At 49.0% G+C, this 57,671-nt stretch carries 41 protein-coding genes and 1 tRNA gene (1 of these 42 running past the window's edge); 24 read left to right on the top strand and 18 right to left on the bottom strand.

What is annotated here, in order from left to right:
• Positions 1-249, bottom strand: the start of a protein-coding gene (locus PKI34_02350; protein HNS16646.1) for an ATP-binding protein. 999 nt of this gene lie to the left of the window's left edge; 249 of the gene's 1,248 nt are visible here — the first part of the coding sequence; it begins with the start codon at positions 247-249; its stop codon lies off the left edge, out of view.
• A gap of 23 nt (positions 250-272) precedes the next feature.
• Positions 273-2,018 carry an alpha-amylase family glycosyl hydrolase gene (locus PKI34_02345; protein HNS16645.1) on the bottom strand — a complete coding sequence of 582 codons (1,746 nt, stop codon included), beginning with the start codon at positions 2,016-2,018 and terminating at the stop codon, positions 273-275.
• Between the two features lie 144 nt (positions 2,019-2,162).
• Here PKI34_02345 and PKI34_02340 point away from each other — a divergent pair, with 144 nt between their 5' ends.
• From PKI34_02340 to PKI34_02330, 3 genes are all read left to right on the top strand, one after another.
• Positions 2,163-3,416, top strand: coding sequence for an aspartyl protease family protein (locus PKI34_02340; protein HNS16644.1), 1,254 nt, complete (start codon positions 2,163-2,165; stop codon positions 3,414-3,416).
• Between the two features lie 140 nt (positions 3,417-3,556).
• A complete protein-coding gene (locus tag PKI34_02335; GenBank protein ID HNS16643.1) occupies positions 3,557-5,929 on the top strand; it encodes an alpha-amylase family glycosyl hydrolase in 2,373 nt (790 codons plus the stop codon).
• Between the two features lie 233 nt (positions 5,930-6,162).
• The gene (locus PKI34_02330; GenBank protein HNS16642.1) at positions 6,163-7,557 is read left to right on the top strand and encodes an alpha-amylase family glycosyl hydrolase; all 1,395 of its coding nucleotides are present in this window, start codon (positions 6,163-6,165) and stop codon (positions 7,555-7,557) included.
• 60 nt (positions 7,558-7,617) lie between these two features.
• On the opposite strand, the gene PKI34_02325 is transcribed toward PKI34_02330, so the two are convergent.
• Positions 7,618-9,171, bottom strand: a complete 1,554-nt coding sequence (locus tag PKI34_02325; GenBank protein ID HNS16641.1) for a RagB/SusD family nutrient uptake outer membrane protein — start codon at positions 9,169-9,171, stop codon at positions 7,618-7,620.
• An 18-nt stretch (positions 9,172-9,189) separates the two neighbouring features.
• Positions 9,190-12,210 carry a SusC/RagA family TonB-linked outer membrane protein gene (locus PKI34_02320; GenBank protein HNS16640.1) on the bottom strand — a complete coding sequence of 1,007 codons (3,021 nt, stop codon included), beginning with the start codon at positions 12,208-12,210 and terminating at the stop codon, positions 9,190-9,192.
• Between the two features lie 284 nt (positions 12,211-12,494).
• Here PKI34_02320 and PKI34_02315 point away from each other — a divergent pair, with 284 nt between their 5' ends.
• The 3 genes from PKI34_02315 to PKI34_02305 all read left to right on the top strand — a co-directional run bounded on the left by PKI34_02315 (position 12,495) and on the right by PKI34_02305 (position 22,315).
• Positions 12,495-15,821 carry a sugar-binding protein gene (locus tag PKI34_02315; protein HNS16639.1) on the top strand — a complete coding sequence of 1,109 codons (3,327 nt, stop codon included), beginning with the start codon at positions 12,495-12,497 and terminating at the stop codon, positions 15,819-15,821.
• An 80-nt stretch (positions 15,822-15,901) separates the two neighbouring features.
• The gene (locus tag PKI34_02310) at positions 15,902-19,195 is read left to right on the top strand and encodes a sugar-binding protein (protein ID HNS16638.1); all 3,294 of its coding nucleotides are present in this window, start codon (positions 15,902-15,904) and stop codon (positions 19,193-19,195) included.
• Positions 19,196-19,495: 300 nt separating this feature from the next.
• Positions 19,496-22,315 (top strand): alpha-amylase family glycosyl hydrolase, encoded by a 2,820-nt coding sequence (locus PKI34_02305; protein ID HNS16637.1) that lies wholly within the window; start codon positions 19,496-19,498, stop codon positions 22,313-22,315.
• An 84-nt stretch (positions 22,316-22,399) separates the two neighbouring features.
• Here PKI34_02305 and PKI34_02300 read toward each other — a convergent pair whose 3' ends face one another.
• Positions 22,400-24,658 (bottom strand): CotH kinase family protein, encoded by a 2,259-nt coding sequence (locus PKI34_02300; GenBank protein ID HNS16636.1) that lies wholly within the window; start codon positions 24,656-24,658, stop codon positions 22,400-22,402.
• A gap of 157 nt (positions 24,659-24,815) precedes the next feature.
• Positions 24,816-24,892 (bottom strand) — tRNA-His (locus PKI34_02295).
• A 166-nt stretch (positions 24,893-25,058) separates the two neighbouring features.
• Between PKI34_02295 and PKI34_02290 the strand changes: the two genes are divergently transcribed.
• The 3 genes from PKI34_02290 (at position 25,059) to PKI34_02280 (ending at position 30,775) form a co-directional block, all read left to right on the top strand.
• Positions 25,059-26,291, top strand: coding sequence for an ABC transporter permease (locus PKI34_02290; GenBank protein HNS16635.1), 1,233 nt, complete (start codon positions 25,059-25,061; stop codon positions 26,289-26,291).
• A 160-nt stretch (positions 26,292-26,451) separates the two neighbouring features.
• A complete protein-coding gene (locus PKI34_02285; GenBank protein HNS16634.1) occupies positions 26,452-29,961 on the top strand; it encodes a PKD domain-containing protein in 3,510 nt (1,169 codons plus the stop codon).
• A gap of 22 nt (positions 29,962-29,983) precedes the next feature.
• The gene (locus PKI34_02280; GenBank protein HNS16633.1) at positions 29,984-30,775 is read left to right on the top strand and encodes a hypothetical protein; all 792 of its coding nucleotides are present in this window, start codon (positions 29,984-29,986) and stop codon (positions 30,773-30,775) included.
• 25 nt (positions 30,776-30,800) lie between these two features.
• Here the strand turns inward: PKI34_02280 and PKI34_02275 are convergent, their stop codons facing one another.
• The 4 genes from PKI34_02275 to PKI34_02260 all read right to left on the bottom strand — a co-directional run bounded on the left by PKI34_02275 (position 30,801) and on the right by PKI34_02260 (position 32,887).
• The gene (locus PKI34_02275; GenBank protein HNS16632.1) at positions 30,801-31,370 is read right to left on the bottom strand and encodes a YqgE/AlgH family protein; all 570 of its coding nucleotides are present in this window, start codon (positions 31,368-31,370) and stop codon (positions 30,801-30,803) included.
• Between the two features lie 67 nt (positions 31,371-31,437).
• Entirely contained in the window at positions 31,438-31,686 is a 249-nt protein-coding gene (locus PKI34_02270) for a hypothetical protein (GenBank protein HNS16631.1), read from the bottom strand.
• A 177-nt stretch (positions 31,687-31,863) separates the two neighbouring features.
• Entirely contained in the window at positions 31,864-32,550 is a 687-nt protein-coding gene (locus tag PKI34_02265) for an RNA methyltransferase (protein ID HNS16630.1), read from the bottom strand.
• Between the two features lie 64 nt (positions 32,551-32,614).
• The gene (locus tag PKI34_02260; protein HNS16629.1) at positions 32,615-32,887 is read right to left on the bottom strand and encodes an HU family DNA-binding protein; all 273 of its coding nucleotides are present in this window, start codon (positions 32,885-32,887) and stop codon (positions 32,615-32,617) included.
• Between the two features lie 189 nt (positions 32,888-33,076).
• Between PKI34_02260 and PKI34_02255 the strand changes: the two genes are divergently transcribed.
• The 3 genes from PKI34_02255 (at position 33,077) to PKI34_02245 (ending at position 35,271) form a co-directional block, all read left to right on the top strand.
• Positions 33,077-33,772: a tetratricopeptide repeat protein gene (locus tag PKI34_02255; protein ID HNS16628.1), complete on the top strand. Its 696-nt coding sequence runs from the start codon at positions 33,077-33,079 to the stop codon at positions 33,770-33,772.
• A 93-nt stretch (positions 33,773-33,865) separates the two neighbouring features.
• Positions 33,866-34,828, top strand: coding sequence for a methionyl-tRNA formyltransferase (fmt, locus tag PKI34_02250; protein ID HNS16627.1), 963 nt, complete (start codon positions 33,866-33,868; stop codon positions 34,826-34,828).
• 170 nt (positions 34,829-34,998) lie between these two features.
• Positions 34,999-35,271 carry an HU family DNA-binding protein gene (locus tag PKI34_02245; GenBank protein HNS16626.1) on the top strand — a complete coding sequence of 91 codons (273 nt, stop codon included), beginning with the start codon at positions 34,999-35,001 and terminating at the stop codon, positions 35,269-35,271.
• A gap of 58 nt (positions 35,272-35,329) precedes the next feature.
• Here the strand turns inward: PKI34_02245 and PKI34_02240 are convergent, their stop codons facing one another.
• From PKI34_02240 to PKI34_02225, 4 genes are all read right to left on the bottom strand, one after another.
• On the bottom strand, positions 35,330-35,935 hold the full coding sequence (locus tag PKI34_02240) for a DNA-3-methyladenine glycosylase (GenBank protein ID HNS16625.1): 606 nt from the start codon (positions 35,933-35,935) through the stop codon (positions 35,330-35,332).
• On the bottom strand, positions 35,914-37,830 hold the full coding sequence (locus PKI34_02235; protein ID HNS16624.1) for an ATP-dependent DNA helicase RecQ: 1,917 nt from the start codon (positions 37,828-37,830) through the stop codon (positions 35,914-35,916). The genes PKI34_02240 and PKI34_02235 overlap by 22 nt, the downstream gene beginning before the upstream one ends.
• Before the next feature lie 25 nt (positions 37,831-37,855).
• Entirely contained in the window at positions 37,856-39,331 is a 1,476-nt protein-coding gene (rlmD, locus tag PKI34_02230) for a 23S rRNA (uracil(1939)-C(5))-methyltransferase RlmD (GenBank protein HNS16623.1), read from the bottom strand.
• Positions 39,332-39,466: 135 nt separating this feature from the next.
• Positions 39,467-39,640, bottom strand: a complete 174-nt coding sequence (locus tag PKI34_02225) for a hypothetical protein (protein HNS16622.1) — start codon at positions 39,638-39,640, stop codon at positions 39,467-39,469.
• Positions 39,641-39,760: 120 nt separating this feature from the next.
• Between PKI34_02225 and PKI34_02220 the strand changes: the two genes are divergently transcribed.
• Positions 39,761-40,132: a CCC motif membrane protein gene (locus PKI34_02220; protein HNS16621.1), complete on the top strand. Its 372-nt coding sequence runs from the start codon at positions 39,761-39,763 to the stop codon at positions 40,130-40,132.
• A gap of 12 nt (positions 40,133-40,144) precedes the next feature.
• Positions 40,145-41,656 (top strand): NAD(P)H-hydrate dehydratase, encoded by a 1,512-nt coding sequence (locus PKI34_02215; GenBank protein ID HNS16620.1) that lies wholly within the window; start codon positions 40,145-40,147, stop codon positions 41,654-41,656.
• Here the strand turns inward: PKI34_02215 and PKI34_02210 are convergent.
• Together PKI34_02210 and PKI34_02205 are read right to left on the bottom strand one after the other, a co-directional pair.
• A complete protein-coding gene (locus tag PKI34_02210) occupies positions 41,646-43,526 on the bottom strand; it encodes a DNA topoisomerase IV subunit B (protein HNS16619.1) in 1,881 nt (626 codons plus the stop codon). The genes PKI34_02215 and PKI34_02210 overlap by 11 nt on opposite strands.
• A gap of 120 nt (positions 43,527-43,646) precedes the next feature.
• Positions 43,647-44,540 carry a hypothetical protein gene (locus PKI34_02205; protein ID HNS16618.1) on the bottom strand — a complete coding sequence of 298 codons (894 nt, stop codon included), beginning with the start codon at positions 44,538-44,540 and terminating at the stop codon, positions 43,647-43,649.
• Positions 44,541-44,735: 195 nt separating this feature from the next.
• On the opposite strand from PKI34_02205, the gene PKI34_02200 reads away from it, so the two are divergent.
• The 9 genes from PKI34_02200 (at position 44,736) to PKI34_02160 (ending at position 54,339) form a co-directional block, all read left to right on the top strand.
• Complete coding sequence (locus tag PKI34_02200; GenBank protein HNS16617.1) at positions 44,736-45,725, top strand: AAA family ATPase; 990 nt, start codon at positions 44,736-44,738, stop codon at positions 45,723-45,725.
• Positions 45,726-45,737: 12 nt separating this feature from the next.
• On the top strand, positions 45,738-46,613 hold the full coding sequence (locus PKI34_02195) for a DUF58 domain-containing protein (GenBank protein HNS16616.1): 876 nt from the start codon (positions 45,738-45,740) through the stop codon (positions 46,611-46,613).
• A 23-nt stretch (positions 46,614-46,636) separates the two neighbouring features.
• Complete coding sequence (locus tag PKI34_02190; GenBank protein HNS16615.1) at positions 46,637-47,650, top strand: DUF4381 family protein; 1,014 nt, start codon at positions 46,637-46,639, stop codon at positions 47,648-47,650.
• Positions 47,651-47,668: 18 nt separating this feature from the next.
• Positions 47,669-48,652, top strand: coding sequence for a VWA domain-containing protein (locus PKI34_02185; protein HNS16614.1), 984 nt, complete (start codon positions 47,669-47,671; stop codon positions 48,650-48,652).
• A 25-nt stretch (positions 48,653-48,677) separates the two neighbouring features.
• Positions 48,678-49,724: a VWA domain-containing protein gene (locus PKI34_02180; GenBank protein HNS16613.1), complete on the top strand. Its 1,047-nt coding sequence runs from the start codon at positions 48,678-48,680 to the stop codon at positions 49,722-49,724.
• A 2-nt stretch (positions 49,725-49,726) separates the two neighbouring features.
• Entirely contained in the window at positions 49,727-50,515 is a 789-nt protein-coding gene (locus PKI34_02175) for a tetratricopeptide repeat protein (protein ID HNS16612.1), read from the top strand.
• A gap of 31 nt (positions 50,516-50,546) precedes the next feature.
• Positions 50,547-52,436 (top strand): BatD family protein, encoded by a 1,890-nt coding sequence (locus tag PKI34_02170; protein ID HNS16611.1) that lies wholly within the window; start codon positions 50,547-50,549, stop codon positions 52,434-52,436.
• A gap of 125 nt (positions 52,437-52,561) precedes the next feature.
• Positions 52,562-53,323 carry a tetratricopeptide repeat protein gene (locus tag PKI34_02165; protein HNS16610.1) on the top strand — a complete coding sequence of 254 codons (762 nt, stop codon included), beginning with the start codon at positions 52,562-52,564 and terminating at the stop codon, positions 53,321-53,323.
• A 128-nt stretch (positions 53,324-53,451) separates the two neighbouring features.
• The gene (locus PKI34_02160) at positions 53,452-54,339 is read left to right on the top strand and encodes a DUF3078 domain-containing protein (protein ID HNS16609.1); all 888 of its coding nucleotides are present in this window, start codon (positions 53,452-53,454) and stop codon (positions 54,337-54,339) included.
• A gap of 8 nt (positions 54,340-54,347) precedes the next feature.
• On the opposite strand, the gene PKI34_02155 is transcribed toward PKI34_02160, so the two are convergent.
• A complete protein-coding gene (locus tag PKI34_02155; GenBank protein HNS16608.1) occupies positions 54,348-54,836 on the bottom strand; it encodes a DUF4293 domain-containing protein in 489 nt (162 codons plus the stop codon).
• Positions 54,837-55,074: 238 nt separating this feature from the next.
• Here PKI34_02155 and rho point away from each other — a divergent pair, with 238 nt between their 5' ends.
• A complete protein-coding gene (gene rho / locus PKI34_02150) occupies positions 55,075-56,733 on the top strand; it encodes a transcription termination factor Rho (GenBank protein ID HNS16607.1) in 1,659 nt (552 codons plus the stop codon).
• Between the two features lie 28 nt (positions 56,734-56,761).
• Here the strand turns inward: rho and PKI34_02145 are convergent.
• Positions 56,762-57,671 (bottom strand): Mur ligase family protein (locus tag PKI34_02145; protein ID HNS16606.1); only part of this gene is annotated, 910 nt, incomplete at its 5' end.

The raw sequence follows: 57,671 nt of genomic DNA, 5'->3' as shown, positions 1-57,671 counted from the left end.
TTTTCCCTGGCTGAGGCGGGCAAGCACATGATCGCCCACATGAACCCTGACTGATCCCAACGCAATGACGTACATTGCATTTCCTTCATCCCCTTTACGGAAAACAACCTCCTGCTTTGTCTTTTTTTCTTCCTCCATGAGTTTGCAGATCCTGGTCAGTGTATCCTCCGGAAGGTCTTTAAAGACGTCCACCTGCTGCATGAGCATTATTTTTCTCGCAAGCGGATCCTGGTCTTCGGGCAATGCCATGGTTGAATGATTAAATTGACAACTTACTGTCCCACATTGATCCAATAATAAGCGTAAGGCGGCAGCCAGAGTGCATTTTCAGCTTCACCAAGCACCAGCACCTGATCAAGCAGGTCTGTCTTGGTGAAGCCGGGCAGAAGTTCGGGTATGGCAACCTCTTCCTCCTGACCGGCAAGATGATGAATGACCAGTATCTTCTCTTTCCCGTACGATCTCAGGTAGGAAAGCACCGATGACAAGGCTGTCCCGTCTTTCTTTTTGATCTCCATCCATTGCAGTTCACCCCTGCCAAAACAGGAATAAAGTCTTCGTACCCGTACCATGCGGCTGACCTGGCTGAAAACGCCGTACTCCAGTGAGTCGGACTGTTGCAGCCTGTGATCCAGCTCTTCCCAGTCGATCATCCCCCTGACCAGGAACCGTGTATCGTCCTTTCCCGACAACTGGATCATTTGCTGGTAATAAGATTCGTCGTTGGTCTTGCCAAACTCATCACCGTAGTAAATGACGGGTGTTCCGGGAAGGGTCAGCATGATGGAGAAGATCATTCCTATCTTGTCAGGATCACGATCCATAAGTTCTGAAAGCCTTGCCGAAAGTCCCTGGCCGAGCCGAAAGTCCCATTCCGGCTTTTTACAGTATTTTTCATGGATATATCTCCGGTCTTCCTCCGTCACATAGACCAGTTCGAGGCTTAGTTCATCGTGGCAGCGAAGAAAGGTGAACCATTGTGCATTATCCGGTATGGCAGGAGTTATTTCAGGGCTCAGTGTGTGCCGGACCGGCTGGCTGCTTTGCAATGCCACAGTCTTAAACAGCTGGGGCATCAGCGGGAAATGGTAACCTGCATTGCATTCGTCACCTTTGCCGAAGTATTCGACCACCAGGTGGGGCTTCTGGCAGGCTTCGGCCAGCAGAAGCGTATCCGGCCGAACGTAATCCAGGGCAGCGCGCAGGAACCGGAGGAGAGTATGCGTCTGTGGCAGGTTCTCACAGCTGGTGCCTTCCTCCTTCCAGATATAGGGTATGGCATCGGCACGAAAACCGTCAACCCCTTTTTCGAGCCAATAAAGGAGATGGCCTGCCATTTCAAGAAGAACCAAGGGATTCCTGTAATTCAGATCGGGCTGGAACTCAAAAAAACGATGAAAAAAATACTCCTCCCCGTCTTTCTCCCAGTTGCTGGTACAGAGACCCTTGAATATGATCCGTGCTTCCCTGTATTTTTGATCATCTTTGTTCCAAATATAATAATCTCTGAATGGATTATCAATGGATTTTCTTGACTCCTTAAACCAGGGATGTTCGTTGGATGTATGATTCAAAGCGATATCAAAAATGACGCGGATGTTTTTTTGGTGAGCGCGTCCGAGAAATTGCACGAAGACCGATTCTTTTTCCTGACGGGAAGCTGTGGCCGGAAGGTCCAGCAGATTCGACCGGATGCTTTGATAGTCACTGATGTCGAAGCCTGCATCCCGCATGGGGGATTCCAGGATGGGAAGCAACCACAGACAGTTCACGCCCAGCCGGGTCAGGTAATCCAGTCTGGATTCCAACCCGGGGAAATCCTTGTTGAAAAGGTCAACATACAGTGAATACACGACCACATCCTTGTACCACCCCGGCGGATTGGGAGCCAGGGTGATGCGTTCTTTTACGCATTTCAGCTCAATGAAAAAATCATTCAGTTTTTCCGTTGGCCAGCCAGGATACAATTCGTTCCAGCATTGGGTCAACACGTTGAATTCATCGTCGTTAGACTGCATCTGCCCGTTGGTTTTAAAGCTCAAAATTACAAAAAAATCAATACTGTCCCGTGCCGCGCGGCCTGATGATTTGATTCCTGCATTTCTATCGATATTTGCGGGAGAAATTGTAATTTTAAGCCCAAATCAATTCTGACAGAAACGATGATCAATCAGAAAAATGGACGGTGTGCCAAGTCCATGTTTTTCATCTTTTTTATTTTCATTTTCTTTTTTGTGAACTTCTGCAGGGCGCAATCCATTGGTTATGCGATCGTTGGTGATCACAATCGAATGTCGGTCACGTTTGAAAACCTGAACAACCTGGTGGTCATGCCGGTAAAGATCAACGGGCTTCTCCCCTCCAAGTTCATTCTTGATTCAGGGGTATCGCTGACCCTGCTGACCGAAAAGGCCCTCTGCGATATCCTGGAGATTCCGTGCGACAGGCGGATCAGTTTGCCCGTGATCGGTCTTTTGGATTCCATCACCGGTTGCATAGCGACGGGTGTAAAAATAGATCTGCCCGGCGTAAAGAGTCACGGACAGAACCTGGTCGTACTGGATGAAGATTACCTGAACCTGAAAAGCTTTCTGGGAAATAATGTCCAGGGGATCATCGGTTATGACCTGTTCCGGAATTTTGTCGTGGATGTGGATTACATCAATAAAATTGTCACCCTGATCCAGCCCGGTCACTTCAGGCCTCCGCGCAAATACGAAAAAATTTCTGTTGAGATGATCAGCAACCGGCCTTACATTCAGTGTGAAGCCACTGATGAAAATGGTTACTCCCACACTCTTACCATGCTGGTTGATCTGGGAGCGAGCTTTGCCATTATGTTCGAGATTGATTCAGCACAGGTGGTCGGCATACCTTCCACGAACCTGGAGACCGTCGTGGGCAGGGGTCTGGGAGGAGACATCGCCGGTTATGTGGGAAGAATAAAGCAATTTAAGATAGGATCGTACGTACTGGATGATGTCATTGCTTCCTTTTATGATAAATACCGCACCCACGACGTCATCCCCGAGGTCCGCCAGGGTGCCATTGGAGGCGATGTTCTAAGCCGGTTTCAACTTATTATTGATTACCCGGGAAAAGCGATCTACCTAAAAAGGAACTTTTCATTCAACCGGTCATTTGAATTCAACCTGAGCGGCATCGAAATGGTTGCTTCCGGCATCGGGCTCAACCTGTACACCATCACCCGCGTCATCCCCCGGTCACCTGCCGATCGGGCCGGCATCCTGCCCGGCGACAGGATCGTCATGTTCAATGGTAAATCAACCGAAGAAATGGCCCTGAACGAGCTTAATCACGAGCTTCGGCTGAAGCCCGGTAAAAAAATCTGGTTAAGATTGGAACGGAACGGTCAAAGGATCAAACGTTCTTTTAAGCTAGAGAGAAGCATTTAAGTCAGCAGCCTGTCCCCAGGAACGTGGTGTCGAAGGATCAGCAGCCGTCAGTTAGCAGATTGCAGTTGGCAGGTTACATCTGGGGTTTTTGTAATTTTGCAATCCGTTTTGAATTCATAAATAACCATTTGATCGCCTTCATGAAAAAACCAATCCTTGCCATTGCCTGCATCACCCTCCTGATCAGTTGTTCCCGCCTGGAAGACCTAAGGATCCATTCAACTGACGATGTCGTGGGGCTTGCCTCCCCTGTTAGACTCCAGTATGATTCTACCGTCATTTACCTTCAGGACTATTTCGTCGATGTGAGCGGAATCGACTCGGTGCATATCGGCGAAGAGGCTGTTCCAATGACTCCTGACCGCTCACTGGTTTACCGGTCCGATCCATCCGGCTTGCCCGTTATGGAAATGAAGGTCTGGATAGCCGGCCAGCCCTATTCCATCCCTGTCCTGAAGTCCAGGAAACTTCCTTACACGTTCAGGTTCGATCCGCAGGGAAAAACATACCAAACCGTCAATATCAAAGGAAGTCTGAATGGATGGAATCCCTCGGCCACGCCGATGGAATTCAAGGATGACCTCTGGCAGGCGAACGTTGTGCTCAACCCCGGGACCTACCAGTATTTGCTGGTCGTTGACGGAATGGAGATGCTCGACTCAGCCAACGCAGAGGTCATCGACAACAACATGGGCGGATTCAATTCCGGGCTTGTGCTTGGAAGCCTTGATGATCCACTGTCGCCGGAACTGTACACCGCTTCGCTGGAAGATGATGACATCATTGTCAAATCCGTGAATCCGGTTGACGAAGTCTTTGTCTTATGGAACAATTACCGGCTGGATGAGCGGTTCATTGAAAATGAGGAGGGTAATTTCGAAATTGAAGTGCCGGCCGTTGCTGCCGTGACTGAACGATCCTTCATCCGGGTCTGGGCCTCTAACGGCCATGGCGTCAGCAATGACCTTCTGATCCCGCTGCATTACAGAAAAGTGCTCCTTGACCCTGGACAGCTGGTACGGATGGATGAACACGGAATGATCATCTATAACATACTGGTCGACAGGTTTTACAATGCCGACACCACCAATGACCATCCCGTCCCAAGTCCGGAAATCCACCCCAAGGCCAATTATTTCGGGGGCGATATTGACGGGATAACTCAAAAAGTGGAGGATGGTTATTTTGATGATCTGGGCATCAATACCATCTGGATCTCCCCGGTTGTTCTGAATCCTGACGGTGCCTTTGGCCAGTATCCCTCGCCTCGCACCAAATTTTCAGGTTACCACGGCTACTGGCCCATTTCCTTCACCAAAGTGGACTACCGGTTCGGTACCGCACAGGATCTCAAAGAGCTATCGGAGGCACTTCACCGGAAGAACAACAATCTCCTGCTGGATTTTGTCGCTCATCACGTACACCAGGAACATCCCATCTACACGGCTCATCCCGAATGGACCACCAGCCTGTACCTGCCGGATGGCACCCTGAACACGGAGAAGTGGGATGAGTACAGGCTTACCACCTGGTTTGATGTTTTCATGCCGACCCTCGATCTGTTCAAGCCGGAGGTTTACCAGATGCTTTCCGATTCGGCTCTCTACTGGGTAAAAGAATATCAGCTGGATGGGTTCCGCCACGACGCGACCAAACATGTTCCGGAAATCTTCTGGAGAACGCTCACCCGCAAGATCAAACAGCAGGTCATTTTACCGGAAGACCGGGAGATCTACCAGATCGGTGAAACCTACGGCAACGGCGACCTGATAGGCAGTTATGTCAGTTCCGGACAGATGGATGCCCAGTTCGACTTCAATGTCTACGATGCGGCGATCGCCGTTTTCGGAAAAGAGAGCGAATCCTTCGACCGTCTCGACAACACCCTGAAGGAAAGCTTCATGTACTATGGCAACCACAACCTGATGGGCTATATTTCAGGGAACCAGGACCGGCCAAGGTTCATCTCCTATGCAGGCGGTTCGCTTGGCTGGGAGGAAGACGGGAAACGTGCGGGGTGGACACGGGACATTGGTGTTGGTGATCCGGTGGGGTACAAGCGACTGGCCCAGCTGATGGCGTTCAACATGACCATTCCGGGCGTACCTGTGATCTTTTATGGTGATGAGATCGGCCTTCCCGGCGCCAATGATCCGGATAACCGCAGATGGATGAAATTTGACAACCTGACGGATGAAGAGAACGACCTCCGGGAAACGGTCAAAAAACTGATCGACCTGCGGAAGTCAAACCTGGAGTTCATTTACGGGGACTTCACCCCCCTGCTGGTTTCAGAGTATGCCTATGCCTATGCAAGAGACTACTTCGGAAGAACCAGCATTGTCGTTTTCAATAAATCAGGTAACCAGCAGGTAATTGAATTATTCCTGCCGGAAAGAATGGAGGAAGATGTGTTCAAGGCTCTCTTTGGGTCTCAGATAAAGATTAAAGACAATCATATCCAAATGACTATGGCAGGGAACAGTTTTGACGTTTTGAGCTCTAAAGAATGAGCCTTTTCAGAAAAGTAATAATTTTGGACTAAAGTCCATTAACTGGTTGATTATCAATTACACCGGCCTTAAGGCCGGTGTAAAGCAAATTACTGATTTATAGGGCTTTAGCCCTAAATTAAGGTTCATTAATCCTTTTTCGGAGAGAACTCAGGAATAGAACACGGTTAACACAGAAAACGAAGACAATCAAGGAACAAGCATTCTGAAAATAGTACTTAAAATTTCAAATCATGAAACATTACCAGAATTCCCTTTCAGCTTTGATGAGTTTCATCGTCATTGCATTCCTCTGGACGGCATGCAAGCAACAACCAACAGAGATCATTGGTAAATCAAGGCTTCCTGACAGCGAGATCAAACACCCTGAATGGAGCAAAAATGCCAACATCTACGAGGTGAACATCCGCCAGTACACCCCTGAAGGGACATTCCTTGCTTTTGTGAAGCACCTCCCCCGCCTGAAAGAAATGGGAGTTGACATTCTATGGTTGATGCCCATCAATCCTATCGGCGAGCTGAACCGGAAGGGCACGCTGGGAAGCTACTATGCCATCCGGGATTACCTTTCAGTCAATCCGGAGTATGGCACCCTGGACGATCTGAAACTTCTGGTCAGCAGGGCACACGAGCTGGGCATGAAGGTGATCCTTGACTGGGTAGCCAACCATACTGCCTGGGATAATACGCTCATCGAAGAATGCCCCGAATGGTACAAGAAGGACACAGCCGGAAAGCTGGTTTCCCCATATGATTGGACCGATGTGCTGCAGCTGGATTACGACCAGCCGGAATTGCACGATTACATGATCAATGCGATGAAGCACTGGATCATTGAGGCCGACGTAGATGGGTTCAGGTGCGACGTTGCCAGCATGGTCCCCACTGAATTCTGGAACAAGGCACGCAGGGAACTGGATCAGGTAAAGCCCGTCTTCATGCTGGCTGAATCCGAGAAGCCGGAACTCCTAAAAAGTGCATTTGACATGGATTACGGCTGGGAATTCCATCACATCATGAACCAGGTGGCTCAGGGAAAAATGAATGTCATCAACATGGTGGACTATTTCAGGAAAACGGATACACTCTACCCTGGCAACAGCTACCGGATGTATTTCACTTCCAACCACGATGAGAACAGCTGGCAGGGGACTGAGTTCGAACGGATGGGCGATGCCGCATCCCTGATGGCGGTCCTGTCAGCCACGGTCCCCGGCATGCCCCTGATCTATACCGGACAGGAAGCCTGTCTGGACAAACGGCTGGAATTCTTTGAAAAAGATACCATTGACTGGGACAGGAATGCAGAATATAAAGAATTTTACCGCGTCCTGCTTGCGCTGAAGGACCGGAATAAGGCACTATGGAATGGCAATGAGGGAGGACTGATGGAAATCTTTCCCCTGGCAAATGATTCAGTGGTGCTTGCATTCACGCGGCAAAAAGACACCGACCGGATTGTGGCCCTCTTTAATTTTTCGAATGAACGGCAGGAAGTCAAGCTGAAAAATTTTGCCTATCGGGGGAATTATACGGATGTCTTTACCGGTGACGAGCTATCCTTAAGAAAAAGGGCTCTGTTCAAGTTGGAGCCCTGGGATTACAGAATTTTTGAGCTTCTAAAATGACCTCACCCCCTTTCTCCCCCTCTCCTTGAGGAGAGGGGGTTGGGGGGTGAGGTTTTCTTTCTAGTATCCCGGATTTTGCTCCAGTTGGGGATTGGCATCCATTGCAGCTTTAGGAACAGGCCACAACGTTACATGATCCGGCGACATATCCGGCTTTTCCCAGCGTGCTTGCGTATAGGTCCCAAACCTGATCATATCCGAGCGGCGGTGACCTTCAGCATACAATTCTCTTGCTCTTTCGGCAAGTATATCTTCAAGGATTACGGCATTCAACGGTTCAGCTCCGGCACGGGCTCTGATCTGATTCACCAGATCCAGTGCTTCTCCCGAACTGCCACCGGTACGAAGGAGTAATTCGGCTTTCATTAGCAGTACATCCGCATAGCGGAAGATTGGAAAATCGTTGCTCATATACCGGTCGCTTCCTGCTATGAACGGGAATTTGGCTATGCGCGCTCCACACTGCCTCAGGCAGTTAGGCTCCAGCATGTTTACATTGGGTGTAAGGTTTAATCCCGCACCATCAGGATCTCTTGGTTTTGTAGGATTTGCAGGATCAAATTTTTCATAGCTGGGATCCTGGATCTGCACACCCTGGTCATCGTATTGCTTGCCGAACAATAATCCATTTCGCCTGAGATCGGTCGAATCGAACATGTTAAAAAAGGCTTCCTGAGCACAGACACCATTCCAGGTGGCGCTCTGGATGCCAAACTTGCTTTGAAGACTGTAATGCAATGTAAACAGATGCACTTCAAAGCCCTGGGCATTTACCTGGTCGAAAGGAAGACCCATGATGTGCTCACGGGAGTTGGTGGCATTGGCCACGAAATTGCTGAAGAAATCCGGTTCCAGCTCATAGTTATCTGAGAGAATGATGGCATTGCATAAATCAAGAGCTTCCTGATATTTCGGTGTCCCGATGAAAACTTCGGCATTCAGATATAATTTGGCAAGGATTAAAGAGGCCGAAAAGTAATTGATCCGGCCATACATAGGCAAACCCGTTTCTGTGGAAAGGAGAGGCATGGCTTCCGTAAGCTCCTTTTCAATGAAGTCAAAGACTTCTGCCCGCGTATTGGTTGATGGCTTATAATCGGCAGGATAATCGAACCGGTCCACGATAGGTACGTTTCCGTACAGATCGATCAGCCAGTAATAATACAAAGCCCGTAATCCCCGCAGTTCAGCGATGGCTATCAGGGCGTTTTCACCTTCCACTCCATTGAACTGATCGATGAGCTGGTTGCATTTATTGATACCCTCGTAGCAAATGTTCCACCAGAAAGAGATGTACCCTTCGCTGGATGTCCAGGTCTGCCTGTGATAGCGATGCCATTCGCCACCGTCGAACCAGTCGCCGCCCCGCTGGGGAACAATGATCAGATCAGTACCGGCTTCTTTGCCAATCATGCCGTATTTATGGCCGATCAGCCAGTAAAGGTTGGTATAGGCCGCACCAAATGCATAAATCAGGTTGTCGGGATCCTGAAAAAACAATTCCCCGGTCAGGTCAGAATAAACCTCCTCTTCCAGCTTGGTGCACGAAGGCTGAATAATCCCTAATAAGAAGATTACGATGATTATTTTTACTGATAATGATATTTTTTTCATGACAAAGTCGTATTAATTTTAGAAAATCAGATTAATTCCAAAGGTAAAGGAGCGAGTGCTGAAATAGGTTTTCTCCCTGTCGATGCCAGGAGCAAGAGGATTATTGTTGTCATTGGAATCCCCGTACCTTACTTCCGGATCCACCCCGCTGTAATCTGTAATCGTAAATAGATTCTGACCCGAGAGATATAATTTTATCATCGAAACATACTTATTCTCAGAAAGGTCGAAATTATAGCCAAAGGCAAAATTATCAATCTTCAAAAAGGAGGCCTTTTCCACGTGAACATCTGAGTACTGGATCCCATCCTGTGCTTCAATGAAATCCTGGGCAATGCTCATTCCACTTTGTATGGCAATGGTACTTGGTTCACCGAACCTGGCATTGTTGACATTCACGAGTGAGTGTCCGAAAACGCCTCTGAGAAAGAAGTTCAGATAGAAATTCTTGTATGAAAAGCTGTTTCCCCATCCAAACTGAAAATCAGGTAACCCATTGCCCACGACCGCAACGTCGGTTTTTGCATCAAAGGTGCTGTCGCCGTCTATATCCTTGTATGCTTTAACATACTGTTCCTTGATAGAATCATAGACAATACCCATGTAAACCGGTGCAATGATCTCTCCAATCGGGCCTCCTTCATAGACCTTGATCGTTTCAACTCCCGTCAGATAAGGATCACCCAGCACACCATAGTACCTGACACTTTCCCCTTCAGCAATATCGCTGGTTATCTTATTTAGCTTTGTATTAAGGTAATAAGCAAAATTAAAGTTCGTACTCCACTTAAATGTGTCTTTTGGGGTCACATCAAAATTCAAAGCCAGTTCAATCCCTGAATTCTCAAGTTCTCCCACGTTCAACCACATCCTGTCGGTAGGATACGGCGGTACAGGTACCGTATATTCGAGCATCAGGTCAGTGCTTTTGCTGTTATAGTAGTCGATGGATCCCGAAAGTCTGTAATCCAGCAGGTAGAAGTCGAGTCCAAGGCTCAATTCCTTTTTGACCTCCCATTTCAGGTCCGGATTGGCGTTTCTGACCAGTTTATATGCCTGTATGAAGTCACCCTGATAGAAAAAATTTCCGTTGGGATCCACATTCCACAGGTCCTGTGAGAGATACGGCTGCGGAGGAAGATTGCCGGTTTGTCCGTAGCCTCCCCTGATCTTGAGCCTGTTCACATAAGGAATTTCAACAAACTTGGTAATATCAAAGCCGGCACTCACACCCGGGAAATTCCCCCACTGATTGTTTTTGCCGAACATGGACGATCCGTCACGTCTGAAATTAGCTGTCAGGAAGATGGCATCCTTCCAGTTAGCGGAAGCCCTTGCAAAAAATCCGATCAACGTAGTACCGAATTTATTGCTGCTCACCATTTCGTCATTAGCAACGATTCCCGAAGCAGATCCCAGGCTGTTATAGGTAAAGGCATCGGTAAGAAATCCTTCTCCATAGGCGGAATACCTATCCGTGATCTCTTCCTGCCAGGAATATCCTCCCAGCACTTTCACATTGAAATCATTAAAGTCCTTCTGAAACTCTCCGGTTATTTCCATAAGCTGATGGAAACGATCCTCTGAATTCTTTCGGGCGAATCCAGAATGGTTGCCTGACTTGTCACTGCGGGTGGCATTGTACAGGCTATACTTGCTCGTATAGGTCCCAAACAGGTCATTTCCCCTCTCCTGGCTGTAAAACACACCGAATTTCAACCAGTCGACAGGCTGGAAGTCGGTTTTTATACTTGCGATGATTTCCTTTTTGGTCCCGTCCAGCGTATTCTGTTCAATGGCAGCCACCGGATTGTAAAATGCAAATGCCGGTTGCTGGAAATACCCGCCCCATTCTTCCACAAAAGCTGCCGTGGCAGCTGATGTATCCGATCCGGTTCCATAGATGGGGGCAGTCGGATTATAATTGGTCACAAATCCAAGGGCAGAACCCGGCGCATACTCTTCATCCCGCATGGTTGCTGACAAATTCAAATCGAACGTGAGCATGTCGTTCAGGGCTTTCTGGGTGTAGTTCAGACGTCCGTTCAGCTGATCATAACCCGTGCTTTTAACCACACCATTCGCATTCCTGTAATTGATCGACACCCTGTAGTTCGATTTCTCCTGTGCACCGTTCAGAGCAAGGTTATATACCTGGGTGAATCCGTTCTGGGTAATGGCATCCATCCAATCCGTTTCACTTCCATAATCCGTATGATTCGGAAATTTCAGATACTCATCCTTTGTCAGGACATCAATTTTTTTGTCGATGGTTTCTACCGTAAAATTGGTATTGAAATCAATGGTTGTTCCTTTTTTTCCTTCCGTAAGTTTGCCTTTTTTGGTCGTGATCAAAATCACTCCGGATGCTGCCCTTGTACCATAAATAGCTGATGCAGAAGCATCTTTCAGTACGTCCATGGATGCTATATCCTGTGGATCGACCGATTTCAGGGAGGCACCCTGAACCCCGTCAATGATGATTAGGGGTTCGGTACTGCTGCCAAAAGTGGAAAGGCCCCGGAGCCGGACCGTAAAATCCGCATTGGGGTCCGCACCCGGACGGGCTATCGACAAACCGGCAACCTTCCCCTGGATCAGTTGGATGGGGTCGTTGACATTGCCATCATTAAAGTCTTCTGATTTGACACTTGCAATAGCGCTGGTCACTTCCTTGGTACGCTGCGTACCGTATCCAACCACCACGACCTCGGTCAGCTCTTGTCCGGGTTCAAGTGCAACATTGATCACATCACCGGTGATAGGGATGATCTGGGTAGCATAACCTACATAGGAGAAGCTCAAGGCCTGCACCGTTTCAGGAACGGCCAGGCGGTAGTTGCCATCCAGGTCGGTAACCGTACCAAGGGTTCGGTCATCGGCTGAAGTGATCGTCACCCCGATGAGCGTCTCTTTTGTCTGAGCGTCTATCACGTTCCCTGTGATGGTCCTCTGCTGTGCAATGCCAGAGCTCATGCAGGCCACGAACAATAAGATGAACAAGCCTGCCCTCTTGAACAGTTGTAAATGTTTGATCATATATTCAGTTTTTAAATAATTGAATTTCATAAAACAGGCCCCGAAAATAAGAAATTTTTCATTACATCTCCATTTTTCCGCATAAGTTATCCTTTTGGGCTCCTTTCATACGCCCGAAATGCAAAATCTGTTAAATTTTATCAGGTATTTCAGAAGGTTATAAAAATTAGTCTTAATTTTACACCTGTTCGTCCCATTAAAATTTGGGATTATTATAGAATTGCTCTATTTTTGAAAAAATTTTTGAACTTACTTTAATCATTAATAACCAAATTTTAACCAACATGAAGAAAGCATTACTCCTTACAATTTTACTCGCTTCATTTATTTCATTTGAAGCGATGAGCCAATGCGGACGTGTGAGTCTTATTGGCGAGTTCAATGACTGGGCTGGTGATCATTTCATGACACGCAACCCTGAGAATCCAGCTCTGTTTACAGCATTTCTGACCGTTACGGCGGAAGATGATATCACTGAGCCTCCTGATACTATCATTACCATGAAGTTCCGAGCGAATGCTGACTGGGCAGTAAACTGGGGTGCAGCTGATTTCCCTTCAGGTACAGGCGTTCAGGGGGGATCCGATATTCCTGTCCCTCCGGGAAATTATTATGTCACGTTTGATTGCAGCACGGGCGCGTACGATTTTACGACCACCTGCGGAACCATTGGCCTTATTGGCGAATTCAATGACTGGGCAGAAGATTATCCCATGCATCGCGATCCTGCTGACATGAATCTCTGGACAACGACCCTAACGGTCACGGCCGAAGATGATATATCGGATCCACTTGATGGCATCATTGACATGAAGTTCCGTGAGAACGGAGGTTGGACCGTGAACTGGGGTGCCGCTGATTTTCCTTCAGGCACGGGTTTACAAAATGGAGCCAACATCCCCGTCCCTCCGGGTAAGTATAAGATCACGTTCAACTGCGCCACGGGTGAGTACAACTTCACCACCACCTGCGGAGAAATCGGCATCATCGGTGAATTCAACGGCTGGGCAAGTGATGTGTGGATGACCAGAAGTGAAACCAATCCCGATGAATGGCATGTCGTGCTGTCGCTCAATGATGCACAGGACGTCGACCCAGCGGGTGATGGATTCATCAAAGTGAAATTCCGGGAGAATGCAGATTGGGCGGTGAACTGGGGCAGTACGGACTTTCCATCAGGTATCGGCACCCAGAACGGACCGGATCTTTTTGTACCTCTTGATGAGCTGGGCATCACCACAGATTACTTTGTGACGTTCAACTGCGCAACGGGTGCCTATAACTTTGCTCCAACCAACGGCCCCATCAGCATGATCGGGGAATTCAACGGCTGGAACGGCGATGTACCCCTGAACAGGGATAAAGCAGATCCAAACCTGTGGACCGTTTCCCGTTCCTGGTATGCCGATTCCCAAGTCAAATTCCGCGAAAACAACGACTGGACCTATAGCTGGGGGAACACTGGCTGGCCGTCCGGTACAGGTATCACGGAAAACGGTCCGAACATCCCACTGGTTGCAGGCAAGTACGACGTTACCTTCAACTCGGGTACAGGCGCCTATAACTTTGTGGCCAACGATGATTTCTGCGGGGAAATCGGCCTGATCGGCGACTTCAATGAATGGGGTGGCAGCACCATTCCCTATACCGATCTGTTAATGGTACGTGATCCGGAATACCCAAGCCAGTTTACGGCAACAGTTAACTTCACCAGCTCCACCGGCATTCTCTTCCGAATGGATGCAGACCAGAGCTTCACCGATGTGTGGGGCGGTACATCCCTCTGCCAGACAGGTGTGAAGGATCCTACTAAGATCATCTCCGTTGCAGGTGGAAAATACAACGTTACCTTCAACTTTAAATCAGGGGATTACTGCTTCGAAAGACTGGGCAACTCCGTGATCGCTCCCAAGGTGTTCGCCATGACCATGGATGGTGTTCTGGATGAATCCGACTGGAGAATCAACCAGAACATTTCACGCGTCGTGGATGGTACTGCCAGCACGGACGTGAATACGGTCAACTTTGGTGTCACCTACAACGACGAATTCCTGTTTGTGGGCATCGACATTGTTGACGCGATTCCGTCTAAAAATGATGGAGGTGAAGTCTTTTTGGATGGCAATAAATCAGGCGGCGCCTATGATGACAAGGATGTCCATCTGAAATTCGGGCTCGGCGGCATCGAAATCGTTCACGGACCTGAGGGAATTCAATGCCAGCTAGGTTTTGGACTGACCACCGGCGGATATGCCGGCGAAGTTGCCATTCCATGGGCTGCCCTGGGCCTGACACCGGGTACCGTGATGGGATTCGACATCATCGTTTCGGACGACGACACAGGTGCAGGTGTTGATTATAAACTGGCTTGGAACGGTGGCAAAGAAAACTATACAAACACATCGGGCTTTGGCGACCTGGTCTTCGGAGTGCTGTCGTGCGGGTGCATCAGCATCTATAATGAAACGATCGGTGACGTAGTTTTAAGAAACCCGATCGATGAGCCGACCAAATATGTTGGCACCTATAACCTTGATGCCAATTATAACCTGGTGTTCAGAAAAGATATGCAAAGCACCGTTACCTGGGCAAAGGATGCCTTCCCCGAAGGCGTGGCTGAACTTGGAGGCCCTGAAATACCAGCCACATCCGGCAGATACAGGATCCATTTTGACTGCCTCACAGGAGCATACAAATTTGAGGCTTCTCCTCTGCCTGCTGAAGGTATTGCTTATGTCGCCTATACCACCACTGCACCGGTCATCGACGGCGACCTGGCCGAATATGACTTGGCCTATGGTTCTGAAATCCTTGTGGCAGGAAATGGTCCCAACAACAATACCGTTACCTGGGGCGCCGCATGGGATCAGTACAGCCTTTATTTAGGTGTGAAAGTGGTTGACGCCGTGGTGGAAGGAAGCGGCAATCCGTGGGACAATGATGCCATTGAGTACTACATCGATGGCAACAACGATAAAGGCTCCAAGGTTGAAGCCGGCTTCGACACACAGTTGATTCAGGATTTCATGAGCAATAGCACCGTTGACACTGTCCTCTGGTTTAAAGCCGACGGTGTCCAGGCCACACCCGATCAGTGGGATGCAAAATGGAAACCCACCAGTGATGGCTATGCTGTTGAATTGAGACTGGCCTGGAGCATATTTGACTTTGCACCCGGAAAAGGCAGGGCCATTGGCTTCAGCTTGGGGAACAACGACAGCGACAATGGAATAGGGCGTGATTTTCAGACGGTATGGTACGGAACGGGAAGCAACTGGAGCAATCCTGCTGACCTTGGTGAATTGCAGCTGGCCGGCGGTCCGTATTTCTACGGATTCGAGGAGATCTTCTTCAACACCAGCATCAACCTGTACCCGAATCCTGCAAGTGGAAACGTCTACCTGCAAACAACCGCTAATGACCTTAACGGTGATATCACGATCTATGTTTCTGATATCACTGGAAAAACGTTGAAGGTGATCAATGAACGCTTAAACGGGATCAACAATATCGTGACCATCGGCACTGATGATCTGCCTACGGGTATGTACATTGTTAATATCCTAACTGAAAGTGGCAAGAGAGCGGTGAAAAAGCTCATTGTCTACTAATAACATTTTAAATGCACACACAAGCAAAGGCTGCCACCCCATCCGTGGCAGCCTTTGCTTTTTAAAACCGATAATAAATCATGAAAAAATATGTACTCTTCCTTACGATCCTTGTAATGCTGCCGGCCTTGCAGGCCAGTTCCCAGTGCGGCCGCATCAGCCTGATCGGTGAATTCAATTACTGGCTGGACGATCATTTTATGACCCGTGATCCGGAACAGCCCAGTCAGTTCACGACAATCTTTAAAGTAACCTCAAGCGATGACCCAAACTGGGATGGGATCGTTGAGATGAAATTCAGGGAAAATGCCGACTGGACCCATACCTGGGGCAATGTTGATTTTCCTTCCGGAACTGCCATACTGAATGGCCCCAACCTACCGGTTCCCTATGGAAGTTATTTCATCACATTTGATTGTGAAACAGGGGCATATAATTTTGAAACCTACAACACCGTCGGCATTGTGGGAGAATTCAACGGCTGGCAAAACGATTACCCCATGTACCGTGATGAAGAAAATCCTGATATGTGGTCGACCGTCCTTAATTGTCCGGAAGAAAATGATCCTAACGGTGATGGGATCATCGAAATGAAATTCCGCCAGAATGAAGAATGGATCGTATACTGGGGCGACGCCAGCTTCCCTTCCGGTATCGGTACGCAGTACGGGCCCAATATCCCGGTTCCCTATGGTAATTACTATATCACGCTGAACGTAAGTACCGGTGCCTACAATTTCATCACCGCCTGCGGAGAGATCAGCCTTATCGGAGAATTCGGGGATTGGGGCGAAGACCGTTTTTTAACGCGTGATCCCGTAAATCCTAATCTCTGGAGAACGATACTGACCCTGACCGGGGAAGACGATGCCTGGGGATCAGATAATATTGTCGAGATGAAATTCCGTGAAAACGGAGACTGGTACATGAACTGGGGAAGTCCCGATTTCCCTTCCGGTACAGGCGTCATCAACGGGATGACTATCCCGGTTCCTCTGGATGGAACCGGTCTGACCACAGACTACCGGGTTACTTTCAATTGTGTCACCGGTGAATACAACTTTGAGGCTGCCTCCGGCCCGGTAAGCATCATCGGCGATTTTACCGACTGGACAGGGGATGTTCCCATGAACCGGGACGCTGCAGATCCCAATCTCTGGAAACTTACCCGCTCGTGGTACGCAGACTCCTACGTGAAATTCAGGGAAAACAATGACTGGACGATGCACTGGGGAAGCAGCGACTGGCCCTCCGGCACCGGTGTCCAGGACGGACCCAACATTCCACTGGTTCAGGGTAAGTACGACGTAACTTTTAACGCCGAAACCGGCGAGTTTGACTTCATTTCCAATCCGGACATCTGCGGTGAGATAGGCCTGGTGGGTGACTTCAACAACTGGGGTGAGGGAGATCCGCCAACGGATGTCTGGATGGTACGCGACCCGGTTTACCCGAGCAACTTTTCTGTCAATCATACTTTTGCTGAACCGGCCGGACTGCTGTTCAGAATGGATGCCGATGAAACATTTACCAATGTATGGGGCGGCACCTCGCTCTGCCAGACCGGCATCCAGGATGCAACCTATGTCATCCCGGTGCCCAAAGGCACCTACTACATTACATTCAACTGTAAATCAGGAGATTATTGCTTTGAAAAGCGAAAAAATTCGGTGAATGCTCCCAGGGTGTCCTCGATGAATCCGGATGGGATCCTGGATGAAAATGATTGGGGAGCGAAAGAGCCGGTCACCCGGATCTTTGACGGAGAAGTGCTGGGCGATCTGAATGAAGTCTATTTCAGATCATCCTATAATGAGCAACTGTTGTATATCGGTATCGAAGTCAAGGACGCAGCCCAGTACAGTAACGATCGTGTGACCGTTTTTATTGACGGCAACAACTCAGACGGGGAATATGATGACCATGACCTCTACATGGATGTCTTTTCGTCAGGAGGCTACCATGTATATCGCGGACCGGACAATTACGCTCCTGAAATAGGATATGCACAATCCGACACCGGGTACACCTTTGAAGTGGCGCTGCCCCTGGCTGTCCTGGGAATCGATCCGGAAGAGGGGGATCAGATCGGTCTTGATCTCTGGATCGCCGATGATGATGGTAACCCAGGCTACATTGATTATTTTCTTTCCTGGAATGGCAACCTGACCAATAATGATAACACCTCGGTTTTTGGCGACCTGGTGTTCGGCTCCCTGATATGCGGCTGCATAAGCGTTTATAACGAAACCACCGGGGATATAATCCTTCACAGCCCTGCGGATCAGGAAACGACCTTTGTTGGAACCTATGAGTACGATAATGATTACGGGATTGTGTTCCGGAAAGACCTGGCCGGGGATTTCTCCTGGGGATCAGGCAACTTTCCCGAAGGTACAGCCCAGCTGGGAGGACCTCCCATACCAGCTGTTGCCGGCAGGTACAGGATCACATTTGACTGCCGGTCAGGCACATATACCTTCATTTCCGCACCGGCCGGAGCGGATGTCGCCTTTGCAGATTATGCCGGTGTGCAGCCCGTGGTGGATGGGGACCTTGCCGAGTACAATCTGCTTTATGGCTCAGAGATACTCACCATGGGTAACGGGCCAGTCAACAATGTGATCAGCTGGGGCGTCCTGTGGGATAATACCAGCTTCTATATCGGCGCACGGGTGACGGATGAGACGGTAGAGGGTTCGGGAGATCCGTGGGAAAACGATGCCATCGAGTTCTTCCTCGACGGAAACAACGACAAGGATGGCGCCTATGATACCGACTTTGATACGCACATGATCCTGGATGCGCTGAATCAATCCAGCCTGTGGATCAAAACGAACGGTGTACCTGTCACCGACTATGAAGCCAGCTGGATATCAACAGAGCTGGGTTACAACGTGGAATTGAGGTTCGGCTGGAGCAATATCGGATTTGCTCCCGGAAAAGGCAGGGTGATCGGATGGAGCCTGGGTAACGACGACAGCGATAACGGGACCGGGCGCGATTACCAGACCGTTTGGACCGGGACTGCCGACAACGGGTGGAACACAGCCTACCTTGGCGAGCTTCAGCTGGCAGGAGGCCCCTACATCGTCGCGCTGGAAGAATTTCTCAGCAACACCTCCTTCAACCTGTATCCGAATCCATCCACCGGAATGGTATACCTGCAGACTACCACGAACGAACTGAACGGGGATGTTGTCATCGTTGTCTCGGATATCTCCGGAAAGACGCAAAAGATGATCCGCAAGCATCTCAACGGCATCAACGATATTCTGACCATTGGAACCGGTGAAATGGCTCCGGGATTATACATTGTTAATATATTGACAGAAAGTGGCAGGAGAGCGGTGAAAAAGCTTATTGTCTACTAATAACATTTAATTATGAAAGGGAAGGCTGTCTCTTCATCTGAGGCAGCCTTTCTTTTTGCATTGAAATGGAATCCTTTGATAATAAATATTGAATTACCCTGCGCTTTAGCGCGGGGATAAAGATAACTCATACCGTCCGGGCTTTAGCCCAAAACCCAGTAGCAAATATTTCGGGCCAAAGCCCTATTCAAGGGAGGCTTCTTTGGACCCCGGTCTGAAGACCGGGGTAAGTGATAATGCCAGTATTTTTACTATTTTTGCCCAGTAAAACCAATATCGAACCTCAAATCCAACGACCAGATGAATTTCCAATTTCGACTTTTAATCCTTATTCTTTCATTCTTCATCCTTCATGCTTCATCAGCCTTTTCCCAGCTCATCTCCTCCGATCCAACGTTCCCTTCCGATCAGGATGAAGTAGTCATCACCTTCAATGCCGCCCTTGGCAGTGCCGGACTGGCAGGATATACCGGGGATGTCTACGCCCATACGGGCGTGATCACCGAAAACAGCACAGCGTCCAACGACTGGAAATATGTCCAGGCCGACTGGGGAGAAAATATCCCGAAATGCAAAATGACACGGATCGGTACGGACCTGTATCAGCTGAACATCTCCCCGGCCGTAAGGCAATATTATGACGTTCCGGCTGGCGAAAAGATCCTTCAAATGGCTTTCGTATTCCGAAGTGCACAAACAGTGAATGACCAGTGGCTGGAAGGTAAAACAGAGACCTTTGGGGATATTTTCATTGATATCGCGGAAGCCGGGCTACAAACTACCTTTGTTTACCCTGATGAAAACGCAAATATTGTAGAAACGGGCGATACGATTTTCATAAAAGCGGAATCGCAGTATGCCGACTCTATCTTTTTGTTTATCAATAACAACCTAAAAAAGAAAGCAGAAGGGAACATCATCACGGATTCAATTGTCGCAGAAACATTCGGTAAATACAGGGTAAAGGTCATAGCCAAAAACGACACTTCGTCGGTGGCCGATTCCATCTATTACTTCGTAAGGACAGATCCCCAGGTCGTGGAGCTTCCGGAGGGCATTACGGAAGGGATCAACGTGATCGATGAAACATCCGTGATCCTCTGCCTGTATGCTCCCTATAAAGATTACGTCTTTGCTCTCGGCGATTTCAGCGACTGGGAGGTGGAGGAAGCTACCTATATGTACCGGACCCCCGATGCAAAGCACTACTGGATACAGCTGAACGGCCTGAGCCCTTCCAGGGAATATGTTTTCCAGTACTGGGTCGACGGGGAGATCCTCATCGGGGATCCGTATGCGGAAAAAGTCAGCGATCCCTGGAATGACAAATACATCACGTATGCAGTTTACCCTGACCTGATACCCTATCCGGAGGGTAAAACCACAGGTATTGCCACGGTCTTTCAAACCCAACCCGATGAATATATTTGGACCGCACCTGATTTCACGCCGCCAGCTGTAACCGACCTGGTGGTCTATGAGCTGCTGGTGCGCGACTTCGTCTACAGCCATTGCTATCAATCGCTCATTGATACGCTACCCTACCTGAAAGAGCTGGGAATCAACGCCATTGAACTGATGCCGGTTAATGAATTCGAGGGAAATATAAGCTGGGGTTACAATCCTTCCTACTATTTTGCACCGGATAAATATTACGGCACCAAGGACAAACTGAAAGAATTCATCGATGAGTGCCACAACAACGGTATTGCCGTGATCCTGGATGTGGTGTTCAACCATTCCTTCGGACAGTCGCCCATGGTCATGCTTTACTGGGACAGTGAGAACGGCCGGCCCGCCGCCAACAATCCATGGTATAACCCGGTTGCAAAACATGATTATAATGTTGGGTACGATTTTAATCACGAAAGTGTCGACACAAAGCGTTTCGTTGACCGTGCAGTCACCTTCTGGCTGAATGAGTACCATGTTGACGGATTCCGCTTCGACCTTTCGAAAGGATTCACCCAGGAAAATACACTTGGTTATCCAGACCAATGGGCTCAGCAGGACGATGCGAGAATTGCCATCCTGAAACGGATCGCCGATACCATCTGGTCCACAAAATCCAATGCTTACGTGATCCTGGAGCACTTTGCAGATAATTCGGAAGAAAAAATACTGGCGGAGTACGGGATGTTGCTCTGGGGCAATGAAAATTACCACTATACGGAAGCATCGATGGGATGGTATAACACTTCGAACCTCTCCTGGGCATCCTACAAAGCAAGAGGATGGACCAAGCCTCACGCGGTGGTCTATATGGAGAGCCACGACGAAGAAAGGATGATGTACAAGAACGTCACCTACGGAAGGGCCGAGGGTGACTATGATATTCAGGATACGATTACGGCCCTGGAAAGAGCCCAGCTGGCTACCCTGTTCTTTCTGTCGGTGCCGGGACCTAAAATGATCTGGCAGTTCGGCGAGATGGGGTACTATGACTCGATCAATTACAATGGCAGGACAGGACCAAAACCCATCCGATGGTACCTTCTGGATGACTTCAGAAGGGAATATCTCCACGACTTTTATGCAACGCTGATCACGCTCAAGCAGGAGCAGGAATTCTTCAGAACCACCGACTTTTCCCAGGCGGTGACCGGTGCAATGAAGCGCATCAATCTGAATGGTAATCCCGTTTCTGCAACCATTCTCGGTAATTTCAACGTTACAACTGGCACCGTGGGCCCGAACTTCCAGCATATAGGTGTATGGTACGAATATTTCACGCGCGATTCCATCCTTGTGACCGATGTCAATGCATTGATTTCACTGGAACCGGGCGAGTACAGGTTCTACACCGATCAAAAGCTGGCAGCGCCCGACCTCAACACGGGAGTAGTCCACATCGGTCACGACACCACTTACGGGTTCTCCGTCTTTCCCAATCCGGCTAACGAAAAGATCTCTGTGGTCTACAGGCTGGATCAGGAGGCACTGGTCGAAATCGGGCTGATGTCGCTGGGAGGGGCGGAATTTCCCGTAGCACATCCCGCAAGGCAAACTCCCGGCACATACACGGTCAGTATCCCGACCGACCGGATGAAATCCGGTATCTGTCTGGTGAAGTTCACCATCAACGGGAAGGTGTTCCTGCAGAAAGTGATTATTCGGTGATGGAACGCAGATTACACGGATTACGCGGATGATAACGGAACATTGTCCGTGAAGATCCGCGTAATCTGCGTCATCCGTGTTCCATCATTGTATCAACACTTTCCTGATGACTCCTTTTGAGGTCTTTAAAAGATACATCCCCGGCGCCAGATCGCCAACCTCAACACGGTCAGCATCATAACGTTTAAGGAGAAGCCTGCCATAGATGTCGAAAAGGAAAACATCATCGGGAAAATTCAAATGCAGGGCCTCGCCAGAGCAGGGATTCGGGTAGATGCCATTTTCATCTGAACGGGACAGTTCATTTTCGCCGGTTGCGGAGTTTGGCTCACCGGGAGAGGCCACCGTGAAATATTTCCATTCCGGTGCGGCATCCACCACCCTTCCATAAGAAACATCATCGCTCTGGGGACCGTACGTTACAGAGTCCATCAGGGCATGCCCGGATTCTGCGTCATCAAAAATACCGATCTCCTCCCCTTCTTTTGCCAGCTTGTAATTGGTATGGGTGTCGCCCTGGGCCGGTGTATCATCCGCCCAGATCAGAAGGAACTCTCCGGGAAGCAGAGTCCTGTCGGGCAACTTCCATTTGGTTGGATTACCAAGATTATCCGACAGATACTTATTCCCCAGCCAAACAGACTCACCACTGGCATTGTAGATCTCGATCCAGTCGTCGGTCTGCCCGAATTCATCGTGGATGGTGCCATGGTTGGCGGCCATGAATTCATTGATCATCAGCAGCTGTGAAGGAAGCTCTCCAATGTCAGCCTGGACCGGAATGCACGGAAGCACGGATGTGCAGAGAGCATCATCCTTGACGCTGATCTGGTAAGACAGGTGCACCGGTGCGTCAAATCCGCCGAGGCTGTTCCCCCAGATACGGTCATCAGACCCTCCGTCGTGATGCATACCGTCATCAAACAACACCAGTTCCTGTTGAACACCCCCATCAACCGTATAGATCACCCTGACATCGGACAGTGCTCCATCATCTTCAACAAATGCCTGAAAGACGACAGGCTCATTTAAACCAGTTTCGACATGATGTATGTATTTGATGACCGGGACCGTACCTAAAACCAGGAGCTGATTTTTAGCAAAATCGTAACGGGTCTGGACATAGGGTTTCAGACCGTACTTCACGTGGGCTCCCAGGGCCTGGTTATATGAATTCAAAAAATCCACAAACGTATATCCATAATCCTGAGGATAATACGGATCACCGATCACCGACGGTATGAGCCGTTGTTTTATTTCGTCAAGTCGGGGATAAAGGGTCTCCGGATTGAAGATTGAATCCAGCATACGGTTCATATACGAGGAATACAGGTTCCTGAATTCGGTGAATCCCATCAGCCGGTCGAACAAAGGACGGGATTCCCAGGGACCCCACTGGTAAATGCTCCGTGTACCCCAGTCAATGTTGAACCAGTCGATTCCAAAGGTATTGTCAAGGTCATACGGGATGTATTCGAACTTGCCTGTCTGCGTATTATGATACAGATAGAAATTGTTCTTGTTGTAGATGTAGCCGTCCCAGTTGGCGGTGATGACATCGAAAGCCATGATCTTGAGGTAGTCATACACATTGAAGAGCCGGTCGATGCCGCATTTGAACTCAGCATCTGTAGCTGAATGAAGCATCTGTATGAAATCCCTGAGGTCCGAATAGTCATCGGTCTCCTCGTTGATGGTCAGTTCGTATACCCTTCTGTCTCCTGAGGTGAACTTGTAATCTTCCGGATCGGGTCCTTTGTAGGTGAGGTCGGCAGGATAGAGGCATTTATAAAGATTTCCTCCGTTGTTGCCGAACCTTGATTTGACAAACTCCTCATCAATATGTTCAACATTGATGTAGAGGCCGTAATAATTCCCGTTGATGTAGACTTCGACATGGTTGGCAAACGGGGCGGGAACATCCATTTCCCGCAGGATGTCCCAGCAGAGCTTTGAGCGGACGACGGAAGGATCGTTGTGCTCGCCGTTGAGGTTCATCTTTTCCACACCGTAATATTTCCTTCCTGAATGGAAGGTGTTGAACGACACCTTGAATGATTTCTTTTTGGAATACCTGGATGTGTTTCCCCGCAACCTGAAACCAATCTCGTCGACCGTATCCTTTATGGTACCGTTATTAAAAATAAACGTGGCAGGGAATTCGTGATCGCTCTCCACATGATCGTAGATCCACTCAAGGGAATCCGGATGGATCAGGATGTCGATCCGGGCGACCACATCATCACGGTAGAGCTCACTTCGATCGGGAAAAACAGGCTGGCCCGGGCAAAATAGAAAAGCAAGGAGTAAAAAGCAAAGAGCAAAACCAAATTTCCGGACCATGGGATCACCTTTCAATAAGGCGCAAAGATAGGTTAAACTTTGATCACTTGCCTGGTTTGAAGCCTGGATTCCTTCTCTGGTACTTGCCGGGGAATACTTGGATTTTGAAATTCAGGGTTTAACGCAGAAGAGCTCATCCCTGAGCTCTTCTTTGTTTTGGGGTGGAAGATGGGACTCGAACCCACGACACCTGGAACCACAATCCAGTGCTCTAACCAGCTGAGCTACATCCACCGTTTGGAAGGCACAAAAATAATCAAAAATTAAAGATTAAGAATCAAAGATCAAAAATTTAATACGGTTGCAGGTTGCAGGTTACAAATTGCAGCCCCGCCTTTCAGCGGAGTCTTCGCTTCGACTTGCAGCTTGCAGCTCTAATAACCCTACATTTGCATTCGTCATGATCTTGTTCCGAAAGAAAAAATACCTGAGCGGTGGCTCACTGTCGAAACTCGCGTGGAGGAGGCTTTTGCGGGATCCGCTGGCAATCGCATCGCTGTCAATGATCGGGATGGCGATCCTGGTAGCGATGCTGGGCTACCTGCTTACCCCTGATTCCACACCTTTCAGCAACGAACAGCATCTGGAACTTGCCACCCAAAAACCAGGATTTAAGGTCAGGATGCTGAAAGTTAAAAAGAACATGAAAGAGGATCAGAAGGGATTTTTTCATAAAATGCTCTTTGGTACCCGGCATTCCTACTGGGTAATTCCATTCAGTAGCATTCGTTTTGAGGGTGACCAGGTGATCATTGAAGAATTCGCCGGTGTTCCGCTGCCCGATCCGCCGGAGCAGTCGTTTCACCTGGCGGATGTTGCATTTGCGCTGGACCCGGATCAAGCCATCCTGACCAAGGGGGATACGGTCATGTTTACGGATATCAATGGTATTGACCACCGGGAAATCCTGGGCACATTACAGAAAACCATACTTAATCAACATATTACAACGAAGCGTTACCCTTTTGGCTCCGATCAGTTCGGCAGAGACATGCTCAGCCGGTTGCTCATCGGAACGCGTGTGAGTCTCTCTGTAGGGATTATCAGCGTTGCCATCTCCCTGCTCATCGGGCTTTTGCTGGGGTCCATCGCGGGCTTTTTCAGGGGCTGGATCGACGATGTGATCATGTGGTTCATCAATGTGGTCTGGTCCATACCGACCCTGCTGCTGGTCATAGCCCTCACCTTTGCGCTGGGAAAAGGATTCTGGCAGGTTTTTATTGCGGTGGGGCTCACCATGTGGGTTGAGGTGGCCCGGGTGGTCAGGGGGCAGATCATCAGCATCAGGGAAAAGGAGTATGTGGAAGCAGGTCGCGCATTGGGTTACCAAACGGCAAGGATCATTACCAGACATATCCTGCCCAATGTCCTGGCGCCGGTCATCGTCATCTCCGCCGCCAATTTCGCCTCCGCCATTCTTCTGGAGGCGGGATTGAGTTTTCTGGGAATCGGCGTCCAGCCGCCCATGCCCTCCTGGGGAAGCATGATCCGGGAAAATTATGCCTACCTTCTCCTGGATTCAGCCTACCTGGCGATCCTGCCAGGGGTGGCAATAATGGTGATGGTTCTGGCGTTTATGTTGCTGGGGAATGCATTGCGCGACGCGCTGGACGTGCGGACGGCCGGGCGTTAGGTGGCCAGCAAGAGGCGGGAAGCGGGAAGCGGGGTTGGTATTTGTATTTTGGCATTGGCCTGGGATTTGGACCGTGGGATTTGGAATTTAACACGTAACAATCATCGTGGTATTTAACTCATCGCAAATATTTGTAAATTTGTAAAAAAACAAAATCACCGTGAAAAGAATACTTCTCCTATTCATCCTCTCATCCTTTATCCTTGCTGGTTTTGGCCAGTCGAACGAAGCGAACATGTGGATATTCGGACGACGGGCCGGATTGAATTTCAACTTCCCCGCAGGTCCTCAGCCTTATCTGGAAGTCGCTGACGACTTCATTTATGCCCAGGAGGGTTGTGCATCCATTGCCAGCTCATCCGGAGAGTTAATGTTTTACACCGACGGACAGACCATCTGGAATAAAAATCATCTCCACATGGAAAACGGAGAAGGTCTTTACGGACACTATTCCTCCACGCAGTCGGGCATCATTGTTCCCAAACCGGAAGACCCCAATACCTATTATGTTTTCACGGTTCCCTATATGGGAGATTCAGACAGGAAAGGGCTTCGGTTTTCGGTAGTCGACATATCACAGAATGGGGGTTTGGGAAAGGTGATTGAAAAAAATAATATACTCGCACTGAACACACCGGTCACTGAAAAGGTAACGGCCATGAGACATGGCGATTACGATTCCAAGGATATATGGGTGATCACACATAAATGGGAAACATTTAAAGAACTCCCTAACGGTGACACATCGTTTTACCCCTCCGATACCTTTTTAACCTATCGGGTAACACCACAGGGAGTCAACATAACACCAGTCATCTCAAAGGTTGGAAGGAAATTAGGAGAGAACGAGCTCAATTCCGTTGGGTATCTAAAAGGCTCCCCATCAGGTGATAAATTAGCAATGGCTGTTCATTTTAGTGATTATTATCAATTGTTCGACTTTGACCCCATATCAGGTGTTGTGGCAAACCCGATCACTTTTGATGGATTCAAAGGTGCATATGGCCTGGAATTCTCACCAAACTCGAGGTTCCTTTACTTAAGCGCACAGGACACGATTGAGTCCAACAAAATGCATATTTACCAGTACGATCTGTTTGCGGGGGATTCAAACGCCATCAAAAATTCGAAAGTTTACATCGGATCTACCGCCGCTGATCCCGGGTATGCGGGAAGAGGGGCACTTCAGGTCGGACCCGACCAGAAAATCTATATCTCCCGTGCTTTTTTACCCTATCTTGCCATCATCAACAATCCAAACCTGGCCGGCGAGAGCTGCGAACTGGATCCCGAGGGGATCTGGCTGGGATCCTCCTCGTACCGAACCAGCATGTACGGATTGCCCACCTTCATTCAGACCTATTTTGCGCCTCCCAGGTTCGAGTATGAGAATATATGCTGGGGGGACGAGACTGTGTTTACGGTCACTTCGGATATAACAGGGTATCAATCGGTGCACTGGGATTTCGGCGACGGAGGAGTGTCGGATGAATTAAGTCCCACGCACAAGTTTGCCGACTGGGGAACCCATATCGTAACGCTTGTTGTTTCCTATCTTTCAACCGACCGGACGGCGCAGGAACAGATCTATATCCTTCCCAAGCCAACGGCTAACTTCTCCTACGAACCTTACTGCTTCGGAGCCCCGACAAAATTTCACGACCAGTCGAATCCCAATGGCGGGACTGTTAACAATTGGAGCTGGGAGTTCGGGGATGGCGGGACCTCCACGGAAAAAAATCCGCAGCACACCTTTGCCACCCAGGGTCAGCACAACGTTAAACTGACAGTGGACACCGACAACGGGTGCATCAGTGACCCTGTAACCCTCCCGGTCATTCAGATACCACCGCCAACCGTATCCGCAACACCCACAGGATTGAATAAGATGTGCGAGAACAGTCCGAACTCCTCCTACAATACCACCGGTGCCCCCGACGCAGTATCCTATATCTGGAGTATATCGCCCGCCTCGGCAGGCACGATCAGCGGCACAACCAAGAACGCTACCGTAAACTGGAACGACACCTTTTACGGGAACGCCACCATCAGGGTGACCAGCGTGAACCAGTGCAATGAGCAGAGCGCTGCTTCCGGTCCACTGCAGGTTACAGTTACGGCCCTGCCGGAGGTATTTGCGGGTGAAGATGCGACAATAGTGTATAATTCTCCATACTATTTTGCTGATGCAGATATCCAGGGCAACGGTCCTTACACCATCCAGTGGGAACCGGCTGACTCCCTTCTGGAAAGCCATATCCAAAATCCAACATCCGTTTACCTCAGGACCAACAATCTCTTTACGATGAGCGTTTGGGATGCAAACAATTGCTATGAAGAAGATCAGGTGCTGGTCAAAGTAAAGGGTGGCCCCTTGGGTACATCAATTATAACTGACAGAGATTCGATTTGTTATGGCGGACAAACCCAACTTATCGCCAATCCCTGGGGCGGCTCAGAGGAATGGTCTTATGAGTGGACGTGTGATCCGAATCCGGGCGGATGGCACTCGACACTATCGGCAGTCTGGGTAAGCCCGGAGGAAACAACGATTTACACCCTTACTGTCAACGATGGCATCAACGACGCCTGGTATTCGATCACGATCACGGTCATCGAACTCCCCGTGGCTGATGCCGGTGATTCATTCGCCATCAACTGGGGAACGACTGCACAATTGGATGGGAGCGCCGCGGGTGGAGCTGGCGGACCCTACTCCTATCTCTGGGGACCGGAGGGGTATTGTTTCCCCCCTGACGTTTCCGATCCTGTAACCGTTAAACTTTTTGATCCAAGGGAATTCTCACTCGAAATCACCGACCGGTTTGGCTGCAAGGATACTGATAAAGTTACCGTAACCATTATCGGGGGGCCGATCAATGTCCTGGCTGCTGCAAGTGACTCGGTGATATGTTACGGGGACTCTGTCTTCATCGATGCAACCCCGGCGGGAGGATCACAAACCTACAATTTTTTCAGATGGCGGCCCAGGGTTCTTGTAGCCGACAGTACGGCCCAAACAACCTATACAAGTCCCCTCTATATCACCACGGATTTTATCGTCAGGGTGCAGGATGATTCTGGCAACGAAGCCCACGATACGGTCACTGTCATCGTGAATCCATTGCCTGAAACGCTCCTTTATCCCGGCAGCATACCCATTGGGAATGATCCGGTGGATGTTTGTGTTTATGATACCCTTGTGCTGCGGCCTTATACGGGAACGGAAGAGGTTGTTTACCTGTGGAGCAATGGCTCGATCGACGATACCCTCCAGGTACAGACCACCGGTGTGGGCGTGGAAGTGCAGACCTACTGGGTCAGGACGGAACTGGTGAAAACAGGCTGTGTAAACTCTGATACGGTAACCCTTGTCTTTACCTACGACGCCTGCGTCGGGATCGGCGAAGTGGAAGACCATGCTGCATTCATGCTCTTTCCGAATCCTGCAGTCAGGCAGACCAACCTGTGGACACGCGGACTGCACGGTAAGTATACGCTGATCCTGGAAGACATGAAAGGAATGACCATCAGGGAGGATGAATTGATCGTGGATACGGATGGTCCCCATAACCATATCATTGACCTGGCAGGATTGTCGCCTGGCATCTACCTGGTCAGGTTGAAGAATGCCAGCAGCGTGTATATCAATAAGCTCATCATCCGATAGAACATTTCCAATGACTCTCAAAATGCGATCTGTCCTGATCTGGGTATTTGCCATCATCCTTACCCTTGCTTCGGTCTATTATCAGCGTAAAACGGGTCCGACCTATCCCCTGACCGTGAAAACTGAACTCGGTGACCTGAACGTCACCAACCGCCTGATCCGTACCGCTGAATGCGGGGCCGATGCCATGATTTTCCTGAATGTGCCGGATAAAAACGTAAACGGCACGATCCAGTACAAGCGCTACAAAAGCCATGATGAATGGATTGAGCAAAAAATGGTTCGCCACGACGATTCGCTGGTAGCCTACCTGCCGGCACAGCCTCCGGCGGGCAAGATCATGTATAAGGTTTTTCTTGAACAGGAACAAAAGCGGATTGCCGTGACAGAGCAACCGGTGGTGATGCGTTTCAAGGGCGCCGTTCCGACCTGGGTGCTGATCCTGCACATCATCCTGATCTTCATGGCAATGCTGTTTTCAACCTATACGGGTTTGGAAGCTCTTTTCAAAGGGCCGCGGGTCATCACCTATACACGCCTGACCCTCCTGCTGCTGCTGGTCGGGGGTCTTGTAATGGGGCCGGTAGTTCAGAAATATGCATTTGGGGCTTTCTGGACCGGCTGGCCTTTCGGACACGACCTTACGGACAATAAGACCGCCGTTGCATTCATTTTCTGGCTGATTGCCTTCATCCAGCAACAACGGAACCGGAACTACAGAGCATGGGTGATCGTTGCTGCCGTGGTGCTGTTCATTGCATTCGTGGTCCCGCACAGCATGTGGGGTTCAGAGCTGGATTACACGCAACAGTAAAACTGCATCAGCCACAAGTGTTTCCCTAATTAAAGGAAGGATCAGGCGGGTAATTTGCCCAGAGGGCATGATCGTCGCCAAAAGACCGCATCAGTGTGCTCCACAACTTGCCAGGATTGGTTTGGATCACCAGGTCAGCCTTTGCGGTCGATACCACCCAGGATTTTTCTTTCAATTCACGGTCAAGCTGGCGGGATTCCCAACCCGAATACCCGACAAAGAACCGAATGTCCTTTGAGGTCAGCTGCCGGAGGATCATCATCTCTTTGATCATTTCAATGTCACCGCCCCAGTAAAGGCCATCCATGATCTTGATACTGTTTTGAATGAATTCACCGACCGTATGGATGTAAAAAATGTTTTCAGTCTTGACAGGTCCTCCCAGGAACATTTCAGCGTCAAAATCAGGAAAATCTCCGGTCACCTCGTTTAATTTTGCCTGAATGGGTTTGTTTACGATCAGGCCAAAGGAGCCCTGCTCGTTGTGCTCAGCGAGTAAAATGACCGACTGCCGGAAATAGAAATCCTGAAGAGAAGGCTCTGAGATCAGCAACCTTCCGGGAGCAGGTTTTATTTTTTTGCTTTTTCCAGGCATGCTGAATCACTGGTATGAAAACCCGGGGAGGCACCGGGAATACGGAAGTTGTGTTTGCCCCGGTTGCTTATTCTTCCGCTGGCTTCTCCGGTTCAGCTTTCTCCGTTTCCTTTTCTGCAGATTTGGGTTTTTTGGCCGCTTTCTTCACCGGAGCTTTCTCCTTTGCCACCTTTTTAGCAGGTTCCTTACGGGCTGTCTTCACAGGTTTTTCAACGGCAATCACCGCTTCCTCCACAGGAGCAGGAACAACAGGTTCCGGAACAACAATAACCGATTCATCCACCACAGCTTCCACTACGACCGGTACCTTTTTCACTTCCTTTTCCTTTGGAGCTGAAACCAAACGAGCAGAAGTTTTCCTCTTTTTACGGGACCGGCGAACACCATAAGATCCAATCGTAATTTTTCCCCTTTTCGATTTTTTATCACCTTTTCCCATTGGTTAGATTTTTTAATACATATTTGAGATGCAAAAGTAGGAAAAAAACATCCCTCAACTGCGCATCCGCAAATTCATAAATTCTTTTTCATACGCATGGGGCTTTTTCACCACTTGACTGGTCCACTGGATCAGGGTATCAATTTTTTCAGCATCACTGAGCTGCCAGTTGATCATTGATTTTCGCAGCCTTTGCGTCAAATCATATAGACAGATGGCAGCCGATACAGAGATATTGAAACTTTCAGTAAATCCGACCATCGGGATCCGTACGGAGCAATCGGCCATCTCCAAGGCAGCAGTGCTCAGGCCGTTGAGCTCCGTCCCGAAAAGGAGGGCAGTTTTCCGATTCAGGGGCAGATCATTCAACAGGTAATCTTCACGGTGGGGGGAGGTTGCCACGATGACATACCCTTTTTCTTTCAGTGCAGCAAGACAGTCCTTGGTGTTTTCCTCCTGTCCGCTATGTTTTATTATGTTGAGCCATTTCGTGGAACCCAGTGTTATGTCGGGATTGACAGAGAAACTGTGCTTATTTTCAATGATATGGATATCCTGTATCCCGAAACAATCACAGGATCTCACCACTGCACTTGCATTGTGTGATTGATAGATATCTTCCAGCACAATGGTTATATGCCTGGTCCGGCACTGAATGATTTCTCCGAACCGGCGTTGTTTGTTCCGGCTGACAAACTGCAGCAGGTAATCCAGGTACTCCTTTTTCAAGTTTTCATCCATCGGCTGAAGATAAAAAAAGCTCCGGTCTTCACCGGAGCTCATCCTGCTTAATTTCGTACATTTTTTATCTGACAATGCCTTTTAACTCTGCACCCGGTTTGAACTGGGCGATTTTTCTGGCAGGGACTTTAATTTCCTTGCCGGTGCGCGGATTTCTTGCAACGCGTGCAGCACGCTTCGCAACACTGAACGTTCCAAAACCAACGAGTGTGACCTTTTCTCCTTTTTTAAGGGAACCTGATGTCACTTTAAGGAATGCTTCTAACGCTTTTTTAGCACTCGCTTTGGTTAAATTTGATTCGGACGCGATGGCTCCAATGAGATCAGCTTTGTTCATAAGTAATGAGGTTTTGGTGAATGTTTAAGATCCAGGCAAAGGTAACCCATAATAACATCCAAATCAAGTAAAAATCGTGATTTATTTATTTTCTTGCCTCACAGCTCTTTTGATTCGCTCGTTTAAATAATTTTTGAATGAATAGGCCAATGATTTCAAAAAACCATACTTTTGCAAAAATTTCAAGAAATGGTCAAAAAGAAAGACAAAGCAGAAGAAAATATCCTGGCAGTTGAAGAGGCGTTAAGCAAGACGGAAGTTTTCATAGAGAAACATCAAAAAATTCTCTATATCATCATCTTCGCCATCATTGTCATTGTTCTGGGTATTTTCGGATTCAAGAGATTGTACCTTGCTCCCAGGGAAAAGGATGCACAGTCCCAGATGTTCATGGCCGAGAAATACTTCGAAAAAGACTCTCTTAGGCTTGCACTGAACGGAGACGGCAATTACCTTGGCTTTCTTGACATCATTGATGATTATAAACTTACAAAGACTGCCACACTGGCGCATTATTATTCCGGTCTGTGTTATCTCCACCTGGGCGAGTTTCAGAATGCCATCAACTACCTGGAAAAGTTCAAAAGCAAAGACCACATCGTATCATCCATGGCCTTCGGAGCCTTGGGGGACGCCTACCTTGAGCTGGACAACAGGGAGAAGGCACTGAATTATTACCTGAAGGCAGCTGATCATAACACCAATGCCTATACCACCCCGATGTTCCTGTTGAAAGCGGGAATGACCTACGAATTGAAGGGCGACTATACGGAAGCACTTAAACTTTACGAACGTGTCCGGGATGAGTTCAAAACCAGTTCTGAGTTCAGGAACATCGATAAATACATTGCCAGGGTGAAAGGCTTCTTGGGAACGAACCCATGATAGCCCCTACCCTGCTTTTAACAGCTATCCGCCAGCAAGGTCACACCGATCCATACCCATGGGGAGTGGAGTAATCACCGTACGGTAAAACGTATGTCACTCCGTATCATATATATGGGCAGTCCTGATTTCGCCATTGGCCCCCTGTCGATGCTGATCGAAAAGGGATACACCATTCCTGCCGTTGTTACTGTCCCGGATAAGCCAGCGGGCAGGGGCCGAAAAATCAGTATCTCCCCCGTAAAACGCTTTGCGATGTCAAGGCAGATACCTGTCCTGCAGCCGGAGAACCTACACGAGGAATCATTCATCAGCCAGTTGCGCAACCTGGATCCCGACCTGCAGATCGTGGTGGCATTCAGGATACTGCCGGAAGTCATCTGGAAAATACCCGCAAAAGGCACCTTCAACCTTCACGCATCCCTTCTGCCCCAATACAGAGGGGCAGCACCCATACAGTGGGCACTGATCAACGGAGAAACTGAAACCGGGGTTACCACGTTTTTCCTGGATAAAACAGTGGATACAGGTAAAATCCTGCTGCAGGAAAAAGTCCGGATCCATCCCGATGAAACTGCCGGGGAACTCCGCGACCGCCTAATGGCAGAAGGATCCCTGCTGGTCATGCGAACCGTTGAACTGATCGGTACCGGTTCTTATACGTTGATCGATCAATCCATCCCGGGCCCGGAGGAACGGTTCCTTAAAAAGGCGCCAAAGATCAGAAAAGAGGATTGCCGGCTTGACTGGACCAGTAGCAGCCTGGCCATCCATAACCGAATCAGGGGATTATCACCTGCTCCGGGTGCCTATGCTGAATTCACCATCCCCGGAAAGGAACCCTTCCAGCTTAAAATATACCGTTCACACCTTCAACTTTCCCCCATTCACCAACCACCCGGACACATCGTCACTGATCACCGGTCGTGCCTCGGCATAACCACGGGTGATGGAATTGTCTGTCTTGACGAAGTTCAATTTCCCTCAAAAAAAAGGATGACGATCAGCGAATTTCTCAGGGGTTTTAGCCTTCCGGAAAACCTTCGAACCCTCTGAAACGCTGATTTTGCAAGGTTTTTATTAACAAATGCGCCGTTTTATCAACATTTAGGCGGGTTTCAGAAGGTCGGTGCTTGCTATTCCTTGATAATGAAGTATCTTTGCGCATCACTTAATTGATCTTCTGATAAGATTAATTTATTCACCTAATTTAAAATCTAGAAACAATGAACAAAGCGGAATTAGTTGAAGCCATCGCTTCAAATGCTGGTCTCACAAAAGCGGATTCGAAAAGAGCATTGGATGCTTTCCTGAAAGCCACATCAGGTGCGCTGAAAAAAGGTGAAAGAGTAGCGCTCGTCGGTTTTGGTTCTTTCCAGGTTGCCAAACGCGCTGCCAGAAAAGCCATTAGTCCGCAGACCAAGAAGGTGATCAATATTCCTGCTAAGAAAGTTGTCAGGTTCAAAGCTGGTAACAATCTGGCCGGAATGGTGAAGTAATTCTTCTTTTCGGAGCAAAAAAGCTGATCGCGCCCTTATGTGTGATCAGCTTTTTTTTTTATGGCGACCAGAGGTACCGGTAAGGCAGGGCAGCATCCGGCCCGGCATAATCCACCCCGATACGGGGAGAAGACACCATCTGACCAGCGGATACCACTACTCCCCGGTCCTCAATCCATAGCGCATCTCCTGTTTTTGACCTGACAAGGGGCAGTCCCGTCAGTCCGGTGGTAATGCCCAAGGCCCTGGAAACCAAACCAGGCCCGGCCAGGTGAAACCGGAGCTCCACCTTCCTGTCAAGCCTTTGCGCTATCACATCGCATCCGTGGGTCACCGCGATCCCTCTGACCAGAATGGCATCCGGGATATCCTCAACATTTGTTACAACATTGAACAAAGAATGGATCCCGTAACAGAGGTATACATAGGCTACGCCTCCCCCGGCGTACATTACCCGGGTCCTCTTTGTCATCCGGCCTCCGTAAGCGTGGGAAGCGCGATCGTGTATTCCCCGGTAGGCTTCTGTTTCCGTGATCATCCCGCCCGCCAGCTGATTGCCGATACGCGTAAACAAAACTTTCCCTAGTAATAAGCGGGCCAGCTCGTTCACATCATCGCGCGTGTAAAACGAACGGTCGAGTACTATCGTGTCTTGTCTGCCCATTGAAGTTGCTGCCTTGGATTTAAGGTAATTTTCTCCTGGTCCATCAGCCACCTCACGACCTGGACCACTTTATCCTCATGAATGACACCTGTTGCCTTTACCAGCTCAGTGATCGTCATGGGACGCTGCAGGAGAAGGTTTCTCACGGTATCCGCAAGGTGTTTTCGTTCGTTTTCGGTGCCGGCCTTCCTTCCGGATGCCAGGCAGCAATCACACGCACCACAGGGATGAGCACCTGTTTCACCGAAATAGGCCAGAAGTTGCTGGCTCCTGCACCGGTCGGCGGTGGATAAATAGGTCATTACGGATTCAAGCCGTTTCCAGGCCACCTCTTTCCGATGGGCATACATACTTTCCGTTAAACCAAGGTGGGATCCCTCCACCCGGGCGCGCGTAAAGGTCAGCTGAGGTTTGTCCTTGCGCGGAAGATAGGTCAGGATGTCATTTTCGTGCAGCCTTTGCAACATTTTTACCGCCTCTTCACAGCTCAATCCGGTCCTGCGCGCTATCAAAGCTTCGTCAATACGGACAAAATCACTGAAAAGTCCACTGTACGAACGTAATAGCGTCTTGATGAAGGTATCGGCCGAAGGATGGGCAACCTGGAAATGATAAAGGACTTCCTTATCCACTTTGATGTAAATTTTTGAGGCTGCATTGATGGCCTCATTCATTAAGATGTACCCTTCCCTTTCAAGGACTTTCAGCGCGTTGAACGCCGCCACCTGGGGTATTGTGTATTGTTTGCAGAAAGTACTAAGCTCAAAATCAAACTGTTGGTCCTCGCCCGTCCCTGCGGGGATACCGAAATAATTACCTAATGAGTTGTAGATCGCTTTAATGGTTGCGGTATCCGGAAAAGAAGAACGGAAATTAGAGATTGCCTGATCAATGTCAGCCTTTTCATAAAGCATGACCGCGTAGGATGGCTTCTCATCGCGTCCGGCCCTGCCTGCCTCCTGGAAATAGGCTTCCAGGTTGTCGGTGAGGTCCAGGTGGACCACATAGCGCACATCCGGCTTGTCGATGCCCATTCCAAAAGCATTCGTCGCAACGATCACATCCGATCTGCCACTCATCCATTCATCCTGTCGCTTTTCCCGGATCGCGGGATCAAGCCCGGCGTGATAGAATCCGGCGCGGATATGGTTTTGCGTAAGAAACCGGGCAATTTCCTGTGTCTTTCTCCTGTTCCGGACATAAATAACACCTGTCCCTCCAACGTTCCGGATGATCCTCAGCAATCGTCCCGTTTTATCTTCCTCTTTGAACACAAGATAGGTCAGGTTCTTTCTCTCAAAACTTTTCTGAAAAACATTCTTCCGGGCGAAGTTCAGTTTCTCCTGAATATCCTCTACCACTTCCGGCGTTGCCGTGGCTGTGAGTGCAAGGACCGGCACACCTGTTAAAAATTCACGGATCAGGGCAATCTCAAGGTAAGGGGGCCGGAAGTCATACCCCCACTGCGAAATGCAATGGGCTTCATCCACGGCCAGCAGACTTACCTTCATTTGCTTCAGCGCCTCAATGAACCTTTCCGTCCGGAGACGTTCGGGAGAAACGTACAGGAACCTGATCCCGCCAAAAAGGCAATTATCCAGTGTGACATCAATTTCCTGCCGGTCCATACCCGAATAAATGGCAGCTGCCCGAATACCCTTTTTATTCAGGTTCATCACCTGGTCTTTCATCAAGGCAATGAGGGGTGAAATGACCAGGGTGATCCCGTGTAAGGCCATTCCAGGAACCTGAAAGCACACCGATTTCCCGCCCCCTGTCGGCAGCAGCGCCAGCGTATCCATGCCGCTCAGCACCGATTGTATGATCTCCTGCTGCAACGGCCTGAAGGAAGAAAAACCCCAGTATTGTTTCAGGATCCCGTGAATGTTCTGCATCTCCCGCATGCTTTTCTGTCCTTTGCTAATCGGTTTTATAATTACAGATAATCTGTCCTTCTTGTGGCTGTAGCTCCTTTCTGATCATCAGAGCAATGTTTTCCACGTGCTGGGTATGCGGGAACATATCCACAGGCTGCACCCTGTCGAGCCTGTAATGGTCCTTCAACAAGGCAATATCCCTGGCCTGGGTAGCCGGATTGCACGATATGTACACGATTTTCGCCGGTGAGGCAGCGATCAGCTGCCTGATCACTTTTTCGTGCATGCCTGCACGTGGCGGGTCCGTAATGACAATGTCGGGAGTTCCGTTCGAATCAATAAAGGAACCGGTCAGCACCTCGGCAAGGTCACCGCAAAAAAACCTGGTGTTGAAAATATGGTTGAATCGTGCGTTTTCATTGGCATCTCCGATCGCCGACTCCACATTATCAATACCAATCACCCGGCCGGCCTTTCCGGCCAGATAACAGGCAATGGTCCCTGTCCCTGTGTAAAGATCATACACCAAATCCGTTTCGCACGGATTGGCAAAAGTAGCAGCGATCCTATACAGCTCGGCAGCCTGGAGGGTGTTCGTCTGAAAAAATGAAACGGGACTCAGCTTGAAGCGCAACAGCTTGTCTGTGCCGAAGGCAGGAAGGGTTTCCACGATGTACGGCGTTCCCTTGTACAGCTTCATTTCCTGATCCGTTATGGTATCGTTCCGTTTCCCGTTGATCACATAAATCAGGGAGGTGATGCGGGGGAACCGTTCTGCAAGGTGCCGGAGCAGCGCAAGGATAACGGGTTCATCATTGATCCTGAACACGAGGATGACCATCCATTCTCCAAGCCTGGTATTTCGTATGATCAGGTTGCGAAGCAACCCGGTCCCTCGTTTGACATCATAGAATTCCAGATCATTTTCAATGGCGAATGCCTTGACTTCCAGCCGTATGGCATTCGAAGGCTCTTCCTGGAGCCTGCATTCACGTATATCCAGTACCCTGTCGTACATCCCGGGAAGATGGAAACCAAGCGCTCTCATATCCCTTGAAGGCTCGTCAGCATCCTCAGGATCCGTCAACCATTTGCGGTTCGAAAAGGTGAATTCAAGCTTGTTCCGGTAATCAGTAGTCCGTACGGAAGGCAGGATCGGTGCAACCTGGTTCACATCCAGTTTCCCGATGCGTTCAAAATTGTCTTCAACCTGTTTCTGCTTGAAATGCAACTGCTCGCTGTACTTCAGGTGTTGCCATTTGCATCCTCCGCAGAGTCCAAAATGCGGACAAAAAGGATCTTCCCGTTTCTCGGATCGCCGGTGGAACCTGACGATCCGTCCTTCGGCGAACGATTTCTTCAGTGTGGTCAATTGGATATCCACCAGGTCACCGGGAGCTCCGAAAGGAACAAAGATGACCAGGTCTCCGGCCCTCGCCACAGCTTTTCCTTCCGATCCGGCATCCGATATTTCCACCTTCCCGATCAAAGGCAGGGATTTTTTTTCTTTCCGTCTCATGGCAGGCAAACAATTCAAACTTCGGTGCAAAATTACGATTTAAATGTTGTTTGAATTTGGCGGGATTTGACCTATATTTACCCCCTGATAACAATCTCCTGTTCTTCACCGCCTATGGTCCGCCTGATTGAATGGTTAGAGCACCACCAGTTCCCCTGCATTTACCAGAAGGTGCTGGGGATACCCTGCCCCGGATGCGGACTGCAGCGCTCCTTCATTGAGTTGCTGAAAGGCAATTTCGTGGAAAGTTTCCACCTGTACCCGCCCCTGCTGCCCGTACTCTTTCTGTTTGTTTTTCTGGGATTGCATCTTATGTTCAAATTCAGGTACGGTGCTTTGTACCTGAAGATTTTTGCTATGTTTACAGGTGCGTTGATGGTTTGCAACTACATTATTACAATCATTTTGTCACATTAATACTATCAAAAAATGGAAAATACGACGGATCCGACGAACCAGGCGAACGGCAGTATCCCTGCTTCAGCTCCTTCCCCTGTTCAGGAAGTGCTTCCCAACTCAACAGCCGTACTCATCATGGGCATCTTATCCATTATCGTGTGCTGTGGGCTGGGATTGGTCCTGTCCATCATTGCCCTGGTAATGGCTTCCAAAGGGAAGAGGCTCTATGAGGCCAATCCGGGAAAATACGCCGAAGGCTCTTATAATAATATGAAGGCTGGAAAAATCTGTGCGATCATCGGTTTAATCATCAATCTGCTGGTCAGCCTCTACTACTTGATCGTGATTGTCATCATCGGAGCAGCATTTTCTTTCATTCCGTGGGAGATGTGCACGACTTAATCTGTTCAACCTATGAAGATCTTACCGATTGAGAAAGCCCGTCAGGGAGATGCTTATACTATTGATAATGAGCCAATTACGGATATCGATTTGATGGAAAGGGCTGCGCTGGCCCTGAAGAGCTGGTTTCTGAACAACATTTCGAAGGATCTGACGATCAAAATCTTCTGTGGCACGGGGAACAATGGTGGTGATGGCCTGGCCCTGGCACGGCTGCTGACCGTGGAAGGTTACCACGTGGAAGCCTCTGTCCTCCGGTCAGGACAGAACCTCTCGCCTGCCTGTCAGGTGAATTACGACCGGTTGTTCAAAAAATCAGGCGTCAGGATCTATGACCTGAGTGAAGAGGATGATTTCCCTGAAATCAGTGGCGAGGACATTGTTGTGGATGCGATTTTCGGATCGGGGTTATCACGTCCCGTCAAGGGATTTCCTGCCGGGCTGATCAAACACATCAATAAGAACAATGCCGTTGTCATTGCAGTTGACGTACCCTCGGGTTTATTTTGCGATGACAGCAACAGCCATCACCAGGGAGCCATTATCGAAGCCGACGTGACCCTGACCTTTCAGTTCCCGAAATATGCTTTTTTATTTGCTGAAAATTTTAAATACGCTGGATTATGGGAAGTATTGCCCATAGGGATCCACGAAGATTTCATCCGGGAAGTGGAGGTGGATAATTACCTGACCGGGATGGAGGATTGCAGATCCATTTACCGGCCCCGGGTAAAGTATGCGCACAAAGGGCATTTCGGTCATGCCCTGCTGATTGCGGGAAGCTACGGAAAGATGGGAGCGGCGGTACTGGCATCCCGGGCCTGCCTGCGGGCGGGTGCGGGTCTGCTGACCACCCATGTTCCTGCGCGCGGCTTTGGTGTGATGCAGACCGCCGTTCCGGAAGCAATGGCATCCATTGATGTCTCGGAATATTCCTTTTCGGGCCTGATTGAACTGTCGAACTTCAATGCCATTGGAATCGGGCCCGGGATAGGGGTGAAAGAAGAGACCCAGAAAGCGTTAAAACTATTGATACAGGGGGCTGAGATACCCATCCTTTTTGATGCGGACGCCATCAACATCCTGGGAACCAACAAAACCTGGCTGTCGTTCTTACCGAAACATTGCATTTTCACTCCCCACCCAAAAGAGTTTGAGCGGCTGGTCGGAAAATCGAACAATGATTTTGACCGGACCCAGATGCAACGGGAATTTTCGTTCAAATACCAGTCGTATATTGTCCTGAAAGGGGCGCATACCTGCATTTCCTGCCCTGATGGAAGATGTTATTTCAACAGCACCGGCAATCCCGGAATGGCCACCGGCGGCAGCGGAGACGTTCTGACAGGGGTCATCCTTGGATTGCTGGCTCAATACTACCATCCGAAAGAAGCAAGTATCCTGGGTGTCTACCTGCATGGCCTGGCCGGTGACCTCTTCGTGGAGAAATTCAGCATGGAAGCGCTGATCGCTTCGGATATCATCGAAAACCTCGGGCAGGCATTCCTGAAGATCAGGGGATAGGAACGGCAACTTCGGGTAGTCCGGCCACTTCTTCGGCCAGATCCACTTCCAGCCGTAAATTCTCAATGATGAATAACTGACGCTCAGGCGTATTCCGGCCCATATAGAAGTCAAGCATCTCCGTGATCTTTGCTGTTTTCTGAAGGATGACCGGCTCAAGCCGCATGGAGGAACCGATAAAATGCTTGAACTCATCGGGAGATATCTCCCCGAGACCCTTAAATCGGGTGATCTCAGGATTTTTACCCAGTTTTCGGATCGCCTCCTGCTTTTCCTCATCGGAATAGCAGTAAATGGTTTCCTTTTTATTTCTGACCCGGAACAACGGCGTCTGCAGGATATACAGGTGACCGGCCCTGACCAGGTCAGGATAGAACTGCAGGAAAAATGTGAGCAGAAGCAACCGGATATGCATGCCATCCACATCGGCATCGGTGGCGACCACGACATTGTTGTATCGCAGATTTTCCAGCCCATCTTCAATGTTGAGGGCAGTTTGCAAAAGGTTCAGTTCGTCGTTCTGGTAAACGACCTTTTTGCTCAGGGCGAAACAATTCAGTGGTTTTCCCTTGAGGCTGAACACCGCCTGAATGTTGACATCGCGTGATTTGGTTATGGATCCGCTGGCGGAATCCCCTTCCGTGATAAAAAGCGTTGTTTCCAGCCTTCGCTCGTCATTATCCTGGTAATGGATCCGGCAATCCCTGAGCTTCTTGTTATGCAGGCTGGCCTTTTTCATGCTGTCTTTCGACAGTTTCTTGATGCTGGCGATTTCCTTCCGCTCCTTTTCCGACTGAAGTATCTTTTTAAGCAGGGCATCAGCCGTATCCGGATTCATGTGAAGGTAATTGTCCAGATGCCGTTTGAGGATGTCGTGTATGTAATTCCGGATGGTCGTACCCCCCGGTTCCAGATGAACGGATCCAAGCTTGGTCTTTGTCTGCGACTCAAAAACCGGCTCCTGAATTTTGATACTCATCGCAGCAACGATCGCAGAACGGACGTCGTTGGTATCAAAATCCTTTTTATAGAACTCCCTGACCGTTTTGACCACTGCTTCCCGGAATGCGGACAGGTGTGTCCCGCCCTGGGGCGTGAACTGTCCGTTGACAAAGGCATAATACTCTTCTCCGTAAAGTTTGGCGCTGTGGGTGATGGCACATTCAAAATCAACCTCCCGGATGTGAATGATGGGATAGATCAGCGGATTGCCGTTGATGTTGCGCGTGAGCAGATCCAGCAGGCCATTCCTGGCCCTGAAACGCTGGCCGTTGAAAACAATGGTCAGGCCGTTGTTCAGAAATGCATAATTCCATAACAACTGTTCAACGTATTCAGGAATATAATGAAAATTCCCAAAGAGCTGATCATCCGGGACAAAGGTCACAATGGTTCCGGCAGCCAGTTCCTTCTCTTCCAGCAATTCCTCCTTCAACAGGGCTCCCCGCTCAAACTCAGCGGTCATTACCTGCCCGTCGCGGACAGATTGTACCCTGAAAAAAGACGACAGTGCATTGACGGCCTTGGAACCAACACCGTTGAGACCGACTGCCTTTTTAAAAACCTTGGAATCATATTTGGCCCCGGTGTTGATCTTGGAAACACAATCCACGACCTTACCCAGCGGTATGCCCCTTCCATAGTCCCTGACCGTGACCTGCTTATCTTTGACCGTTACCTCGATGGCCGTTCCGAATCCCATGACATATTCGTCGATGGCATTGTCCATGATTTCCTTGACAAGCACATAGATGCCATCATCGTGCGAAGCGCCGTCACCCAGCTTCCCGATGTACATACCAGGCCTCAGCCGGATATGTTCTTTCCAGTCGAGTGACCTGACAGTTTCTTCTGTGTAATTGATCGTCATAAGCATATCCTGCCTGCAGGAACGGCTACAAAAGTAATGGTTGCAGCCTTAGCTTTGGGACAGCACGCATACAATTTTTCAAACAATGACTGTTGAAATCTTTATGGAGAGCAGCGGCGCTCAGCGCTCAAGGATCCAGACATGCTGGTATCCGGGCCCAAGATCATCCTTAACCTGTTTGGCCTCAGTATAGGTTTTGAAATCGTTGATGGAGATCCTGATCTTATTGTCGAACATAATGATCCGAGCCTTATTAAATCCTTTTTCCTGATATTCCTTCAGGACCAGGTTCGCTTTTTCCCGGGTGCTCAGACTGGCAGTGATCAGGTAGTACCGCATACCGGTGACAACAGAAGTCTCTTCGAAAGGAAGATCCTTTTTAGCCAGGGTATCTGCCCTGGCAAGCACCGTTTTATTGCAGGATTCAGGTTCGCCCGCCAGATCGGTCTCCTCCCCCAGCCAGATGATGGCATATCCTTCGTATATGCAGGTTCCCATTGCTCTCCAGGTTTTGGAGGACCATTTTCCTGTATTCAGGATCATCTCATTGAAATGGTTTTGAATCTTCCATTGCGCCAGGGCAGAGGATGGCAGAATGAGATCATTCTCCCAGTAGACGATCTCATAGCCCTTATATTTATATCGGGTTAATTCCTTTGGTTTGTTGTACATACACCCATAGGCCGGAGCGTCATCAGAAAAGCAGCAGGGCGTCCATCTGCCCCTGTCCGACCAGCTGTGAAGATTGCACACCCTGCCGGCTGGTTTGTTATGTGTTAAATCCTTAGCATGCACCTGTGCTACGTAACACAATGATCTGGACAAGGAAATAGCTGGTAAGTGGTGGTCATTCCGATATTGATTGATGATAAGGTACAACTGGTATGAAAGGGAATCAAGGCACTGGCCGGCCTGGGTTTTCCCTGAAACGGAACCCTGAGGATGACCATCCACAGACCAGAGAACAAGTGAAAGGAAGAATAGCAACCAACTGATCTTTTTCTTTTTCAGCATGATAACCTAATCTGATCATCTCCTGATCCCGTTATACTCATTTTTCAGACCAAGGTTACCTGTAGAAGACTGTTTGAAGAATAGTGCCTTTTTAATAAATTGTTTTTCATTGGTTTAACATATTTTAACACAGGGAAACAGATCTGTTGAATCATCCTTGTCTATTTTTGCGGATAAAATCTAATAACGAAAAGAATGGATACGAACATCAAAGAACTCAACGAAAAGATCCAACAGGAAAGCGCCTTTGTTGACCTGATCAACCTGGAGATGCGGAAGGTGATTGTTGGGCAGAAAGGGATGATCGAGCGGTTGCTGATCGGTTTGCTGGCGAATGGGCATATCCTTCTGGAGGGAGTCCCCGGATTGGCCAAAACGCTTGCCATTAAATCGTTAGCAAACATCATCAACGCAAAATTCAGCCGCATCCAATTCACCCCCGACCTCCTTCCTGCTGATCTGATCGGGACCATGATCTACAGTCAGAAGAAGGAAGAATTTGTTGTCAGGAAAGGCCCCCTGTTTGCCAATTTCATTCTGGCGGATGAAATCAACCGATCGCCGGCCAAGGTTCAAAGTGCTTTGCTGGAAGCCATGCAGGAGAAACAGGTCACCATCGGTGAGCAGACCTACCGGCTGGATGAGCCCTTCATCGTGCTGGCCACGCAGAATCCCATCGAACAGGAAGGGACCTATCCCCTTCCCGAAGCGCAGGTCGACCGTTTCATGCTGAAGATCGTGATCTCGTACCCCGACAAGGAAGAGGAAAAACTGATTCTGCGCCAGAATATCGCCAACCAGGAGGCCAAGACATCCACCATCCTGAAGACTTCGGATATCCTGCGGGCAAGGGACATCGTCAGGCAGGTGTACCTGGATGAAAAGATCGAGAATTACATCACCGACATTGTATTCTCGTCAAGGTACCCCAAGGAGTACAAGCTGGCAAAATTTGACGGGTTGATCTATTACGGAGCGTCCCCCCGTGCAAGCATTAACCTGGCGCTGGCAGCGAAATCCTTCGCGTTCATCAAAAGGAGAGGTTATGTGATTCCGGAGGATGTCAGGGCAGTTGCCCTGGACGTGATGCGGCACCGCATTGGATTGACCTATGAGGCGGAGGCAGAAAACATCACCACGGAAGACATCATCAATGAGATATTGAATACCGTTGAAGTACCCTAATCAACAATCCCCTTGGAAACCACCGATATTTTAAAACGCGTCAGGAAAATTGAGATAAAGACACGCGGTCTTTCCAACCAGCTCTTCTCGGGACACTACCATAGTGCGTTCAAGGGAAGGGGCATGGCCTTTTCGGAAGTGCGGGAGTACCAGTACGGGGATGACATCCGGAGCATTGACTGGAACGTGACAGCCCGGCTGAATCATCCATTTGTAAAGATCTATGACGAGGAACGCGAACTGACCGTGGTGCTGGTGGTTGACGTCAGCGGATCCAATGAATTCGGCACGCGAAAGCAATTCAAGGAGGAGATGATCACGGAAATCGGGGCTGTTCTTGCCTTTTCGGCCATCCAGAACAACGACAAGGTCGGTGTGATCTTTTTCAGCGACCGCATCGAAAAATTCATTCCACCCAAAAAGGGGACCACGCATATCCTGAGGATCATCCGGGAACTGATCGACTTCAAGCCACAAAGCAACAAAACCAATATTGCGGAAGCAATGCGTTATCTCACCAATGCCATCAAAAAGCGCAGCATCGTTTTTCTTCTCACCGATTTTGTCGACCGGCATTTCGATGACGCCCTCAAAATTGCCGACAAAAAGCATGACCTGGTGTGTATCAAGGTCTATGACCCCAGAGAAACTGAACTTCCTAACATCGGGATGGTGCGTGTCAAAGATGCGGAAACCGGCAAAACCGGCTGGATGGATACCGGCAGACAGACGCTCCGCGTCCAGTATCAAAACTGGTTCAGGGAACAGGAGCAAAACCTGAATGGATTCTTTAAGCGGAACGGGATTGATTACGTCGTGGTCAGAACAGATGACGACTATATCAAACCCCTTTTGAACCTGTTCAAGCAGCGGGAAGCCCGTCGCTGAAACAAACGATGCAAAATGAATCAATGAAACGGATAAAACATTACCGGCTTTGGCTCTTCATCCTTCTGGCAGGCCTTCTGTCCGTGAAGCAGGGTACATCCGATGCCCAGGAGATCCAGGTTCAGGCAAGCCTTGATACGAGCCTGCTGATGATCGGCGACCAGACCACCCTGACACTGGAAGCGGTGTTTCCGGCATCCTACAGGATCATTTGGCCGGAAATTGGTGATACGCTGATCCGTCAGGTAGAGGTGATCCGGAAATCAACGGTCGATACGCTTCAAACAAATGAGTCCTCCGGGAGCCGAATGCTTCAGCAGAAAGTGATCATCACTTCTTTTGATTCAGGGTATTTTGCGATTCCCCCCTTCGTTTTTCTTTACCAGGAACCTGGAACTAGCGACTATAAGGCCTGCCAGACGGAAGCGCTGCTGCTGGGGATTGACAGCCCGGATGTTGACCTGAGTAGTGATATCAGGGATATCAAAGGGCCGCTGAAAGTGCCGGTTACCTTTGCAGAGATCTGGCCCTGGATCCTGGCTGCCCTGTTGCTTGCCGGAGGGATCATCTTCCTTGTTTACTACCTCCGCAAAAGAAAAAAAGCCCAACCCCTGGTGACCTTCAGGCATAAGCCTCCTCAGCCAGCGCATATCGTTGCACTGGATGAACTGGAAAAACTCAGGTCGAAAAAATTATGGCAGGCGGGAAAAGTCAAGCAATACCATACAGAATTGACCGATATCATACGAAACTATATCACGGCAAGATTCGGCATCCATGCCATTGAATTGGTAACGCCCGAGATTCTCGATGCACTGGATGGCAAATCCGTTGAATCCATCACAAGGTCGAAGCTAAAAGAGATGCTTGAACTGGCGGACCTTGTGAAGTTTGCAAAGGAAAATCCCCTGCCCGACCAGCAGGAACGAAGCATGAACCAGGCCATTGATTTTGTGAAGGAAACCATTCATGCCGTTGAAGAGCTGCAATCGGCTGAAAAAATGGCACTTAATGACAACAAACAGGTATCCACATAAGGTATGACTCTGAGCGAAATAGAATTTGCAAATCCCGGATTTCTGTATCTGCTGATCATCCTTCCCCTGTTGGTGACCTGGTACTGGTTTCGCAACCGGAAGTACCATGCCGACATTCAGGTTCCATCGATGGAATCCATCCTGAAATCCGGCCGAAGCCCCAGGGAGTACCTGTATCACGGACTTTTCGGCCTGCGCCTGCTGGCAGCCAGCCTGCTCATCATTGCACTGGCCAGGCCCCAGACCAGCACCAGAAAACAGGATGTAACGATCGAAGGCATCGACATTGTGCTGGCGATGGATATTTCGGGAAGCATGCTGGCGGAAGATTTTCAGCCCAACAGGCTGGAAGCCAGTAAAAAAGTGGCCAGTGAGTTTGTGGGTGGCCGGCCGAACGACCGGATGGGCCTCGTCGTTTTCAGCGGTGAAACGTTCACCCAGTGTCCACTGACCACCGACCATTCTGTTTTACTGAACCTTTTCAAAGACATCAAAAGCGGAATGATCGAAGACGGAACCGCCATCGGCGACGGGCTGGCCACTGCTGTCAACCGGTTAAAGGAAAGCCAGGCAATCAGCAAGGTCATCATCCTTTTAACGGACGGAGAGAACAACATGGGCTCCATTGATCCCTTATCGGCCGGCGAGATTGCCAAGGTATTCGGCATCCGTGTGTATACCATCGGAGTGGGAACAATTGGGACAGCGCCTTATCCCGTCCAGACACCCTTTGGCACACGGTACCAGAACCTGGAAGTGCGCATCGACGAACCGCTGCTGAAAGAAATCGCCGCGATGACAGGTGCCCGGTATTTCAGGGCCACCGACAACCAGAAGCTGACGGAAATCTATCAGGAAATTGACCGGCTGGAAAAATCAAAGATCGATGTGACAGAGTTCAGGAAAAAAAATGAAGAGTTCCTGCCCTTTGCGCTGCTCGCCGGCCTGGTCATCCTGCTGGAAGTGATCCTGAGATATACGGTTTTCAGAAGTATACCCTAAAACAAAATAAATCTGACGAAATCAAATGATCCGTTTTGCACATCCTGACCTGCTCTATCTCCTGTTACTGATCCCGGTCTTTATGGTGGCCTTTCTCCTTCTCCTGCAGTGGAAGAAAAAAGCCAGAAAAAAATTTGGCGATTCCCTGGTCATTGGCCGTCTGATACCCGATTATTCCAAAAGCCGGTTCACCATTAAATTCATCTTTCTCCTGATGGCATCGGTTTTCCTCATCATTGGCCTGGCTGATCCCCAGGTGGGCTCCAAACTGGTCAAGGCAGAAAGAAAAGGGATTGATATCGTGCTGGCACTGGACGTATCCAACAGCATGCTGGCTGAGGACATTCAGCCCAGCCGTCTTGAGCGGGCCAAACAATCCATTTCCAAGCTCATCGATGAACTTCGGAGCGACAGGATCGGCATGATCGTTTTCGCCGGCAAAGCCTATACCCAGCTCCCCATCACCACGGATTATGTGGCTGCAAAATTGTTCCTGTCAACCGTTACAACAGATGCCGTTCCCGTCCAGGGTACCGCTATCGGGGATGCCATTGAACTGGCAATGAAATCATTTGAGGAAAACAATATGCACAGCAAAGCCATTATTATTATTACCGATGGCGAAAATCACGAAGGTGATGCACTCACTAAGGCCAAAGAAGCAGCTGACAAAGGGATCCATATCTATACGATCGGGATGGGATTGCCCGAGGGTGCACCGATACCTGTATTTCAGGGACAAAATAAGATCGGATATAAAAAAGACAGACAGGGCAATACCATCGTGACCAAACTGAACGAAACCATGCTTCAGCAAATAGCTTCGGCGGGACAGGGTGTCTATGTGCGCGCAAATAATGTTTCTGCAGGATTGTCAAAAATCTTTGATGAAATCAACAAGCTGAATAAAACAGAGATTGACTCAACGATGTTTTCGGATTATGAGGACCGCTTTCAATACTTTCTGGTGGTCAGTCTGATTTTTCTGATCCTGGAACTAATGGTCATCGAACGTAAAAGCAAATGGGTCAGGAATCTGAATCTTTTTCATCTGAAACAGCAATCGCAATGAAAATGACGCATCGGATTTTCTCAGAAAACATAAAACTGATGGTTTCCCTGGCGCTGATCGTGTGGCCATCGCTTCTGGTTTTTCCGCAGGCAGAGAATAAATTGATCAGGCAGGGTAATCGCCAGTATCACGATGAAAATTATAAAGAAGCTGAAATCGAATACAGGAAATCACTGGATAAGAATGAAGCTTCCGTTGCGGGCAGGTACAACCTTGGAACATCCCTTTACCGGCAAAAGAACCATCAGGAAGCCATCCTTTCTTTTGATTCGGTCTTGAAAGCGTATCCCAATGATAAGATCCGGTCACAATCCTATTACAATCTGGGGAACTCCCTGCTGAAATTCTCCCAGGATTCTGCCGGAGCCCAATCCAATGCCCTTCAGGGAAGCATAGAAGCGTACAAACAAGCCCTGCGGCTGAATCCCGGCGACAGTGCAGCCAGGTACAATCTGGCCTATGCCCAGCGCCTGCTTCAAAAGCAGCAGCAACAGCAGGGTCAGGGACAGCAGGATCAGCAAAACCAGGATCAGCAGGGTCAACAGGATCAACAGGACCAGCAGCAGAACCAGCAGCAACAGGATCAGCAGCAGAACCAGCAGCAACAGGATCAGCAACAGGAACAGCAACGGGAACAGCAACGGGAACAACAGGCTCAGCCGAGGGAAATTTCAAAACAGGATGCCGAGCGAATGCTTGAAGCAATGAAAAACGATGAAAAAAATACACTGGAGAAGCTAAGAAAGCAACAGGTCAGCAGTCAGCGGGTGACTATTGAGAAAGACTGGTAGCAGAAGTCAGTAACCATTTTGATGACAGAACATGGATCGACAGACAAACAATAGCGGATACCCCTTTACGGGATGGATGTTCTTCCTGCTGTTGCTCGTGACCTGGTTCATTCCCGGGCTCATCGCAGCACAGACCGTCCAGTTCACGGCATCTGCCCGTCAGAGCGTCAGCGTCGGGGAACAATTCCGGCTGATCTTCTCCGCCAATGCCGATGGCAAGGACTTCAAGGCGCCGCCATTGAATGATTTTCGCATCCTGTCGGGGCCCAATCCTTCCACCAGCTCCAGCATACAGATCATCAACGGGCAGGTATCCCGGTCGGTGACCCTCTCCTATGGATACATACTTCAAGCCATCAAGGAAGGCGAGTTTCAGATCCAGCCGGCCCAAATCACCGTGGATGGCAGGCAGTATGAGTCGAACACGCTCGCCATCCGGGTCAATGCTGCAGGCGGGCAGCCCTCATCCGGATCACAGGCCCCGTCAGCACCTGCAGCCCGACCGTCGGAAGATGCCGGTAGCATCGGGCAGGCTGCTATCTTCATCCGTACATCGGTCAGCAAAAAAGAACCCTACCAGGGAGAACAGGTCATTGTGTCGCACAAAATCTACACACAGGTTGGCATCAGCCAGTACGGTGTTGAAAAATTCCCTTCCTACAATGGGTTTTGGACCCAGGAGCTCCAGAACATCCAGGATGAGCCCGGCAAACATAATGAGGTCATTAACGGACAGGAATATCTTGTGGCTGAAATAAGTAAGGTTGCGCTGTTTCCGGTAAAAAGCGGAACGCTGACCATCGAACCCATGGAATTAAATGTGGTAGCGCAGGTCAGAAGGTCAAGGAGCCGTTCGCGCGATCCCTTTGAGGATTTTTTCAACGACCCCTTCTTCGGCGGCAGCTATCAGAATGTACAGAAAAAAATCGTGTCCAATCCGGTCACCATCGAAGTAAAGCCTCTGCCAACAACCAACCAGCCTGCCGAATTCAAAGGGGTTGTCGGTAAGTATACCTTTAAATCGAACATCGATAAAACCAGCGTTGATGTCAATGAGGCGATCAACCTGAAGTTTACCATCCTTGGGGAAGGCAACATACGCCTCATTGATGAATTGAAGGCTACGTTTCCTCCTGACTTTGAGGTATATGACCCCAAGGTTTCCTTTAACCTGAATAAGAACAGCCAGGGCATATCCGGAGTAAAAACGTTTGAGTATTTGATCATTCCAAGAAATTCCGGAAACTTCAAGATCAAACCGGTTGTGTTCAGCTATTTTGATCCGAATCAGGGGACCTATGTCACGCAGGCATCTCCCCTTTATGAGATCTCTGTCAGCAAAGGAGTTTCCTCAGGCCCCGACATTGCTTACAGCGGTGTCGTCCAGCAGGATGTTCAATATATTGGAAGCGATATCCGTCATATCAAGAACAATCCGGTCCAATTAAAACCGAAAGGCAAGACATTGTTCGGTTCGCTCACCCATATCCTTTTGATGCTCATCCCCTTACTGCTTGCCATTTTCCTCACGCTGTTCATCCGGCAGCAAATCAGTAAAAGAAACAATGTCCGGTGGATGAAAACACAGAAAGCCACAAAAGTTGCACGCACACGACTGAAGAAGGCCGCTGAGTACCTGAAGTCGCTTCAGGAAAAGGAATTTTACAATGAGGTATCCCAGGCATTATGGGGGTATATCAGTGATAAATTCAATCTCCCGCTGGCTGACCTGTCGATGGATTCAGTACATGAGACGCTGAAAAATAAAAACATTAAAGATGCAATCGTTGAGCAGTTCATTGAAACGTTGAATCATTGCGAATATGCCAGGTTCGCCCCGGGTGCAAAATCCGAGAACATGGATAAGATCTATGAAGAAGCCCTGAATGTGATCAGCAAAACGGAACGGGAACTGAAATGAGAGGAGAGAGGAGAGAGGAGAAAGGAGAAAGGAGAAAGGAGAAAGGAGAAAGGAGAAAGGAGAAAGTAAATGACCACAAATGACGATGAATGACAACGAATGACCACTAATAACAACGAATAACCATGAATAACCTCAGACTGTGTATTATCGGATTATTGTTGATGATGGTAGATGCAGGATATGCCGGGATCAACGAGGAGCTCGTGGAAAAGGCCAACAAGGATTATGCGGAAGGATTGTATTCGAATGCCATTGAAGGTTATGTCAGGGTGCTGCAAAACGGGTACGAATCAGTGGAGGTATATTACAATCTCGGGAATGCGTATTTCAAGACCGATGATCTGCCATCTGCCATACTGCATTACGAAAAAGCTAAAAAGTTAAAGCCCAATGATCCGGATATTCTGTTCAATTTGAATGTGGCCAGCAACAGGATAAAAGATAAGATTGAGGCCGTACCGGTTCTTTTTTACAAGCGGTGGTGGAACCAGCTGGTGAATACATTCAGCCTTGACGGATGGACCAAATTTCACATAGCCTGCTTTGTACTTTTCCTTATGGTGGCTGCTTTTTTCTTCATTTCAAGGAAAGTCGTCATCCGTAAAATCTCATTCTGGGCGGGATTGCTTCTGTTTACCAGCTCTCTGCTGACTTTTGGCATTGCATTGCAACAAAACAGCTCCCATCAACAGGTAAAGGAAGCGATCGTCTTCGATCCCAGCCTGACGGTCAAGAGTTCGCCTTCGGAGAACAGTGTTGACCTTTTTGTCGTCCACGAAGGCACGAAGGTAGCCATTACCGATGAACTGGGTGAGTGGTATGAAATACGCATTGCCAGCGGAAGTACGGGCTGGATCCCCGGTTCTTCCGTTAAAAGTATCTGATGCTGTCTGACAAGAGGCAACTTTCTCAGGTTCCTTTCTGATCAGATTAATTTTATATAATTTTGCGCCTTGTTTTCAAAAAACGAATGTTAATAGTTAAATAAACCACTTAACCAATCATTACCTTTATGAAAAAACGTATACCTTTTGTACTTGCATTTGTTGTCCTGGTTTTCTGGGGCCATGCACAGAATGCTGACACGTTGGTTGGTCCCTGGAAGAATGGCGGCAAGTTTGCCCTGAACTTCTCACAGTCATCGCTGACCAACTGGGCACCGGGCGGACAGAATTCCCTGGCGCTCAATTCATTTTTCAATTACTTTGCTGACTATGCCAAAGACAAGTCCCTGTGGGAAAACAGGCTGGATCTTGCTTATGGATTTTTGAAAGAGGGGGAGGCTGATATCAGAAAGAGTGATGACAAGATCGATTTTTCATCAAAATATGGCATGAAGGCAACCCAGAAACTCTACTACGCTGCGTTGCTCACCTTCAAGAGCCAGTTCAGCGAAGGATATAATTATCCTGATGATTCCGTTGTGATCTCCCGCTTCCTGGCCCCCGGTTATCTGACCGTCGGACTTGGCATGGACTGGAAGCCTGTAGACTATTTTTCCTTTTTCCTGTCACCTGCCACAGCCCGCTGGATCATCGTCACAGATGATGACCTGTCAAACATAGGGGCATACGGAGTTGATCCGGGAGATAAGGTCCGGACAGAGGTGGGTGCGATGGCCCGCCTGGAGTTTCTTAAGGATATCCTGAAAAACGTAAACCTAAAGTCTAAACTTGAACTCTTCTCCAACTACCTTGACCAGCCACAGAATGTTGATGTTTACTGGGATAACATGTTTGTAATGACCATCAACAAATATTTATCAACATCCCTGAACCTTACCCTGGCCTATGATGACAACCTGAGGATTACAGACAAGGATGGCAAGACAGGGCCACGGACTCAGTTCAAGGAAGTGTTCGGGATTGGGCTCACCTACGGTTTCGGAGATGCCAAATGATGGGTTGTTCAGGATCTCAGCCGGTCAAGTGAACGCACGAGGCGCTCGTCCTTCTTAATGCCATACATGGCCAGCACAAGGAACACCAGGGAAATCAGCGGAAAAACCGATCCAAGTCTGTAAACTGTCTGAATGGCCAGGTCCTTGGATAGTTTATCCGTGTAAAAGAAAAACAATACGATCAGGACGATATTCAGCAGGATGGCGAAATTGACCGATCGTAACTGCCTCAGGCGTTTTCTGAACTGAAAAATGCCAAGAGCAATCAATACCAGGATAAGCACTGAAATGATGATCAGTGGCATGTAAAACAAGAATTTGTAGGATACCTCAAGGGTGTCAGGTTGTTTTTCCAATCCGTAAAGAAAAAAGGAGACTGTTCCCAGATACGTATCGATGGAGTCTCCGTATGTATAGGCTGCAACCGGGAAGAAAAACGCCAGAATGATGGCCAGAAAAGCAATTATAAGATAAACGGTCTGGATGCGTTGTATCATGGCAGGGGTTTAAACATTTATTGATGTAAAAGTACGAATGATTTTATGGTTGAAGTTGTTCCGGGTTAATTTATTTGTATATTTGCACCTGAAATTCTGCAGCTAGATTCGATAGCTTATCGTTGTTTAATGGTTGTCTGATATAATTCGAGCGCGTAGAGGGGACTTTAATTACTTTCACATTTATTTTTTCATTTATCTTCTGAAAACAGGAATTTCCTCATTTATTTTATAAAAAATGTATCATATTAATGAATTAAACGAAAAGCTTTTAACCGAGCTTAAAGAGATTGCCAAAGATCTCCATATTTCCTACAGTGACAATTTAAAAAAACAGGATCTGATCAATCTGATCCTGGATCACCAGGCCGATAATCCGACTGAAGAAATCGTCCAGAAAGAAAAGAAGGGACCCAAAAAGTCCCTGCGTCTTCGGCGCAAAAGAACTACGGGAGACACTGACCGCAAAATGGAGAAAACGGAACTTTTCCCCTTTGCAGAAGAGCTGCCCGAACCCCGTCCGGAAATGATCCCGGACTTTATGGAGGAACCAGATTCGGGTGAAGAAATTTTCAATGTCATGGAGGGTGAAACGTTCAGTCTTGACCTGGAAGAACCACCATCCATCACCCAGGCCCAGGAACCGGAGCTTGAAACTGCTGAAGCCGACCAGGAAAAAGAACTGGTGGCTCCAAGGCCATTCAAGGACAGGGCAGGCAGGGAGCCCGGATATCGCAACAAGCACATTGAAAGACACAAGGATGAATTTACTTTTGAGTTTGAAGGTATTGTCACTGCAGAAGGCGTCCTTGAGATCATGCCTGACGGATATGGATTTTTGCGCTCCTCAGATTATAACTACCTGAACTCCCCTGACGATGTTTACGTGTCACAATCCCAGATCAAGCTCTTCGGACTGAAAACCGGGGATACGGTCCAGGGAAGCATACGTCCCCCAAAAGAGGGAGAGAAATATTTCCCGCTGATCAAAGTTGAAATGATCAACGGGCGGGATCCTGAAGATACACGTGACCGCATACCGTTTGATTATCTAACGCCCCTGTTTCCGCTGGAAAAATTCAAGCTGACCGGACATCCCCAGGAAACGCTGTCAACGCGAATCATCGATCTTTTTACACCCATCGGAAAAGGGCAAAGAGGATTGATCGTTGCCCAGCCAAAAACCGGGAAAACGGTCCTTTTGAAAGAAATAGCCAATGCGATCGCCTACAATCATCCTGAAGCTTACCTGATCATCCTGCTGATCGATGAAAGGCCGGAAGAGGTCACGGATATGGAGCGCAGTGTGAATGCGGAAGTCATTTCCTCCACATTCGACGAACCTGCTGAACGTCACGTCAGAATATCATCCATAGTGCTTGAAAAAGCAAAACGAATGGTGGAATGCGGGCACGATGTGGTCATCCTGCTTGATTCGATCACGCGTCTGGCCAGAGCCCACAACACCGTGATGCCTGCCTCCGGCAAAGTACTCTCCGGAGGTGTGGAAGCCAATGCGCTTCAGAAGCCCAAACGGTTCTTCGGCGCTGCCCGCAAGATCGAAGGAGGAGGATCCCTGACGATCATCGCCACGGCACTGATCGATACCGGCTCCAAAATGGACGAGGTGATCTTTGAGGAATTCAAGGGCACCGGTAACATGGAACTTCAGCTCGACCGCAAGCTGTCCAACAAACGCATCTGGCCCGCCATCGACATTGTGGCCTCCAGTACGCGGCGTGAAGAGCTGCTTCTTGACAAGGAAACACTGCAGCGGATCTGGATCCTGCGTAACCACCTGGGCGACATGAATCCGCTGGAAGCCATGGAGTTCCTCAAGGACAAGATGAAATTTACGCAGTCGAACGAGGAATTCCTCATCTCGATGAATGCTTAAATAAAAAAAGGTGCTTCGGCACCTTTTTTTATGTTGTAATCTTTTTTGCAAGAGCCGGCACGTCCATCCCGCCGAAATCCCCCGAACTCATCATCAACAGGTTAGTCTTGTTCCAGTTAAATCCCAAAAGGTCATTCAATAACCTTTTGGCGTCCGTATACACTTTCAAAGCCGGATTGTTGAATGCCTCCCTGACCTGCTCAGGATGTATCTCCGGCAGGCGCTTTAGCTGAATGGCATGCGGATTATAATAAACCAACGGATGATCCGCCATTGCCATCGTATTTGCATAATGCGAAAGAAAATGCCCGCTCAGGCTGCTGAACGTGTGCAACTCAATGCACGCCACCAGTAAACGATCCGGGTATTGTTCCTTTACGGCCTCCACCGTGGCCTTCAGTTTGGAGGGGGCATGGGCGAAGTCGAAAAATACAGCAGTTTGCCCGTTTGCAGCCAATAATTCGAGCCGCCTGGCCGCCCCGTCAAAGGTACGCATCGCACCGTAAAAGTCGCCGTCATCCACCCCCAGCTCCCGGCAGACCATCCTCGCCCCTTCCAGATTGATCAGGTTGTGCCGGCCAAAGACCTTCAGCGGAATGGGTTCGTCACCAGGCAGGATCGAGGTGATACCGTGATCTATCCGGTAAGCAGGCATTCGATAGGGAATCATTTTCACCCCCTCCCTGGCCGAAAGGACGACATCCCTTACCTGAGCATCCTCTGCATTGTATACCAGCGTGCCGTCAGAGGGGATAAGACCTGCAAAGATCCGGAACTGCTCCAGGTAGCATTCGAAGGTGGGGAACACGTTGATGTGGTCCCAGGCGATACCGCTGATCAGAGCAATATCTGGCCGATAGACGTGGAATTTTGGCCGTTTGTCGAGGGCAGATGTCAGGTATTCATCCCCTTCGAACAACATCAACCTGCTGTCATCT

It is taken from the genome of Bacteroidales bacterium (assembly GCA_035342335.1).
Taxonomy (GTDB): Bacteria; Bacteroidota; Bacteroidia; order Bacteroidales; family JAGONC01; genus JAGONC01.
This window is presented reverse-complemented; position numbering and strand designations above follow the sequence as displayed.

Excerpts from the sequence above, each read along its gene's own strand:
- rho (HNS16607.1), top strand. The coding sequence starts at position 55,075 with ATGTATCATATTAATGAATTAAACGAAAAGCTTTTAACCGAGCTTAAA.
- PKI34_02245 (HNS16626.1), top strand. The coding sequence starts at position 34,999 with ATGAACAAAGCGGAATTAGTTGAAGCCATCGCTTCAAATGCTGGTCTC.
- PKI34_02310 (HNS16638.1), top strand. The coding sequence starts at position 15,902 with ATGAAAAAATATGTACTCTTCCTTACGATCCTTGTAATGCTGCCGGCC.
- PKI34_02300 (HNS16636.1), bottom strand. The coding sequence starts at position 24,658 with ATGGTCCGGAAATTTGGTTTTGCTCTTTGCTTTTTACTCCTTGCTTTT.
- PKI34_02210 (HNS16619.1), bottom strand. The coding sequence starts at position 43,526 with ATGACGATCAATTACACAGAAGAAACTGTCAGGTCACTCGACTGGAAA.
- PKI34_02220 (HNS16621.1), top strand. The coding sequence starts at position 39,761 with ATGGAAAATACGACGGATCCGACGAACCAGGCGAACGGCAGTATCCCT.
- PKI34_02240 (HNS16625.1), bottom strand. The coding sequence starts at position 35,935 with ATGGGCAGACAAGACACGATAGTACTCGACCGTTCGTTTTACACGCGC.
- PKI34_02315 (HNS16639.1), top strand. The coding sequence starts at position 12,495 with ATGAAGAAAGCATTACTCCTTACAATTTTACTCGCTTCATTTATTTCA.
- PKI34_02175 (HNS16612.1), top strand. The coding sequence starts at position 49,727 with ATGACGCATCGGATTTTCTCAGAAAACATAAAACTGATGGTTTCCCTG.
- PKI34_02305 (HNS16637.1), top strand. The coding sequence starts at position 19,496 with ATGAATTTCCAATTTCGACTTTTAATCCTTATTCTTTCATTCTTCATC.
- PKI34_02325 (HNS16641.1), bottom strand. The coding sequence starts at position 9,171 with ATGAAAAAAATATCATTATCAGTAAAAATAATCATCGTAATCTTCTTA.
- PKI34_02165 (HNS16610.1), top strand. The coding sequence starts at position 52,562 with ATGAATAACCTCAGACTGTGTATTATCGGATTATTGTTGATGATGGTA.
- PKI34_02170 (HNS16611.1), top strand. The coding sequence starts at position 50,547 with ATGGATCGACAGACAAACAATAGCGGATACCCCTTTACGGGATGGATG.
- PKI34_02345 (HNS16645.1), bottom strand. The coding sequence starts at position 2,018 with ATGCAGTCTAACGACGATGAATTCAACGTGTTGACCCAATGCTGGAAC.
- PKI34_02160 (HNS16609.1), top strand. The coding sequence starts at position 53,452 with ATGAAAAAACGTATACCTTTTGTACTTGCATTTGTTGTCCTGGTTTTC.
- PKI34_02255 (HNS16628.1), top strand. The coding sequence starts at position 33,077 with ATGGTCAAAAAGAAAGACAAAGCAGAAGAAAATATCCTGGCAGTTGAA.
- PKI34_02180 (HNS16613.1), top strand. The coding sequence starts at position 48,678 with ATGATCCGTTTTGCACATCCTGACCTGCTCTATCTCCTGTTACTGATC.
- PKI34_02265 (HNS16630.1), bottom strand. The coding sequence starts at position 32,550 with ATGGATGAAAACTTGAAAAAGGAGTACCTGGATTACCTGCTGCAGTTT.
- PKI34_02235 (HNS16624.1), bottom strand. The coding sequence starts at position 37,830 with ATGCAGAACATTCACGGGATCCTGAAACAATACTGGGGTTTTTCTTCC.
- PKI34_02260 (HNS16629.1), bottom strand. The coding sequence starts at position 32,887 with ATGAACAAAGCTGATCTCATTGGAGCCATCGCGTCCGAATCAAATTTA.
- PKI34_02280 (HNS16633.1), top strand. The coding sequence starts at position 29,984 with ATGCGATCTGTCCTGATCTGGGTATTTGCCATCATCCTTACCCTTGCT.
- PKI34_02275 (HNS16632.1), bottom strand. The coding sequence starts at position 31,370 with ATGCCTGGAAAAAGCAAAAAAATAAAACCTGCTCCCGGAAGGTTGCTG.
- PKI34_02200 (HNS16617.1), top strand. The coding sequence starts at position 44,736 with ATGGATACGAACATCAAAGAACTCAACGAAAAGATCCAACAGGAAAGC.
- PKI34_02215 (HNS16620.1), top strand. The coding sequence starts at position 40,145 with ATGAAGATCTTACCGATTGAGAAAGCCCGTCAGGGAGATGCTTATACT.
- PKI34_02335 (HNS16643.1), top strand. The coding sequence starts at position 3,557 with ATGAAAAAACCAATCCTTGCCATTGCCTGCATCACCCTCCTGATCAGT.
- PKI34_02190 (HNS16615.1), top strand. The coding sequence starts at position 46,637 with ATGAAACGGATAAAACATTACCGGCTTTGGCTCTTCATCCTTCTGGCA.
- PKI34_02205 (HNS16618.1), bottom strand. The coding sequence starts at position 44,540 with ATGCTGAAAAAGAAAAAGATCAGTTGGTTGCTATTCTTCCTTTCACTT.
- PKI34_02155 (HNS16608.1), bottom strand. The coding sequence starts at position 54,836 with ATGATACAACGCATCCAGACCGTTTATCTTATAATTGCTTTTCTGGCC.
- PKI34_02340 (HNS16644.1), top strand. The coding sequence starts at position 2,163 with ATGATCAATCAGAAAAATGGACGGTGTGCCAAGTCCATGTTTTTCATC.
- PKI34_02225 (HNS16622.1), bottom strand. The coding sequence starts at position 39,640 with ATGCAATCCCAGAAAAACAAACAGAAAGAGTACGGGCAGCAGGGGCGG.
- fmt (HNS16627.1), top strand. The coding sequence starts at position 33,866 with ATGTCACTCCGTATCATATATATGGGCAGTCCTGATTTCGCCATTGGC.
- PKI34_02320 (HNS16640.1), bottom strand. The coding sequence starts at position 12,210 with ATGATCAAACATTTACAACTGTTCAAGAGGGCAGGCTTGTTCATCTTA.
- rlmD (HNS16623.1), bottom strand. The coding sequence starts at position 39,331 with ATGAGACGGAAAGAAAAAAAATCCCTGCCTTTGATCGGGAAGGTGGAA.
- PKI34_02330 (HNS16642.1), top strand. The coding sequence starts at position 6,163 with ATGAAACATTACCAGAATTCCCTTTCAGCTTTGATGAGTTTCATCGTC.
- PKI34_02290 (HNS16635.1), top strand. The coding sequence starts at position 25,059 with ATGATCTTGTTCCGAAAGAAAAAATACCTGAGCGGTGGCTCACTGTCG.